We start from the raw sequence: 57,413 nt of genomic DNA on the forward strand, positions 1-57,413 counted from the left end.
TCAGACTTGACTGGCTTTCAATGAGAAAGCCTAGACCAGGTTTGGAACACTATAGAGCAGATGGATATCCAGCCTTTGGATTCGAAGACTTAGAAGTCTACAAGGTATATGGAGATCAAACAAGAAAACAAGAATTAATGCCTCTATCCTATGGTATTAGACCAGAGCAAGATACTTCCAACTACTCTAGAGTTTATTCAAAATCAAATGTAAATCCTCAAGTAGGATTCTCAGAATCTGGCGGAGATGTTAGGGTTACCTATAGACCTGAATATCTAAAATCCCATGAAGGTCTTCTAGACTATGGTCACGAAAGGCACCCTCTAGAAATCCAAGTACCTAGAGTATCAGGCAGAGAAGGTTATGTAATCGTTCAAACCTTTAAGGTTACAGACGAACAGAGATTCAAAGACCTATGGTCAGGTTACTACCTATCCAATGGAAGTAGACACACAGGTTCTTACCAAAAGGGTAACTACAACTGGGCATTGGGTTCAGAAACAGGAAAAGAAATTCCTACTTTCTACTCACAAAAGATTAAACTTATAAATAAAAAATACACACCAGGATTCTTTAAAATTAAAAAGACAAGTGAAGCTGACAATACTGATTTAGCTGGTGCTATATTTGAACTTAGGGACACAGAGGGTACAGCAACTATTAAAAGATATAGTGGTGCTGATGGCCTAGTTGAATTTAACAACCTAGAGCCAGGCATATATACTCTTGAAGAAGTCCAAGCTCCAGACAAATTCATCAAGTCAAATAGAAGATGGCAAGTTGTTGTCTATGACGATGGAAATGTAGTTATAAGAGAAATTGGTGGATCTGGTGCAGAGCTTACAGGTAAAGACACAATAGAAATACCTGTAACTAATAAGCCTATTGGAGAAGAATTCAAAGTTTATAAGAAAAAATCTGACGGTACACCACTCCAAGGTGCTAAGTTTGTAATAATGGATAAAGACGAGACAAATGAAGTTGCAAGCGGAACGTCTGATGAAAAAGGTGTTGTAACATTTACACCTGCTTTAGAAAGAAATAAGACTTATGTTATAAAAGAAACTGAAGCCCCAACAGGTTACAAAAAACTCGATAAAAAATGGGTTCTTGTAATTGATGCTGATGGCAAGAAGAAAGTCTATAACCATAGAGATAAAGCTGACCCGAATAAACCTAACCTAAATTCAATCCTAGAAAAAGACAATGTTAATTGGGTTGACGTAGCGGGTAGAAGCCTAGACGGCTGGAACTTAAATGACAATAGAGCTACTGACTGGACAGGCAAATATCCAAGGCCATTTAAGATGGGAACAAGAATAGTTGCTATAAATACAAAAGATAATTATGTAATTCAAAGATATGTCTTAAACCCAGAAGCTAACAGCATTGATGCAACAAATGGTACAATCCACAGAGAAAAAACTGAATACACAAATATGGATTGGTACGACGGAAAAGCTAAAGCTGGTACAGATTATCAAGTATTTAAACTTAACAAAGCTATCACAGGTTCAATATCTGATATCAGACTTGCTGAGTACGGAGCAGAAAACATAACAGATTCTGTTAAGGGCTCTGCAAAGACAGTTCCAGGTAGGTATGGAGAACCAGATAGATTAAGCCTAGACTTCCCAGCTACAGACAAGCCAATAGTTGTGGATATTAAAGTTCCTTACAAAGAAGCCACTGGTGGAGTTGGTACAGGAATGGACTGGGAAGAAAATGGCGTAACCTATTGGAAGTCTGACTTCTACGAAAGAGTTAACATTATAAAAGAAACTGGTCCTGTAAAAGAACAATCTACAGGTATCCAAGGATCTTATATATCTGATAACTCCCTAGATGTAACCAATGTAGAAAAAACTTTTGGATTCAAATTAAAGAAAGTTAAAGAAGATAACATTGCACAAGCTATAAAGGGAGCAGAATTTAAACTAACAGGTCCAGGCATAAGTAAAGATGGAAGATTTATGACAACAGGTTCTAACGGAATGATATCTTTCGACAAGCTAAAACCAGGAACCTATAAGTTAGAAGAAACTAAGGCAGCTCCAGGCTATGAAATAGCAACCAATGACTGGTCAGTTAGGATAACAGACGATGGTCAAGTTTTCATCAAAGTAGTTGCTAAACCTACAAACACAAGTAATCAAGGAGGAACAGCTGCAAGATCTGCTGAACTTTTAAGCGGACCAGCTGAAGAAAACACAATCCTATCAGTTGGAGATCCTAACTCTACTGAAGAAAAGCCAGTTTTAAATCTTAGATTAGCAAAACAAATGCAAACCTTAAGAGCATCACAATATGGTGAAGGTCTAGAAACAAATGGAAAATCTTTAGTTAAGTCTCAAGCAGAAATAAATCAAGATGCAATAAGACAAAAGATAAGTTCAATATATGGACAAAATAATCTTGAAAACCAATTAGCTGATGGAATGACCTTCGGTGAAGTTGCAATGGTGGCTTATAACAGAGACTTTACACTAGGAACAAACTCAGGATTAGAAATTTCTGACCCAATAGTTCCAGGACCAGTAAGAGCTGGAGGTTGGGAAGATGTTGATCCTAATGCTTCTACAGGTAGAGATAATTCAATCGCACATAATAATTCTTATATGGAAACTAAAGTAACCGAAATCAATAAAGACACAGATAGGTTCAAACAACAATTCTTGTTTAAACCAAAGAGTGGTGTAAACTTTAGTGGTTTAGTTGAGATTCACAGACAACCTGAGTCTAATAATGAGTTTAGATTAAATAATGGACCAAGAAACATTATTTCAACAATAAATTTCTATGAAGTTAATGCTGGATCTACACTAGATAATATAACTGGTAAAAAACTAATTACTAATATAAGTCCAACTCAATTTATACCATCAGGCAAACCTATGAGAGTTAAAGCAACTCTTCCAGCAGGGAAAACAATATTGGTAGAAGTTGAAACACCTTATGCTGCTGACAAGACAATAGGTTTAGGAGCTGATTATCAATATGATACAGCACCAAGCGGTCCATGGGGAACTAAAGAATATAAGACTTGGGCAGCTGACTCGTATTCAAAAGAAGCAAAGGTTAATGATAAGATTCAAGAACAAACCTATTCGATAACTACATCTACAGATAACAATGGTAGTCTTAAAGTGGAAGTTGGAGGTCAAGAAGGCAAAACTACTGGTATAAAAGTTGGAGAGCAAGTTAAAATTACTCCTCAACCTAATCCAGGATATGAGCTTGACGATATCATAATCAATGGTTATAGCGAGTACAATCCAAGACTTTCAGTCTACAGTTTTAAAATGCCAGAAGGAAATGTAAATGTAAGAGCAACATTTAGGAAAATTCAAGCATACAACATTACTATTGATTCTAATATCCAAAATGGTAAGGTTACAAGTAATAAACCTTCAGCAGTATCTGGTGAAGAGTTTATATTGACTATAAACCCTGACCTTGGATATAAATTAAATAACCTATCAATAAATGGTTGGGATTATACAAATAAAGTAGTTGGCAATGAAGCTAAGTTGAATATGGGAACTCAGGATCTTAACGTAACTGCTACATTTGTAAGGGATACAACTAAAGCCTTAATCAGCTTTAATCCATGGGGTGGTTCAGGATCCATGGGACCATTTGAAGTTAAGCTAGGCTATTACAACAACTATACTTTGCCTCAAAATAAGTTTACGCCCCCTCCAAACAAAATATTTAGTGCTTGGTGGTATATTGATAACTATTACGATCCAGGTGACAAAATAACAGTAACTGGAGATTCAATGGTTTATGCAACTTGGAAGGACAAACCTGCTGAAACAGTGACAGTTTCCTTTAACAATAACGGTGGATCTGGTTCTATGGCAGACCAACCTGTTGAAAAAGGTAAAACTTATGTATTGCCTGCTTGTGGATTTACTCCGCCAGCCGACAAAGAATTTAAAGCTTGGGATGTAAATGGAACAGAATATCAACCAGAAGCATCTATTACTGTTAATGCAGATACAAGTGTTAAGGCTATCTGGAAAGATAAATTACAAAGTATAAATGTTGTTCCCGCAGATAATGGTTCTATAACAGCACCTGCTTCTGCAAAAGTAGGAGATAAGGTAACAATTACAGTAAAACCTGATAGTGGCTATGAACTTGAAAAAATCGAAGTTCAAGATAAAGCTGGAAAACCAATAACAACACTTTATAAAGACGACCCTAGCTTTACAATGCCAGATAAAGATGTTGACTTAAAAGCATTCTTTAAACCTGTAACTATACAAAAAGATAAGTACTTTGTAGGTATTGATGGTGATCCTTTAAGAACTGTTACAGTCACACCAGAAAAAGGTCTTGCAAATCAAGCTGAAGAAGGCGAAAGAGTAGATGTAAGCGTAAGTATGAACAGTTCTAACCATGCTCTAAAGAGAATTGGGGTAAGAACTTCAAAAGGTCAACCTGTTAACTTTGTAAAAACTGGACCAAGAACTGGTTACTTCATAATGCCAGCAACAGCTGTTACAGTTTTCACTGTAATTGATCCGATCCCACAAGGAGCCTTTGAAGTAAAAATAGCCGACACAGAAAATGGTTATGTAAACACAGATAAGGTAACTGCAAAACCAAATGAAGTAGTTACATTAACTCCAAAGCCTAATGAAGGATTTAAATTTGATTCATACAAAGTTACTGATGCAAGCGGCAATCCTATTACAGTTACAAATAATCAGTTTACAATGCCAAATTCTGCAGTAACTGTATCTGCAAGCTTTGTTTCTGATGGAACATCAATTCCTTCTGATGGAGAAGTTGAAATCCCAGAAGGTAAGTTTGCACAAATCACAAACAAGCAAACTGGTATCGAACTTAAGATCTTTAAAAAGAACGCTGATAATTCAGCCCTTATTGGTGCAAAGTTTGAACTTAAAAAGACAAACGATGACTACACTCAAGATGACGGAACTTTCAAAGTAGTTACAGCAGAATCTGGTAAAGACGGTAATGTAAGGTTCTTAGACGAAAATAATAATCCTGTTAGACTAAAACCTGGCAAATACTTGTTGACAGAAACTAAATCTCCAGCAGGTTACAAGAAGCCAGCTGCTCCTTGGAAACTTGAAGTAAAAGAAAAAGGTGGACAACTTGTTATAACTCAAAGCAGTCCTAAGCACACAGGCACTTCATTCCTATCATCTGAGGGAGCAAAGGCAGGAGACAATACTAGTACAAATGATACAATTAAATACAAATCAATAATTAAGAATATTGACCCTGTCAATAAGACCTTCATCCAAAGGATCTATATAGATACTAGAGGCTACAATGGCAAGGTCAACGTCCAAATCACTCCTACTACTAAGAGAGAAGAAAAGGATACACCTGCAAAACCTCCAGTAACAACTAAGGGTGGTGTAAAGACTGCCTACAGGACAACTTATAAGATTTCAAATCCAGGAGCAAGTCCAAATATAGATGACATCCTAAAGGATTACGACTTAAGAAAGTCCAACGTGTCAGTAGTTAACACTGCAAGGTGGAGACCATTTGACTGGGGCTTTGACGAAGACCAAATCAACCTAGATAAAGATGGAGTTTACTTCATAGATATCGAAGGTTTCTACGATGACAACATCAAAGACCTTGGTGAAATCGAATTAAAGGTAGATTTCTATGGCGGAGAAAGAATCTTTGCCCAAAGGACCTATGAAAATGGACAACTAGGCTGGAAGTATGACAGCGATATTGGTGTAGACGAAAACGGCAATCAAATAAAGAGAGATGCAGCCTACCAACAAGGTATGGAAGCTCTTTATAAATACTATTCAAAATTATATGGTGAAGCAGCAGCAAAAACATGGTTCTATGGTAACTCTGACAATGAAAAATATGATGTTTGGTTAAGAAAGGGTGCAACAATTTCAGGCAAATATTACGATGCAGGTAGAATTGTTTTAGCATCTGACAAAGAAAATCCAAATAACAAAGCTAATACTACTCCAATCCAAACATCAAAAACTAAGGCTAACATCAAAGACTTGTATTCTTCAGATGTAATAAAGACAGTGCCTCAAGAAGGAATGACAATAACTAACGAAGATGAAACTTACAACATCACCTTCTCTAAGCACGCCAAATTAAAAACTGACGGTACAGAAGAAGACTTTAATAAAAACAGACTTGAAGGTGCAGTATTTAAGCTACAAAAGAGGGAAGGTTCCTTCTGGTATGACCGTGATGAGTCCTATGTAGCATCAGCCTTCAACGGTTACTTTGGTTTTAGAAGACTAGAACCAGGTCGTTATAGACTTCTTGAAGTTACACCTCCTCAAGGTTATAAACCTATTGAGGGACCACTTCTAGAGTTTACAATCAAACAAATTGACACAAGATCTGGAAAGATTATTAATCCAAATACTAAAAAAGAAGTTAATTTGGTAGATTTGACAATAGTAGACCCTTATAATGAAGAGGAAATAGCTCTTAATACAGCAAAGGCAAAAATCAAAGGCGACCCTACTAATACAGTCTATGACTTTAGCACACTTGTTAATGATGAAAAATTTGACATTGAGACTTGCCTAATCTTAAGTAAGGTTAAGGATGATAAGGGAAATCCAAAAGAAATCCCACTAAAAGAAGCTAACTATTTAGACCCAGAAACTAAGAAACCAATGGGTAGAATTATTTCAGGAGCCCAAGGTTATATCTCACTTGAATACAAGGAAGGCGGCTATGTAGCAGAATATGGCCATGCAGGATCATCAGGTGGAGCTCTAGTGGACTATGTAACAGCAGCAACTGCTAAGAACATGGGTAAGATTCTAAATGAAACACCTGGTAAGGGTAAGGTTACTATTAAGAAGCTTGACGAAAATGGAAATGCTTTAGCTGGAACAAGAGATTCCGGTGGTCAATTAGTAGCTGGAGCAAAGTTTGATGCTATTAGAACAAGTGGTAAGAAAGACAAAGATGGAAAGCCTCTAGCTGACGCTAAATATAGCGGAACTGTAAATGAAAAAGGTATTCTTGTAATAGATGGTCTACCAATTGGTAACTACGAACTAAAAGAAGTTGAAAACCCATCTGGGCACGTAAATACTGGTCAAATATGGCACTTCACAGTTGGTGGTAAAGACCTAGACCCATATGCCGGTGATATAGCAAAGACAGGTCAAGACTTGACAAGTAAGATTACAATGAGTAGATCGGACCTTAAAGTTGTTAGACCAAATGCAGAAGACCAAAAGAAAACAGGATCTGAAGGAAATAATGTAATCAGACCTCACGTTGGACAAAGTTTAGAATTTGACAACGAATTTAAACTTGACCCAAATATTAAGATAAAACCTGGAGACTACTTCGTATTAAAACTTACTGACAACATTGACCTAGAAGGTGTTAGAACAGATGGCGCTACCAACTTAGACCTATTTGCCGATGGAGTTGGTACTGTTGCCAAGGCAGACTATAACAAAGAAGCAGGAACAATAACTTACACATTCACAAAATACGCTGACCAATATAAGTTGTTGAACTTTGAAAACAAATTAGCTGCTCACATTAGCCTAGCCAAGGTAAGAAACTCTGATCCAAATGCTAAAGTTGGATTAAGCGTTGGTAATTCTTCAATAAATCACGACATAAATATCAAATATGTTGTTGACACAATTGAGAGATCCTACGACAATGCCACAGTCAGCCTAGCATCAAAGATTACACAGTATAACACCAAAACAGGCGAATTTGTTCACTACTTCTATGTAAATAGAGATAAATATTACAATGCAAAAGACCAGTATTTCACATATACTCCAAATGTAGCTGTTGATGATTTACAATTGACTTACTACAAGTTAAAGTATAACAGTGATTACTATATCAACCAATCTATGCCAGAGTCCTTTGCTGTAAATGAAGCTGATTCTAACCTAGTCAGAAGCGGTGGTACATCTCCTGAAAATGTTACAGCAAATGAAGAAAAGACTTACAATATAGGTAATCTTGGACCTAGAGGTTCAATGATAATAAAAGTTACTGGTAAAATGAAAGCAACTGGAACTGAAAAGCAAGTTCTATCTTATAAGGGTGTATCTGGTTTATATAGTACCTATGATTATTCATATGACAGATATGATTCATGGGGAAGATACTATGATACAGTGTCTGGAACAGCTATTGCGCCTACCGTAAATAGGTGGGATGCGATTTATGCCTTTGACAATACAAATACAGCATCTGCAAATTTAACAATAAGTGCAATTAACCCAGCTAACAAGATTCAGTTCAAGAAGGTAGACCCTTATGGCAATGTAATTAAACCTGAATTAGATGCAGATGGTAAACCAGTAAAAGACAAAAAAGGCAATGTAAAAGATGCCGCTTACTTCTCACTTTTCAAGAATGGTGGTACAGCAGAAAATCCAAATGCTGATTGGACTCCTATAGGAAATGCAAAAGCTGTTGATAAGGATGGCCTTGTTGCCTATGACAAACTTGCAAAAGGCTACTACAAAGTCGTTGAAACTACAAGTCCTGAAGGATATATCAAACCTACAGAGGCAGTTGTCTACTTCAAGGTAGATGATTCTGGAAAGATTTATAGACAAGTCACAATAACAAAAGAAGACGGTAAAACCGATAAAATCTTTGAAGAAGTTGACGGAACAGTTCCAATTGAGATTGTAAACAACAAGCCTATTGAGTTTGAAAAGGTAGATGCTGATGATGATACCAAGAAGCTAAAAGGTGCAGTCTTTGAGGTTCAATACAAAGAAAAAGCAGATGGCAAGTATGAAACTATTAAGATTAAGAAAACTGTAAACAATAAAGAAACAGAAGTTCCAATGACTGTAACCTCTGATAAAGATGGTAAGTTCAAATTAGAAGTTACAAAAGACGGTTACTACGCTCTTGAAGAAACTAAGGCACCAGCAGAATATGGTAAATTCCCAGGATATATCAAAGAGTTCAAACTTGACAAAGGAAAGCTTCAAGTATTTGAAAAAGATCCATCAAAGGCATCCTTTACAAAGGGAGCAAAGGGATTAATAACAGGTCAAGTCTTAGAAGTTGACAAGACAAATAAGACATTTAAGCAAAGACTAATAGTAAACCCTGGCCACAACTTCAATATGGATCCTTATGACACTCAATTTTATATAAGATCAACAAATGATCCTCTTAATAAAAATGTGACAATAGATAGTGTTAAGACAGCTGTTTTAGCGAAAGATAAATCAATAGATAAATTGACAGCTAATGATTATTCAGAATTTGGCTCAACAGATAACTCAGGCAATATCTTATATAAACATAATTTAAGAGAATTATATAAGATAGCACATCAAAACTGGACTACAAATATTGACCTAACAGATGCCTTAGTAATTGAAGTCACAGGAACATTTACCGATGACAACCCTGCTAACTTTAAGGTTGAAATGGTAAGTGATCGAACAACCTACGATGATATAACCTACACTGTAGACCTAAAGAATTTCTCAGAAGGCAAGGGAGCTTATATAGACTCAAAAACTCCAATAGTAGTGGAAAACCGTAAGGCGGAATATCCGCACACTGGTGGTATGGGTACTTTAATCTTTACTATTAGTGGTTTGATACTCATGACTGCTGCGGCTTATGTTTACAGCAGAAAGAGGAGGACTTCTTATGATGATTAGTTATAAGGTTAAAAGTAATCCTCTAATGGCGAGTAGTGACTATGACAACATAAGTTCTCCTATGACGAAAGCTTATAGGGACAAGGTAAATCATCTTATCTATAATGATTTTAAAATCTATGAGGGCAAGGCTCTTATGATAAATTGCCAAGAGGCAAGTGAGAGAAGGTGTTGCTCTTATGATTAATTCCATTAAAGACAAGAAGAGGCACCCTCCTTAGTGGAGCAAATAATATTTAATGATGATGAGAGGGGCGAAGGGGTCAGTCCCCGCCGCCATCTCGGATTCATATTAATAAGCGGAATAATTCGTGTAAGAAAAGGTAAATCTAATTTATTTTTGATAAAATATTTTTAGAGATACTTAAAAAAATTAGAAAGCCATTTTATGGCAAGAGTCGAAAGACAAAAGTTCATGTTAATAATTTGCGGTAGCAAATAATTATAAAAATTTATAAAAAAGGAGTTTATTATGAACAAGAAAAAAATCATGTCACTAATCATGGCATTAGTGATGCTAGTTGGAGTATTTTCTCCACTAACAGCGTTGGCAGACACCAGACAAAATGAAGGTGACCCAGATGGTATTTCTACCAAAGCAGATGCTGTAACAGATACAGTAACATTACACAAAATGCTAATGACTAAAGAAAATGTTAAGGCAAGAAAAGTTACAGTTAATACTGGAACAGCAGAAAAACCAAACATGGCCGAAGAGGTAATCGTCCAAAAAGACGGAAAGTATTATTATGCTGCAAGTAATCAAGAACTAACTACAAGTGAACCTGATAGTAAATATATTGCAGGATTTGCATCAGGAACTCCTGTATTTCCAGGATATTCTGGACTTGACGGCACTAAATATGAAGGTAAAGAAATTAAAGGGTTGGCAAAATACTTTGGTTCTACAACTCAAATGGAAAATGTATTCTTTGCTTGGAAATTTGGCGAAGGACATAAAGGATATACAGATGTTCAAAAAGCTCAAGGTGTAGCAGAAAAGAAATATACTAAAAATTCTGACATAGCTAATGAAGAACCAACAGATATAGTAGCAGGTAAATACGTAAAAGCAGACCCTGCTGATAAAACAAAACCATTAGTATTAACAAAGACAGTAAAAGGAAAAGATGTAAAATACCTAGTAGCTACAGACAACATAGAAGAAGCTATGGGTGATTATACTACTACAACTGGTATAAAATTTACTACAAGCGAACTAAAAGGCGCGTTTGAAATCGACGAAGTTAAGGAAAAATCAAAATACAAAAATGATGGAAAAACTATTGTAGACCAAAGAGCTGTTCCAGTTGAAATTACTCTTCCACTTGTAAACGATAAGGGTACTGTATTAGATGCTCACGTTTATCCAAAGAACGTTGAAGATAAACCGGTAATTGACAAGAACTTTGTAAGAAGACATGGTTTAGCTGAAGCTATAGCTAAAGGTGGAAAAACAAACGAAATACTAAATGCAGGTGCTCAATATGAAAACTATCAAAAAGAAAAAGCAAAAGTAACTGCTGATGTTGGTAGAGTAATCCCTTACGAAGTTAAAACAAAAGTAGCAAAGGGAACTTCTTACGAAAAACTTGTATGGAAGGATAATATGACTAATGGTCTAACATATAACAAAGACCTTGGTACTTCAAAGACATATACAGGACTATTAGTAGCAGATCCAAATAATGCAAAAGCTACAAAAGATGTTGTAACAGGTATTAAGCTTTATAAAAAAGAAGTTTTAAATACAACAACTAATAAGAAGGAAGATGTAGAAGTAACTCTAACAAAAGGTACTCACTATACAATCAAAGAAGATGATAAAGGTTTTGAACTTGTATTTACAGCAGATGGTCTAAAAGAAATCGAAAAAATTACAAAACCTGCTGATTTAAATGGAGCTGCACAAGAAGCTTATGATGTAGAAGTTGTATTAACATACACAGCAACAGTAAATGGTTCAACTAAAGTTGACCATCCTGAAAAGAATGATATTCAATTAGAATATGGTCACAAGAAATATGAAGAAGTAAAACCAAAAGAATTTACTCCAAGTAATGAAACAGTTACAATTGACAAATCTTTTGTGGAAAAAACTACAAATGGTGATCAAAACCTTGATGATAAGGCTCTTAAAGAATTAGTTATTTCATTTACAGTTTATAAGGATGGAAATCCATTTAGAACAGTAACTCTTGATTGGGATACATTCGTAAATGCAAGCAAAAGAACAGTTAACGGTACAGAAGAAAAATACATCAATCTTGGTGATGGTGTAGAATTTATTTATACTAATGCTGAGGAAGCACAAGCAATCAACGCTTTTAAAGGTAAGATTGTAGGACTTAAAAATGACCAAGGAAAAAATAATGCATGGTCTATTTCAGAACGTGTTGCTGGATTTAACCCAGTATATGCAAATACTGATGTAGCTGGAACTGTAATAATTACAAACAAGAAAGACAATGACAACCCACCTCCACTAAACCCAACTGAACCTAAGGTTGTAACTGGCGGAAAGAAGTTTGTTAAGACTAATGACAGAGAAAAAACTGACAAAGAACTAAAGAGACTATTGGGTGCACAATTTGTTGTTAAAAAAGAAGTTGGAGAAAAAACTTATTATTTAGTTTCTAAGGCAGACGCTACAAAGACAAATGATCAAAAAGCTTTACTTGCAGCAGAAAAAGTTTATAGAGATGCAATTGATGCATATAACGAAGCAATTAAAAAAGCAGCTGGAGCAGATACTGCAGAAAAAGAAAAGAATGTAACAATTAAACTTCCAAAGGCAGATAAATTAACAAGCACTGACACAACTAAAGACTGGGAAGATGTAAAAGGAAAAACTAATATTTCTGCTAGAATAGCACTACTAAGAGCAGAATATGAAAAAGCATTTAAGACAGCAGGAACTCTATATGATTGGGTTGAAAAAGGAACAGGAAAAGCTGAAGACATTCCAAATGTAGTAAAGATTTCTTCTGACTTTGATGGTAGATTTGAAATTCAAGGTCTAGCTTATGGCGAATATAAACTTGAAGAAATTAAGACTCCTGAAGGATTTGCTAAGATTTCCGATCAACCATTTACAGTAGCTGAAGGTTCATACCAAGGTGCTCGAGGAGAACTTAAATACTATCCAGATGAAGCAGAGACACCAGATATTGATGCTGAACATGGCTATGGACAACAAGTAAAGAATAAGGAAGTTACTATCCCACAAACTGGTGGTATTGGTACTGTTCTATTCACTGTTGTTGGTATTGGTCTAATGGCTGGCGCTGTTATGGCTATGAAGAAGAATAGGGAAGAAGCTTAAGAGGTATTTAAGTCTTTTAATTCTTGCTATTTAAGTTTAAAATAGTTTTAAGTAATTTTTAGGCTAATAGCTTTATAATTATTAAATTGGGAAGGGGATCTTCCCTTTCCCCTACATAATATGTAAGTGAGGTAGAGATGAAGAAGAGAATATACAGTTTAATAATTTTATTTGCGATGGTAACTACGGTCTTCCTACCTCTTACTGTTTTGGGAGCATCATCTGTTACCATCGACATAAAGACAAAGGAAAGTTTAAGTAAAGAAGACCTTGAGGGCAGGACTCTTGGTATATGGAAGTTAAATGACAAGTTTATTGACACTTCTATGGATAAGACGAGACTTGTTTCAATCCTCGACAAGTTAAGCGAGGCTGACCTTGATAAGCAGCTTGCTAACAAGGCTGATAAGTGGATCATAAGGCCTGAGGCCAAGGATGATTATAAGGTGACTTTAAGTCTTGAGCCTGGCACTTATTATATTAGGGAGCTGGGAAATAGTAAGGAAAGGTTTATTGAGTCTGCTGTCTTCAGTCCTGAGGAGGCTAATATTATCAAGTTAAAATGGGGGTTAAAGATTACTCCGCCACCTCCACCACCTCCACCACCAGAAACTCCACCGCCACATGAAACTCCACCACCTCCTCCCAATTCTGTTCTTCTTTTGAAGACTGATGGAGAGGGCAAGGCTCTTGCTGGTGCAAAGTTTACTATTCACTATGCGAATGGTGATCCGCTTTTGACTAAGGATGGGTCTGTGGACGATAAGGGTTCTGCTGAGATTTTTGTCACTGATAATGGTGGTAGGATTCTTATTAAGAATGTGAAGCCTGGTGCCTATGTCTTCAAGGAAATTGAGGCTCCAAAGGGCTACAAGATTGTGGAAAGTGAAAGCGACTTTGCTATTTTTGAAGGGGAAAGTGCCACTGTCAAGGTGATAAACGAGAAGAAGTTAGGTTCTTATAATTTCTATAAGACAGATGAGGCTAGGGAGATTGGTCTTCCTGGGGCTGAGTTTGTCATCACTCGTGACAAGAACAATATGGACCAAAGGGTACAAAGGGATGGCAAAGACCTTGTATTAAATTCTGGCGATGATGGCAAGTTTTCTGTCTACGATCTTCCCTATGGCACTTATTATATTTGGGAGACTAAGGCTCCTGATGGCTACACTCTCTTGCAGGGTTCTTTAAAATTTGAGATTGACGACAATTCTTTTGAAAAAGTCCTAATTATTGAAAACAGTAAAAAGCCACCTATTCCTAAAACTGGTGACATAACTCTCATTGTGCTAGTTGTTGCTGGTGCTGTGATGATTGGGCTAGGTAAGTATTTAATCAAGGACAAGAGATAGAATGAGGCTCCTTGGGGGCCTCTTTTTTATGGTGTTATATGAGCAAGAAAAAGAAAAAATCTAATTTTTTATTTATTTTTATTTTCATACTGGGGCTTGGTATTTTATCCTATCCAATGATATCCAACTGGTATTATAGGATTGAGTCCAACAACCAAGTTGCCGACTACAAGGAAGCGAGAGAGCTTTTGAGTAAAGAAGAAATTGACAGGAGAATTAGGCTTGCCAAGATTTACAACGACAGTCTGGGCAATGTTGTCTTAAAAGACCCCTATAGTGAAGAGGAAAAGGAAAAAGCTTTTGAAAATTATGCTCAGATGCTAGAGCTTAGGACCAAGATAGGCATTGTCACTATTCCTTCTATTGATGTGGAGCTGCCAATTTATGCTGGTACTAATGAGGAGATACTCCAAAAGGGTGTTGGTCACTTGGAAGGCACATCTCTTCCTATTGGTGGTGAGTCTACTCACACTGTCCTAACGGCGCACTCTGGTCTTCCTTCTGCTAGGCTTTTTACGGACCTGCAAAAGGTGAAGATGGGCGAGAAGTTTTACATCGACAATATTGCTGGTACATTGGCTTACCAAGTTGACCACATTGATGTAATTGACCCAAGTGATTTTTCTCAGCTACTTGTGGTGCCAGAAAAGGACTATGCAACCCTACTTACTTGTACTCCTATTATGATCAACACTCACAGGCTCATTGTCCGCGGTCACAGGGTGCCTTATGTGCCAGAGGTTGACGAAGCTAATATGAAAGACAAGGGTGGAAATCTTGGCATTGATAAAAGGCTTATCATTCTCTTAATTTTTGCTATAATTATCTTAGTTAGATATTTATTGTCAAGGCGAAAGAAAAAATTGGCAAGGAAGAGAGAATTGGAAAGGGCAAAAAATATTGAGCTGGCTAAGATGAATATTAGCGCCAATAATAAGAGTGATGATAAACTCAAGGGCGATGGAAATAGTGGAAATGATGATATGAGTAAGGGTGATGGCAATGGTGGAAAAGTTTAAAAAAAATTGGAAAATTATTCTTATTTTTATGCTTGGGCTAATGATTGCCATTTACCCAATTATTTCCAATTATTATTACACTGTGGAGAACAACAATCAGGTTAAGGACTTCCAAGAGGCTGTTTCTCAAATGCCAGATAAGGAAGTTTTGGAGAGAATTGAACTTGCCAAGGCCTACAATGACACCCTCGACCCTTCAAGGCTTGCTGACCCCTACACTGAAAGGGAAAAGAAGGGCGTGGAAAACTACGCTCGTATGCTTGAAGTAAGAGAAAAAATTGGCTATGTTGATATTCCAAAGATCAACCAACAAATTCCTGTCTATGCTGGTACTTCTGAAGATGTTTTGCAACACGCTTGTGGTCACTTGGAAGGGACATCTCTTCCTATTGGTGGCAAGGACACTCACGCTGTCATTACAGCTCACAGAGGACTACCACAAGTTAAACTCTTTAGGGACCTAGACAAGATGGAAGTTGGAGATTTATTCTTCTTCACAAATGTTAAGGAGACTCTTGCTTATAAGGTGGACCAAATTCTCGTTGTTGAACCTTGGAATTTTGAGCCAGTCCTAGTTGTGGAAGGCAAGGACCTCATGACCCTACTTACTTGTACGCCTTACATGATTAATTCTCACAGACTTCTTGTGCGTGGTCACAGAGTGCCTTATGTGCCAGAGGTCAAAGAGCAAATAGAAAGAGCTAAGTTTAATTACAAATCTCTAATTGTGCCGGGAATCGTTCTTGCTTTAGTTATGCTCATTATATTTTTATACATCAGACATAGGAGGAGAAGACGCTATGAAGGTTAGAACTAGGGTTTTAATTGGATATTTATTCATCTTGATGGGAATTTTTATGCCCTTACTTGCCTTTACTTCCATGTCTTATAGGGAAATTATGGCTGACAAAAAGTATGCGGCTTTTAGGGAAAAGGATGAAGGTTTAACTGATGACCTTAAAAAGTACAATGAAAAGGTGACAAAGGGCGATGCCAACATTATCGACCCCTTCTCCAACGAGGACTACAAGGGCTATTATGACATCAAGGGCATAGACAAGGACCAGGTCTTTGCCTACCTCATTATCCCCAAGCTTGACATGAAAAAGCCAATTTATCTTGATGCAACTTACAAGCACTTGGACCTTGGCGTGGCACAAGTTGAAGGGACAAGTCTTCCTCTTGGTGGCAAGTCCACAAGATCTGTCATAGCTGGCCACAGAGGCTGGTGGGGAGACCTCATGTTTTACAATGTGGAGAAGCTTGAAGCAGGCGATGATATATTTATTGATGGTCGCTCTGGACTTTTGAAGTACAAGGTTACTGGCGAGGAGATAATAGATCCCAGCGATTGGGAAAAAGTTCTGCCTATTGAGGGTAGGGACATGGTCACACTTTTAACTTGTCATCCAAAGAGACCGCCGAGACCAAAGAGATTACTCATTAACGCAGAGAGAGTAGTGGAGAAAAAGCCAGAGCCTGTAGAAAAAGTAAGTGAAGAAAGACAAGTATCTTATTTGAAATATGGAATCTATGGCGTGACTCTTATAGGTTGGCTTGCTTTTATTATCACCTTCTTTAAGATGATTGGATATGCAAGACAAAGTAAGAGAAGAAAGAAAAACTAATAGATAGTTTTAGTAATAGAAATTGAAAATTTTTAGTTTAGAGTCTGGTTGACTTACAAAAGCCAGACTCTTTTTGTTTCAATTTAGTTTTATATTTTATTATCAATTGTAATAAGTTATGGAAAATTAGGGATAGTTATGATATTATAATGATACTTATTAGTAGTTTTTAATAAAATAAATTAATAAAAGAGATCTATTATGTCTGAAGAATTTTTTGAAACAATTGCATACCACACTACAGAAAAAGATAGGGCTGCTTGCATTTTAAAAGATAATTTTTTTAAGGAAAGCACAAAAGATAATGAGTGGCTTGGACAAGGGATTTATTTTTGGGACAGTTTAGAAGATGCTGTGTGGTGGAAGAATCATGTTAAAGATGCTGGTAAAGATGACACTGTTATTATAAAGGTAAAGTTAAAGTGTAAATATTCGGAGTATAAAGATTTAAGCATTAAGAAAAATATGGAAGAATATGAAAAAGAATGCATGGAAGTTATGACAAATAATGAATTAAAACTAATTAAAACATCTGATGATAAGTTAAGAAATTTCTATTGTAATTATTATAAAAGCAAGCTTGGGATTAAATTATTATCATATGATTTCAGAGTTAGAAATAAATTTAATGAATTTGGATTTGAGAAGCACTCAATTCAGTATTGCCTTGGTGAGAATTTTCAAAGTGAGATTCTTGAAATTAGAGGAGTGATTGAAAATGTTTGATAAAGAATTATTTTTAGAAATTGCTAAAGAAATGGGTATTGAAGTAGCCGAAGGTCCTGGAAGGGACATGGTAAATGGTGTTGAAGTTGATGTTATGGATCTTATATTTGGAAATTTTGGATTACTGAATACAGATCAATACAATGAGGTAGAAACTATTAGTATAGACGCTTCAGAGAACCAATATAATTTTAATAGTTCAGAAGATAGTCTTTTAATAGGCAAAGATAATTCAAATAAAGATAAAACTTCAATAAATTTTGAAAATTGTTATGCGGCATAGGTGATTTTTATGGAAAAAGTTAAGGAAAGTCCTTTTCAATTTGGCAATATTAATATAATAGCCATAGATTTTAAATGCAAAAATATGCTTGATAAAGGCGATCATGAAATTTCTATAAATAGGGAAGTTAAACTTTTTGAAATTGATAACGACATTGAAAATAATAAGTTTGAAAATAAAGTTGTTTTGACACTAGAAATTTCTACTGAAAATAAAGAAGCCATTGTTTCTGCTTCTATTCAAGGCGACTTCAAGATAGAGGGTGTTAATAATGCAAGAGCAAAGATATTATTTCGACAAAATGCCCCAGCATTATTATTATCTTACTTGAGACCTATTCTTTCAGTAATATTGCAAAAGTCATATTTTCCAGTTGATATTCCATTTTTGGATTTCACAGAACCAATTGAAAAAAATAATTAAAAGCCTAGGGAAGAAAATCTTAGGCTTTTTTAAATTTTATAATAAGAAGGGTGCTTATGGTTGATTTAATAAATGTTGGTAGAAATATAAAAAATTTAAGAGAGAAATCTGGACTAAATCAAAGGCAGGTTGCTGAGTTTTTGGATTTGGACCAAGACGTGATTTCGAAAATTGAAAAAGGCGAAAGAAATATTTCTGCAAGCTTAGCTGATAGGTTGGCTAATTTGTTTTGCTGTCCTGTTTCTTACATTTTGTATGGTAATGAAGAATTAAATTGCAGGGTAGATTATAGGTCTAATTTAATAACAAAAGAGGACTTAGAAGCTTTGTCTTTAATTAACAAGCTTGTACTTAATCAATTTGAAATGGATAGGATTGCAAGTAAGAACCAAGATGCAAAGTAAGATAAGGTTAAGTAAATTATATTAACATAATAAATAGAAAAGGATGCGAGCTTTTGTAGCTGCATCCTTTTTTCTGTGTTTGTTTTCTAAATTTTTTCAAAAGTCATGAGAACTTAAAAATTTTAAATATCTTTAAAAAGTCATGAGAATTTAAAATTTTTAATGGTTTTCAAAAGTTCCAAGGACTTGAACTTTTTTGTTTCTTATCATAACTTTTCCCAAAGCGAGGACTGTATGGATGTCCAAAGTTTTTTCGTCTAGCAAATTTATATCTGCGTCGTAGCCAACTTTTACATTTCCTTTAGTCTTTAAGGACAATATTTTTGCTGGGTTTGTAGTGAGACCTCTTAGGGCAATTTCAAGAGGGATGTCTTCTTTAAAGACACATTCCTTTATGGCTTCAAGGAGGCAAGATGATTTGCCAATGCCTAGTCCTACATATTCATTTTTTTCGTTAAACATGGGGAAGCTTCCCTGACCGTCTGATGTGAAGGTGAAGTTATCCAGGCATATTTTTTCATCAATTATGCGCCTTAAGGCTTTGGAGATTCTAACTTCGCCATATTCTTTTTCCCAAAGGTCGGGGTCATCTGCACCAGTGAAGTCACAATAGCCGCCACGCTTTAAATATTTAATGCTTTCTTCAAAAAGTTCTGGATTTCTGCCACAGTGAGTTGGCAAAAATTGTGAAATAGGTATTTCTGTTTCATCTACTGCACGATTTAAATAGTCTAGGTTGGACTTTCCATCGCCCATGTGGATGTTAATTATGCCAGCCTTGCCAGAAAGCATTCCTGCTACTCTAACATTTGCTGCAAGTCTAATAAATTCCTCAAAAGTAGGCTGAGATGACCTATGGTCAGATAGGGCGATTTCCCCTGCCCCAATAATCTTGTCAATGGACATTATATCCTTCATGACATCGCCTGTGAGGGTAGGAGTTGGTATTTGATATGCTCCTGTGTAGATATAGGATGTGATTCCTTCTTCCTCAAGACCTCTAGCCTTGGCAAGTAGGGCAGATATATCTCTTGCAAGTCCATCTGTTCCAAGAGTTCCAACAACTGTTGTGACGCCGGCTTTTGTTAATGTGGATAGGGTAATTTCTGGAGTTCTAGTTTTAAAACCCCCTTCTCCACCGCCGCCAAGGATGTGAACATGGCAGTCTATAAAGCCAGGAGTCAAAATTTTTCCTCTCCCGTCAATTTCTTCTACATCCAAGCAAGACACATCAATTTTAATTTCATCTTCAATGGCTGCAATTTTATCGCCAAGAATTAAGAGGTCTTTTGTGCCTAAATATTCTGGACTATAAACTTTTGCCTTTCTAATAACTTTAATCATTTTATCCATATCTTCACTTCCTATTGGAAATTAATAAGGACTGCAATAATTAATATTATTGAGCCAAGTAGGAAGAAGAAGGCTTGCATCTTAATTTGGAATTTTGCCCACTTAGACCAGTCGATGCCAGCAACGCCAAGGACACCAATTAAACTTGCAGAAACAGGTGTAAAGGCATCCATAAAGCCTGCGCCCATTTGGTAAGCAAGGACTGCAATTTGTCTTGAAAGTCCAACTAGGTCAGCAAGAGGTGCCATAATTGGCATAGTCAAGGCTGCTTGACCTGAGTTTGATGTTACAACTAGGTTAAATAGTGATTGGAATAGATACATACCAATTGCGGCGATTGCCTTTGGCACGCCGGCAAAGGCATTACCCATGGAGTAAAGGATAGTATTTAGAGCAGAGAAGGAATTTGCATCGCTGCCGCCAAGGACAATTAAAATACCCTTAGCCATACCTACAACAACTGCTGTGCCAGCAAGATCAGCTGCACCAGATTGGAAGCAGGAAGCCATACCGTTTATTGTCATGTTATTTAATTTAAAGATTACAGCAGTAAGACCTGCAGCAAGACCCATTACAAAGAATTGAGATGCTATTTCTGGAATGTAGTAACTTTTTTCCATAACTCCCCAAACTATCCAAATTAATACTGCTAGCATTTCAAGAAGGATAAGCTTGTGGCCAAGCTTAAATTCTTGGGCTGAATTATCTTCTGCAAGTTTTGCCCTAAACTTGTTGTCTGTTTCATAGACAACAGAAAGAGTTGGAGTTTTTCTTATTCTTTCTGCATAGACCATAGTGTAAGCTGCACCAAGACCTGTAACCACAACCCAACAAGCAAGTCTAAAGCCTGCACCAGATAAGACTGGAATACCAGCTATACCTTGAGCAATGGCAACAGAGAAGGGACTCATCCAAGAAACGGCATTGCCAAGTTGTGATGCAACAAAAGTTACAGTGACGGCGACAATGGAGTCGTAGCCAAGGGCAATGACAAAGGGAACCATGACCATGGAAAAAGGTATAACTTCTTCACTCATGCCAAAGGTAGCTCCACCTAATGAAAATAGGTAAAATATAATTGGAATGGCAAATTTTTCAAGGCCCTTAGTCTTGTCGATTACAGCATAAATACCAGCGTCAATGGCACCAGTAGCCATGATGATGCCAAAGGCTCCACCTACAACTAAAAGTAGGGCTACAATACCAACAGCAGAGCCGTATTTATCACCAGATACTAGACCTTCAAACAAGTAGTTTAGAAAACCAAAGCCATTAAAGTCATCTGTGCCCCAAATTTTTGCTGTCTTATTTAAGTTGACAGAATTATCATAAAATTTATCCCCATAAACTCCGTATAAAGTATCATCTGTCAAACCAACCTTATCGAGAGCTCCTTGGTCCCAAGTAGCACTTGGAGTCTTTAGAAGTTCAGCAAAGGCCTCCTCATCAATTTCCTTATCTTCCATAGCTTCTTTATCTTGGTATAATTTGTCAAGATTTTGAGCTAAGAAGTCCTTGTTAAGAGGGTGCATATATCTAAAAGTTTCAGTTTGCAAAACAGTTCTTGTGTCAGTTTCTCCAGCGGCATTTTGGTACTCCACATCGTGAGTTGAAAATTTGCCAGCTGGAATTAAAAAGGTCAAGAACCAACAAATAAGTACAACAACAAAAATAATTGCATAGGTATGCGGCGTTTTAAATTTTGTTAAATCTTTTTTTCTCATAATTTTCTCCTTTCGAGTTTATATTTTATCCATAATATTTTAAGAGGCAGTAAATTTTATTTAATTAAGATAATATAAAGACGAAAAATAAATTTAAAGCCATCTTAAAGTAAGCTAAGAATTTAAAATTTATAAGCTGGGGATCTTGGACTAACTTTTAAATTTGCAATACTTTAGATGCTTATGGATATTTAGAGACATATTCATTAGAGCTTAATTAAAAAAATATTTATAAAAAATTCACGCTTCAAATAATATATCTCTATTAGTTAGTATATATCAAAAGGTTTTCATTTTGTAGAAGCAAAGTCCTTATAAGGAGAAAATTTTTTGAAAAGATCTTATTATTAAAAAAAGATGCCAGCTTTTTAGGCTGCATCCTTTTTAGAAAATATTATTTTTATAAAATTTATTTTTTCTCGGAAATTTTTTTAAAGACATCGGCGTATTTTGCAAAGAGTTTTTCTAGTTCCTTGACCCTATATTTTTTGCTGTAAGGGCTATGCATTAGGTCTTTTAGGACAGCTTGGATTTTGTTGTGAATCTTTATGTTTGTCACTATGGATGTCTTTGTGCTAAATTTATCTCCCTCAATTTTTTTGAAAAACATATTGTTTTCATTGATGAAGAAATTAAATTTATCTAAGCCCATGGATTTTAGATTTCTGTTGTCGTTTATGATGTAAAAGTTTATGTTCTCGTTATTCTTCATGATTTCAATTATGTTTTTTAGGTGGTCTTCTATTTCATTGGGACTTAGTTTTGCCTTAGTGGAGCAGTAGAGGATATTGCCTGTTTCTAAGTAGTTTAAGAGGCTAGTCCTTGTGGTCAAGAAATTTATCTTGGCATCAACAAAAAGTTCCTCCCACAAAAGTTTTATGCTGGCAATTTCTTTTTTGTTTATTTCTTGGTCCTGGTCAAGGGAAGCTTCTATTCTGTCAATGACTTTGTTGGGCAGCAAAAATTCGAAGCCGTAATTTGACAAGAATAAAAATTCGTTGTCGGAGTAAAAATATTTTCTGTAATTTGTCTCTGCCATCTCTTGGGCAGAGGTTGTGACAATTATTTTGTTGAGACCGTCAAAGAAGTGGTCCATAAAGGAAGAAATCTCAAAGAGGGTGTCAAGTTCTCTTCCTGAAGTTAGGGTTGAATAGTCCTCTCTTTCGGCAATGATTATATACATCTCGCCCTTAATAAGTATGAAGTCGCAGTGGGTGTAGCTGCGCTCATAGAATTCTAAGTTTATGGATGAATTATCTGTAATTATTTTTAAGAGATCTATTTTTTCTATATCATCTTTTTTGCAAAGGAGGTGGAGGTTAACTTCTACATCCCTTGCAATTTTTTTTAGGCTCTGAATGAGTATGTCTGCATAGGGACTTGTGATGTCAAAGGTTGCCCAGATGTCAAGGTCTCTATTTTCTAAAATTAATTTTTCTAGAATTTCCTTTAAATCGCTCTCAACGCTAGATGTTTTGAAGATGAAATTTGTTCCTTGTGGTCTTTCTTCCACTGCATCGGAATTTGTGTAGGCGTAGGACTCATTTAGGAGCTTATAAATTAAAAATTCTAGCCCCTTTTCCTGGTCTTTTTTTAGAATTTCTAAATTTTTTATATCAAAGTTAAGGAGAAAATCCTTGCTCTTGTCCTCTTCTATAAGGGCTCTTGCAAATAGGGGCGCAAGTTTTCTATTTATGGTGTAAATATTTTTTGATGACGGAATTTTTTTGCCGCTGTTCCACTTGCTTATGTAGGATATGTCGTAGTCCAAGGCATAGGCAAGGGTGGAAAGTTTGGTATTTGTCATGTCTGTTAAAATTTTAAAAACTTGTCTAAAGTGCCACATATTTTTCTCCCTTCTTAAAATAATATGTTTAAATTATATTGTTTTGTTGAATAAAAGTCAAATATTGTCACTATGATTCAAGTTCTTGCAAGTGCCAATAAACCGTTTTTTTACAATTAGGTTATATAATAAAAACAAGAAGAATATTTTTAATAAATTATTGGAGGGAACATGGTAAATTATAATTCTGTAACTGATAAGGTTATTGATGACATTAAGGCTGCTGTTAGCGGCAAAGTATATGTTGGCGAAGAAATCAATATTGACTTCTTCCACGACGAAATGCCTATTTATGGCGAAGGACAACCAGACCTAGTTGTTGATGTAACTTCTGCTGAAGAAGTTTCAAAAGTTGTAAAAATTTGTAACGAAAATAAAATTCCAGTGCTAGCAAGAGGTGCTGGTACTGGTCTTACTGGAGCTGGCGTTTCAAGATTTGGCGGCGTTATGCTTAATATGCAATCAATGAATAAAATTCTTTCTTACGATGAAGAAAACATGGTTGTTAAAGTTGAGCCAGGTGTATTATTAAACGATCTTGCTGAAGACTGTTTGACTAAGGGATATATGTATCCACCTGATCCAGGCGAAAAGTTTGCAACTCTTGGGGGAAATGTTGCTACTAACGCTGGCGGCATGAGAGCTGTTAAGTATGGCACTACAAGAAACTATGTGCGTTCAATGGAAGTTGTTCTTCCTACTGGTGAAATCACTCAATTTGGTGCCACTGTTTCTAAAACTTCTACTGGTTATTCTCTAAAGGATTTAATCATTGGATCTGAAGGAACTCTAGGAATTATCACTGAGCTTACTTTAAAGATTATTCCTGCTCCAAAGGAAACTATTTCTCTAATCGTTCCTTACGAAGACCTTGATACTTGTATTTCAACTGTTCCACAACTTTTCAAGGCTCACTTAAATCCACAAGCTATTGAATTTATGGAAAAAGAAATTGTAAATATGTCTGAAATTTATATTGGAAAATCTACTTTCCCTAAGGAATTAGAAGGAATTGACATTGGTGCTTACCTTCTTATCACTTTTGACGGAAATGATGAAGATGAACTTAACGACATTATCGAAGAAGCTGCTGAAGTTTTAATGGAAGCTGGAGCAATTGACATCTTAGTTGCTGACACTCCAAACAAGATCAAAGAAGCTTGGGCTGCAAGATCTTCTTTCCTTGAAGCTATTGAATCACAAACTAAACTTCTTGACGAATGTGATGTTGTTGTGCCAATTAACATGATTGCTAAATATGTTCACTATGTAAACGAAAGAGCTAAGGACTTCCCATTTGAAGTTAAGAGCTTTGGTCACGCAGGCGATGGTAACTTACACATTTACACTTGCTCAAATGACATGGAAAAAGAAGAATTTGTTAAAGAAGTTGAAGTTTTCATGAAGGACATTTATGGAAAGGCTTATGAAATGGGCGGACAAATTTCTGGTGAACACGGAATTGGCTTTGGTAAGAAGGAATTCTTGAAGATCTTCGAAGGGGATGTTAATACTGAACTAATGAGAGGCATTAAAAAAGTATTTGACCCTAACATGATTTTAAATCCAAATAAAGTTATTTAATAAGGAAAAAGGGGATAAAGATGTCATATTTAATTTCTGAAGAAGCAAAGGACTTGCTTTTAGATGTTAGAAACTTCTGTGAGAAAGAAGTTGTTGAAGTTTGTAAAGAAGCAGATAGAAGTGGCGAATGGCCAGAAGATTTATACGAAATGGCAAAGGAACAAGGATACTTTGCCCTTGAAGTGCCAGAAGAATTAGGCGGACCTGGTCTTTCAAGAGTGGACATTGCTGCTCTATTTGAAGAAATGGCAAAGGCAGATGCTGGTTTTGCCACTACTATTTCTGCATCAGGACTTGGCATGAAGCCAGTTCTTATTGCAGGCAGTGAAGAACAAAAAAATTATGTTGCTGATGTGGCTATGGAAGGTGGACTTGGTGCCTTCTGTCTTACTGAACCAGGGGCTGGTTCTGATGCAAGTTCAGGAACTACTACAGCTGTAAAAGATGGCGACGAATACGTTTTAAATGGTAGAAAGTGCTTCATCACTAATGGTGCTGTTGCATCTTACTACTGCATAACTGCTCTTACTGATAAGTCTAAGGGCGTTAAGGGTATTTCAATGTTCTTAGTGCCAGCAGGAACTCCTGGACTAAGCTCAGGCAAGGAAGAAGACAAGATGGGAATTAGAACTTCTAACACAACTGATGTTGTACTTGAAGATTGTAGAATTCCTGCATCAAATCTTATTGGCGAAGAAGGCAAGGGCTTTTCTATTGCCATGAAGACTCTTGACCAAGCTAGGGCATGGATGGGTTGTATAGCTGTTGGTATTGCTCAAAGAGGTATTGACGAAGCTAAAAAATACACAAGTGAAAGAATTCAATTTGGCAAGCCAATTAACAAGAATCAAGCTATTCAATTTAAACTAGCAGACATGGACATTCAAACTGAAGTTGCAAGACAAATGGTTGCCAATGCACTTACAAGGATGGACATGGGTCTAAGCTACAATAGAGAATCTGCAATTGCAAAATGTTATGCTTCTGATATAGCTATGAGAGTAGCTGAAGATGCTATCCAATTATTTGGTGGTTATGGCTACAGTAGAGAATATCCTGTTGAAAAACTTTTAAGAGATGCAAAAATCTTCCAAATTTTTGAAGGTACTAACGAAATTTTAAGAATTGTTGTTGCGAATAATTTATTGAGAGGTTAAGAATGAATATTTTAGTTTGTATAAAAGAAGTGCCTGATGATTCAGTTGCAGTTTCTGTCCAAGGGGACAGAGCTGCAATAGACTCCATCACACCTGTTGTTAATGCCTTTGACACTTACTCCCTAGAAATGGCTGTAAGGTTAAAGGAAGAAGTTGAAGGACAAGTAACTGTTCTTTCTATTGGCGGTGAAGATGTTAAAAATTCACTTAAAAATTGTCTAGCTGTTGGAGCTGACAAGGCATACTTAGTAAAGCGTGATGATTATAGAAATCTTGACGCAAAGATGATTACAGAAATACTTATGGGCGCAAAGGAAAAATTGGAAGAAGAACTTGGCAAATTTGACCTTGTATGCTTTGGTAAAGAAACTACTGATGCTGAAGGCTCACAAGTTGGAGTTTACTTTGCCAATAAATCTGATCTTGGCGTTGTTACATCTGTTATTGAAATGAAATTAGATGGGGACAAACTTATCACTAAGCAAGAAATCGACGGTGGCTATAGAGAGATTGAAACAAAAACTCCATGCGTTGTTACTATTGCTAAGCCAGATTATGAACCAAGATACCCTACTATAAAGTCAAAGATGGCTGCAAGAAGACAAAAGATTGAAGACTTTGAAGTTACTTGTGACTCTAGTCTAACTCTTGAAGAGATTAAGGACTTTGAACCTAAGAAGAGGGAAGCTGGAGTTAAGATTAACGAAGAAGAGCCAGAAGATAGCGTAGCAAAGGCTATTGCAATTATGAAGGAACAAAAGGTTTTATAGGAGGAAAAGATGAAAAATATATTAACTTATATAGAAATTAAAGAGGGTGCTCCTATTAAACTTTCTTTAGAAGCTCTTTCTAAGGCAAGTGAAATTGCAATTGAAAAAGGAAATAAATCCCTTGCCTTAATTACAGAAGAATTAAAAGATGATGAATTAAATAAATTAAGATCAGCAGGAGCAAGTGATATTGTACTTGTAAAAAGAGATGCTTACAATATGGAAGACTTCTCAAATATTATTGTTGAAGTGGCTAAAAAATATGAATGTGAAGATGTCTTCATTCCAGGTACACTTGACGGCAAGGACTTGGCTCCAAATGTTGCTGCCACACTTGACACAGTTTCTATTACAAATGTAATGGAAATTAAATTTGAAGGAGAAGAAGTCCTTTATGTAAGTCCATCTTATGGGGCAACTGTTTTAACTGAATCAAAGCTAAATAAGGCTCCAAGAATTATCACAGTGAGAGCAGGATCCTTTGACAAGAGAGATGACCTAAGTGGCGCAGGAAATCTTGTAGAAGAAAACATTGATGAAGTGAAGGACATAAAGTCAATTATAAGAGATGTGGTAATGGCAGCAGGTGCTGAAATTAACCTTGAAGATGCCCCAGTAATCGTAACTTGTGGTAGAGGTGCATCATCTGATGAAATCTTCCCACTTGTTAAGGAACTTGCTGATGTCTTTGACGCTCCAATATCTGGCACAAGACCAGTAATTGACGATGGAGTTCTTCCAAAGGCTTCACAAATTGGCCAATCTGGTAAAATTGTTTCACCTGCTCTATATATTGGCTGTGGAGTTTCTGGCGCAGTGCAACATATTTCTGGCATGGAAAACTCTGGCTTTATCCTAGCAATAAATAAGGACGAAGATGCTCCTATATTTAATCTTGCTGATGTGGGAATAGTTGGAGACTGTAAAGTTATTCTTCCATTACTTATTGAAGAAGTGAAAAAAATTAAAGCTAACGCCTAGGTGATTTATGAATTATTTAAAGGAATTTGTAATACTGTGTGTTTGCTTAATGCTTGGAGTAGTAACTAGACATCTTATAAATTTCCCGATACCTGAAGCTGTTTATGGTATGATTTATCTTTTCATAGCCTTTGCTGTTGGAATTATTGAACCAGATGATGTAAAAAAGACTTCAAATGGAATTTTACAAAATTTGGCGATTTTATTTGTGCCAGCAGGCGTTGGCATTATAAATTCTTATGACGAGATAAGAGGAAAAGCTCTATTACTTATTGGTCTAGTAGTCCTTGGTACAGCTGTAACTATGGGACTTACTGGAAAAATTATAGAAATTCTACAAAGGAGGAAAAATGTTTAGCAATAAATATTTTGGCATCATTTTGACTTTTGCAACCTTTGAAATAGGCAAAATGATCAACAAAAAACTAAAAACTCCTTTGGCTAATCCCCTTCTAATATCCATTGCCCTATGTATTTTATTTTTAAAGGCGACGGGAATATCTTATGAAGATTATAAGCAAGGTGGAGACTTTATAATGTTCTTCATCGCTCCTGCCACAGTAGCAATGGTTGTTGATTTGTACGAAAATTTACCTGAACTTAAAAAGAATTTAATCCCAATTCTTTCAGGAACGGTACTTGGCTCATTTATTGCGGTATTTTTTGTGGTGTTTGTCTTTAGCATGCTTGGCATTGACAAAAATCTAGTTGTATCTGCAACTCCACAATCAATTACAACTGCAATTGCAATTTCTCTATCTGAAGAGTATGGCGGAGCTTCTGCTATTACTGCAGTTCTTGTAGTAGTAAGAGGAGTAACTGGTGCAGTTATTGCACCAATGGTAATTAAGCTCTTTAGAATAAAAGACCCAACAGCACAAGGTGTTGCCATTGGTACATCTTCTCACGCAGTTGGTACTTCTGAAGCGAGACTGCTTGGAGAAATTCAAGGTGCCATGAGTGGACTTTCTATTGCTGTGGCAGGTCTTGTGACTGTAATCCTAATGCCTCTTGCAATGAAAGTTATAGAGACCTTATATTAAGGCGAATGTTGTTTTAATTTATATAAATTTATTGACCTATTGTCTCCCTCAATAGGTCATTTCTTATTTCAAGATATCCGACTTAGTCGACAATGGTCTCTATTCGCTTGCACGGATGAGACTTGATCAAATTTCTGCAAGAAATTTCGATAAATCTGTGTTCCTTAATTTTCGCTGGATAAGATTTTTCATCAGCTCATGCTTTGCTAGTTCTCGCATTTGCTGTGGAAACCAAAAAAAGTAGCCTTATGGTTTTAGACTACTTTTTGTTTTTTTATTTAATTTATTTCAAGAAATCCGACTCACTCGACAATGCTCCCTATTCGGTCGCATCGTCTTCCTTCGCTGGATAAGATTTTTCATCAGCTCATGCTTCGCTAACGCTCGCATTTGCTGTGAAAACCAAAAAAACCGAGACGAGTCTCGGTTTTTCTTATCATTAAATTATTTTCTATTTTTTATTTCTTCTATTAAGTCTGGAACTATATTAAATAAATCGTCAACTATTCCGTAGGATGCTATGTCAAATATTGCTGCATCTGGGTCATTGTTGATGGCAATAATTGTTGCAGAATTTTCCATGCCCTTTGTGTGTTGGATGGCTCCAGAGATGCCAAGGGCAATGTATAGGTCTGGTTTTACTTGGACACCAGTTACGCCAACTTGAATATCTTTGTCGCACCAACCAAGGTCAACTACAGCTTTTGTTGCTCCAACTGCTCCGCCAAGGGCATCGGCAAGGTCTTCTACTAGGTGCCAGTTTTCTGGACCGCCAAGTCCTCTGCCGCCAGATACAACTACCTTTGAATTAAGAAGTTTATCGAGAAGTGGATTTATGTCAGTTTTTTCGAATTCAACAAATTTTGTCTTTACATATTCTTCGCTTAGTCCAGCTTCTTCTTTTATTATTTCAACTTGTCTTTTTTCATCACGAGGAGCTTCTACGAAAGAGCCTCTTCCAATGGTAGCCATCATTGTTTCAGATAAAATTCTTACATCGCAGAATAATTTTCCATCAAAGGAAGGTCTTATCCACTTGATGTCAGCCTTATCTTCTGTTAGTTCAACAGCTGAGCAATCGGCAACAAGTCCAACATGTCTTTTTGCTGAAACTCTACCTGCCAAGTCACGACCATTGTGGCTTGCTGGCAGCATTACAATTGCTGGATCGTATTTTTCCATTAGGGCTTCCAAAACTTTTGCATAGCCTAAGGTATTGTAATTTTCTAAAAGTTCGTCATCTACTTTTACTACCCTGTCGGCACCGTAGTAGCCTGATTCCTTTGCAAGCTCGTCATTTTTGTAGCCAATTTCAATAGCTACAAGTTCTTTATTTAATTCATCAGAAAGTTCTCTTGCCTTTGACATAGTTTCTTTAGTAATAAGTGAAAGTGAACCTTCTGAAGTTTCGTTTACTACCCAAATATTTCCTTTTTTCATTTTATCACCTACACTAATACTTTCTTATCTTCTAAGATCTTAATGACTTCTTCTATATTTTCCTTGGCAGATCCCTTATCAATAAGGTTTCCTGCTTCAGATTTTCTTGGAGCGGACAAATCTTTTACAATTGTAAGAGAGCCCTTTTGTCCAAGTTTTTCAAGGTCAAGTCCAAGAGAAGATGGAGTCATTTCGTGAATTTCTTTTTCTTTTGCAATGGCGCTTCTCTTTAGGGCAAACTTTGAAGGTTTATTTACAGAGCCTTTAAGTGCAGATGCCACAAAAGGAGTTGAAAGTTTTACAGTTTCAATACCTGTGCCAATATTTCTCTTAACTTCAAATTCGCCGTCTACATAGTTAATGTCTGAGACATAAGTTACTTGGTTCATGCCAAGTCTTTCTGCAACTTGGGGACCAACTTGTCCAGTGTCGCCGTCCATAGTTTGGTCGCCAGTAAAGATTATGTCGTAGTCTCCAATGGATCTTGCTGCTTCAGCTAGGGCATAGGAAGTTGCTATTGTGTCAGAACCCTTAAATTCAAGTCCTGCCAAGAGATAAGCTTCTTCTGCACCCATTTGGATACATTCACGCAAATATTTTTCTGCAGAAGGTGGTCCCATAGTTAGGACATCAATCTCAACATCTTCTTCTACTTGTTCTGATATATTTAATGCAAATTTCAAGCCGCATAAATCAGATGGATTTATTATAGTTTTAATTCCATCTCTAATTAGGTTATTAGTTTCTGGATCGATTCTCGCATTAGTTGTGTCAGGAACAGTTTTCATTAGTAATAATATTTTCATAGTTCCTCCTAAAATTATTTTTCATTATAAGTATATCATACCCCAAATTTACCAAAGTATAAATATTTTTTAGCCTTTTAAATATCCTTGTTTTCTCATTTAAAGATATTACCGTATTTATAACTTTACAACAAATCTTATAAAATTTAGCATATAATTCTAATTGATAAATGAAATCAAAAAAGGAGGATTATATATGGATCAAATAAAAAAAATGTCAGCAGGCCATGATTTTTTAAAGCTTTTAGGAAGAACTAAGCTTAGGCCAGGTGGAGGAATAGTTACTAAATGGCTTTTAAGCCAAGTTAGTATTAATGAATACTCAAAGGTGTTAGAAGTTGCTTGCAATCAAGGAGATAATTTGATTAGTATTTTTAACGATAGCAAGTGTGAAATTAAAGGTATAGATATAGATTTAGATGTTGTAGAGAAATGTGTTGATAATTTAAAAATATTAGGTCTTGAAGATAAGATTGATGTTGTTCAAATGGATGCAAAAAACTTAAAATTCAATGACCAATCCTTTGACTTAGTCCTAAATGAAGCCATGTTAACTATGCTTCAAGATGAGGACAAAAGGTTGGCTCTAAAAGAATATTATAGAGTTTTAAAACCTGAGGGAAAGTTAATAATTCATGATGTTTCTATTGATAAGGACGACGAAGATCTGATAAAAAAAGTTTCAGTTATGGCTAACATTAATGCGAAACCTCTTACTAAATTTGGATGGGTAGAACTATTGGAAGAATGTGGTTTTGAAGTTGAGGCTGAAAAACATGGCAAATTTTTATTATTAGATAAGGAAACAATTATAAGGGATGAAGGCCCTATGAGGGCAATAGAGTTTTATAAAAATGCTAGCAAGGAGGAGTTTAAGGAAAGGATTGATACAATGACAAAAAGATCTTCTAATGGAGATATGAATTACATTGGAATTATTGCGAAAAAAGGAAATTAAAAGTGAAAAAAATAAATAAAAAAATATGCATAACTTTAGCTTTAATAATGTTAGTCTCACTGTTCACAGGGTGCAATGGTGAAAAGGATATAAATGCAAAGGAAAACAAGAATCAAAAAGCGGAAGTTGCCGAAAATACTGCAGAAGGAAGTCACAAAATTGTGGACCATGCAGGTCATGAGGTTGAAGTTCCTAATAATATCCAAAGGATAGTTATAGATCAAATACCAATACTTTCGACTTATGCAGCATATCATGGTGGAAAAGCTCCCTATATAGTAGGGTATGCAGGTTCCCTGAAGGAAGTTATTTCTGATACTGTTTTAAAGGACATGGCACCAGAACTTCTTGATGCGACAAATACAGTTCAGGCTCAGTCTGATATTAACACTGAAGAAATAATAAAGCTTAAACCCGATGTAATTTTTTACAATGCAAAAAATAATGAACACTATGAAGCCCTATCTAAGACAGGAATTCCTTGCGTTGGATTTGCAACAATAGGTGGAGACACACCAGCTGATCCTATAAACAGGTATAAAGAGTGGTTAAAACTTCTTGAAGATGTATTTGGCGAAAAGGGAAAGATGGATGATTTCCTAAAGGCTGGTGACGACATTGTTAATGATGTTGAAGAAAGAATTGCCAAGGTACCTGAAAATCAAAGACCTTCTGCCATGATTCTATGGAAGTACATGCAGGGTACTCCAATTGTAGCTGGCAAGGGTGTATTTGGCGACTTTTGGCTTCAAAGATTAAAGGTTAAGAATGTTGCGGAAGAAACTAAGGGATTTGCTAAGACAAATGTGGAACAAATTTATTCTTGGAATCCAGAGATTTTATTTTTAGATGGTCCTGGCCTTTTAGATATAAAAACTAAAGATGTTTATAACAATTCAGTTGAAGGAATAGATTTTTCAAACTTAATTGCAGTGAAGAATAAACGAGTTTACAATACAAAACTTGGGATGTGGAATTGGTTTACCCCAAATCCTGATGGGCCCCTTGTATTAGCTTGGCTTGCTAAATCAACTTATCCTGATTATTTTAAAGATTATGATTTAAAGGAGAAAATAAAAGAATATTACAAGCAATGGTACAAGTATGATCTAACAGATGAAGAAATTGAGGATATGTTTAATATATGATAAAGGATTATTGTATCAAGAATGGGAAAATCAAGAGCTACACCTATATTCTATTGATAATCTTGCCGGTTCTTTGCAGTATATTTGCCTTAAGCATTGGGAGAATGAATTTGAAGGTAGGAGACATTTTTAATTTGTTTTTGGATTTAATTTCAAAAACAAATTTGGATCCCATGCTTGAGTCAGTAGTAATAAACATTAGGCTGCCGAGGATTTTCACTGCCCTAATAGTTGGAAGTGGACTTACTTGTGCAGGGATTGCCTTTCAGGCATTATTTTCTAACCCGCTTGCAACACCAGACATACTTGGTGTTACAAGTGCCTCAAGCCTTGGTGCCATAATAGGAATACTCCTATCTAAAAACACAATGGAGATACAAGTTTATTCGCTATTGATGGGTTTGTTTTCTATTTTTATTACCTTAAAGCTAGTGAAGGAAGCAAGAACTTCTATGATTATGCTAGTTTTGTCAGGGCTGATTATGTCATCTCTTGCCAATGCCTTTAGTTCCCTATTAAAGTACACAGCAGATCCAACAGACAAGCTCCCGCAAATAACCTATTGGTTAATGGGATCTTTTGGAAGGGCATCTTATAAGAATTTAATTTTAGCTTCCCCAATTATTATTTTAAACATAATCTTCATATATAAGATGAGGTGGAGATTAAACATTTTATCTCTATCAGAAGATGAAGCTAGGTCCTTAGGTATTAATGTGAAAAGAACTAGATTATTCTTTATACTTGCCTCTACAATGATTACGGCAAGCTCTGTATCTTTATGTGGTCAAATTGGCTGGATTGGTTTAATAATACCCCACATAGCCAGGATGCTAGTAGGAGCCAATAATATTTACACACTGCCCTTTGGAATTAGCATAGGTGCTGGCCTAATGGTGATTATTGAGGCCTTGTCAAGGACAATATCTGTAATTGAACTTCCGATTTCAATATTAACGGCAATTATTGGTGCACCAATATTTATTGTTTTGCTTAGACAGACAGGGGGCAAGTTTAGATGAATTTAAAAGTTAAGAATGGATTTTTCTATTATAACAAGTCTACCTCTTTGCTTGAGGATGTAAATTTTGAGTTAATAGATTCTGATGTTCTTTCTATACTTGGACCTAATGGTGTTGGAAAGACAAGCTTAATAAAATGTATTATGGGATTGTTAAAATGGTCAAGTGGGACTACCCTTATTAATGGTGAAGATATTAAAAAGATGAAGGATAGGGAAATTTGGAATAAAATTTCTTACATTCCACAAAAAAGATATTTTGCATTTTCTTACACTGGTATTGAGATGGTTCTTTTGGGTGTGGCAAAAAACTTAAATTTATTTGAAGTGCCAAACAAAGGTGACATGGAGAAGGCCCAAGAAATAATGGATAAAATTGGGATAGGTCATTTGGCAAATAAAGATTGTAATAAAATGAGTGGTGGAGAGCTACAAATGGTTCTAATTGCAAGAAGTCTTTTGGGAAATCCAAGGATTTTAATTTTAGACGAACCAGAAAGTGGTCTGGACTTTAAGAATCAACTTATAATCCTTGAACTTTTAAAAAACTTAGGTGAGCAAGGGGTAATTGTAATATTAAACACTCATTACCCAGAGCATGCCTTGAGTATTTCGAACAAAAGCTTGCTTCTTACCTATGACAAAAAATACAAGTATGGAAATACTGGAGATATTTTAAATAAGAAAAACATAAGGGAAGCTTTTTCTGTAAATGTAGAAATTAACAATATAAAAGTTGGAGAAAGGTATTATAAAAATATTCTACCAATAAGTATAGTAGGTGAAAATGAAAAATATTGCAAAGAATAAAAAGATGACATTTGAAGAAATGATTGTTTTAAAAGATTTACACACAATTTCAAAAAAGATTTCAGATGGGAAAGATCACACCCTTATATTATTTTCCCTTTCTAGGGGAAGTGATATAAGTGGAGAATTTTATGATGAAGGAAAAATATATTTTTTGTTAGAAGGCAAATTAAAATTTAATGATATTTCTATAGGTAAGGGAGACTGTATTGCCTTTAATCCCAAGACTTTATTTAATATTTTTGCAATAGAGGATTCTTTTTTAATAGAAGTAACAATTTCAGGAAAGGAGTATAAAATGGAAAATTTAATAAAGGGAGAAATAATCAACTTAAAGGATTCTATTTCATATGTTGATGGAGCTATTTCAAATATAGATATAGTTTCAAAAGAAAATTTGAAAATTATGGTAATGGCATTTGACAAGGGAGAAGGGCTCAGCCCACATAGTGCTCCTGGGGATGCTTTGGTAATACCTTTAGAAGGAGAAGCTATTTTAAGTGTTGGAGATAAAAGCTATGAAATTAAGGTGGGAGAACAATTAGTATTTCCAAAAAACATTGAGCACAGTGTAAGGGCAAAGACTAAGTACAAAATGCTTCTGATATTGTCCATTGATTAATAAGGAGTAAAGCTTAAATTCCCATCTATTAATCATGGTTTATAAATGACTAGGTTGGAATATTTGTCTTAAAACATTTGGTAATCATATATTTTACTTTTAGGTAAACTAGATTTTGAAATTCCTCCTATTTTTAGAATGACCTAGGTCATTTGATTCCTATAGTTTGTTTTTGCAAAACATACTAGGTTTCAAATGGCCCTTTTTTATGCAAATTTATAAAATCTACAAGGAGATATTTTTTAAAAGGTTAAGATACTCAAAATATCTTTCAGAAATTACATATAAAATCTTTTAAGTGTATTATAATAAAGAGTAAGGATTATTTATTTTCAAATAATTAATTTAATAGAAAGGAAGAAAAAATGAAAAATTTAAAGTTTAAAAAATTCCTAAGCCTGCTTTTAATTTTTACAATGTTTGCAGGAATTTTAGGTGGATGCGGTAAAAAAGATGCCACAGAAAAAAATACGGAAGCAAAAAATGTTTCTACAGAAGAAAAAGTTGCTACAAAAGATGAGGCTGGAAGCCACAAGATAGTGGACCACGCAGGTCACGAAGTTGAGGTGCCAAATAAAATTGAAAAGATTGTAATTGACCAAGTGCCAATTCTTTCAACTTATATGGCATACAATGAAGGCAAGGCTCCTTACATCGTGGGCTATGCTGGTTCTCTTAAACAAGTAATTTCAAATACAGTTTTAAAGGACATGGCACCAGAACTTTTAGATGCTACTAACACAGTTAAGGGTCAATCAGATTTAAATGTGGAAGAAATTATGAAGTTAAAGCCAGATGTAATTTTCTACAATGCAAAAAACCAAGACAGATACGAAAAATTATCAAAGACTGGCGTGCCATGTATTGGCTTTGTAACTATGGGGGCAGACACTCCAGCTGACCCAATAAATAGGTATGGAGAGTGGCTAAAGCTTCTTGAAGATGTCTTTAATGAAAAGGGAAAGATGGATAATTTCTTGGCAGCTGGAAATGAAATTGTAAAAGATGTTGAAGAAAGAATTGCAAAGGTTCCTGATGAAAAAAGACCAAGCGGCATGATCCTTTGGAAGTATCAAGAAGGCACTCCAATTGTTGCCGGCAAGGGAACTTTTGGCGACTTTTGGCTAAAGAGACTAAAGGTAAAAAATGTGGCAGAAGAAGCAAAGGGCTATGCAAAGGTAAATGTGGAACAAATTTATTCTTGGAATCCAGATGTATTTTATCTTGACGGACCTGGTCTTTTAAATATTAAGACAGAAGATGTCTACAACAATTCTGTAGAGGGTTTTGATTTTTCTAACTTAAAATCTGTTAAGGACAAGAGAGTTTACAACTCAAAGCTTGGCATGTGGAACTGGCTTACACCAAACCCAGACGCGCCACTTGTTCTTGCATGGCTTGCAAGCGAAACTTATCCAGATGCCTTTAAGGACTACGACTTGAAGAAAGTTATTAAAGACTACTACCAAAAATGGTATAATTATGAACTTACTGATGAGCAAATCGAGGACATGTTTAATATATGATAAAAAAATATTGCACTAGAGATGACGGGAAACTCCGTCTCTCTGTGTATCTTATTTTATTCATTCTTCCCATAGTCTGTGCAGTCCTTGCACTTTCTATGGGCAGGATGAAGGTAAATATTTCTGAAATAATAAATTTATTTAAAAATTACATATTAAGAAGAGACTTGGACCCTATGATGGAGTCCTTAATTTTTAAGATAAGGCTGCCAAGGATTCTCACTGCCCTAATAGTGGGCGCAGGTCTTACTGTGGCAGGCATTGCCTTTCAAGCTCTCTTTTCAAATCCATTGGCGACACCAGATATTTTGGGAGTTACAAGTGCATCAAGCCTTGGGGCAATTATTGGGATTTTACTTTCCCTTGGCACTATGGGCATTCAAGTTATTGCACTTTTAACTGGCCTTATTTCAATTTTTATCACCATAAATCTTGTAAGGCGAGATGAGGCCTCCATTGTCATGTTAGTCTTGGCTGGGATTATTGTATCTTCTCTTGCCAATGCCTTTAGCTCCCTATTAAAGTACACAGCCGACCCCATGGACAAGCTGCCACAAATTACTTATTGGCTAATGGGTTCCTTTGGCAGGACCTCTTACAAGAATTTAGTCTTGGCAGGGCCCCTCATTTTAATTTCAATTTTTGTAATTTATAAAATGAGATGGAGCTTAAATCTCCTTTCTCTATCAGAAGAGGAGGCAAGGTCTCTTGGTTTAAATGTTAAGAGGACTAGATTTATTTTTATACTGGCCTCAACAATAATCACTGCATCTAGCGTATCAATTTGCGGACAAATTGGTTGGATTGGCCTTATCATTCCTCATCTTGTTAGGATGCTCATTGGGGCAAATAATCTATACACTCTGCCCTTTGGCATAAGCTTTGGCGCAGGATTTATGGCCCTAATTGAAGCCCTGTCAAGGACAGTTTCTGTAATTGAGCTTCCAATTTCAATTCTTACTGCAATTATTGGAGCACCAATTTTTATAATGCTCATGAGAAGGTCTGGAGGAATATTTAAATGAAATTAGAAGTTTCCAAAGGATTTTTTAAATTTAAAAAAACAGATTATATTTTAAAGGACATAAATTTTTCTCTAGAGGAGGGTGATGTCCTTTCAGTTCTTGGACCAAATGGAGTGGGAAAGACAACTCTCATAAAATGTTTGATGGGACTTCTTCCTTGGACCAGTGGCGAAACTTTTATTGATGGGAAAAATATTTCTTCAATGAAGGAAAGAGAAGTCTGGTCAAAAATTTCCTACATCCCACAAAAGAGAAATTTTTCCTTTTCCTACACTGGACTTGAAATGGTCCTCTTTGGGTCGACTTCATCTTTAAATATTTTTGAAAGACCTAGCCAAAAAGAAATTGAGAGGGCGAGGGAAGTCATGAAGATGATAGGGATAGACCATCTCGCAGACAAGCTTGCCAATGAAATGAGTGGCGGAGAACTTCAAATGCTTTTAATAGCCAGAAGCCTTGTCAAGGAGCCAAAAATGATTATTTTAGACGAGCCAGAAAGCGGTCTTGACTACAAAAACCAAATTATTATTTTAGATTTAATAAAAAAACTTTCTGAAAGTGGAGTGATTATTGTCATGAACACCCACTATCCAGAGCACGCCCTAAAAATTTCCAACAAATGTCTTCTATTAAATTACGACAAGACTTATAAGTTTGGAGAGACTAGAGAAGTTTTAAATGGAGAGAATTTAAAAAAATCTTTTTCTGTTGAGGTGAAGATAGAAAAAATTTCTGTGGACGGCAAAGATTACGAGAGTATAATTCCTCTTGGCATAGAAGATGAAAATTTAAAATAGAAAATATAGTGGAAGAGAAGTATGGAGGTCATACTTCTTTTTTTATTATACAGGGGAATTTAAGATTAAAAAGATTATATATTTAAAAATCCCAGGTTTTTGCGGGTATAGATAAATTGATAGAGAATATCAAATAAACTTTAAAAATATAAGGAGGACAATATGTCACAAATAGGAAAGAAAATACCTGAGTTTAAAACTATGGGCTATGCCCCTAGCAAGGAAGAGTTTGTAGAGGTTTCTAACAAGGACCTTGAAGGCAAGTGGACAGTTTTAATGTTCTACCCTGCTGATTTTACTTTTGTATGTCCAACTGAACTTGAAGACATGCAAGAACAATATGGAAAGTTAAAGGAACTTGGAGCTGAAGTTTACTCTATGTCAACTGACACTCACTTCGTTCACAAGGCATGGCATGACCACTCTGAAGCTATTAGTAAGCTTGAGTTCACAATGCTGGCTGACCCCCACAAGTCAATTGCAAGGGACTTTGATGTACTTGATGAAGAAGCAGGTCTTGCACAAAGGGCTACTTTTATAATTGATCCAGATGGTGTGATCCAAACTTTGGAAATCAATGCAGATGGCATTGGCCGTGATGCAAGTCAAGTTATTGACAAGATTCGCGCAGGACAATTTGTAAGAAACAATCCTGGCCAAGTATGTCCAGCAAAATGGAAGCAATCTGGCAAGACTTTGACTCCAGGACTAGACCTAGTTGGCAAGATCTAATGTTAGATCAAAATTTAAAAAATCAGGTTGCTGAATATTTTAAGCTTCTTGAAAGGGAAGTTGTAATTTCAGTAGACCTTGATGATACAGAAAATTCAAGGGACTTAAAAAAGTTCTTAGATGAGCTAGGGGGACTTTCTGACAAAATAAAAATAAAGGAGGGGGACCTAAAGTTTAAGCCAAGCTTTAGCCTTTCATCAGATAGTAGTAGTGGAATCAATTTCGCGGGCATACCCCTTGGACACGAGTTTGAGTCCTTCATACTTGCCATCCTACAAGTTGGGGGTCGCCCACCAAAGATTGATGACAAGACTAGGGAAAGAATTATGGCAATAGAGGATGAAATGAATTTCGAAACCATGGTCAGCCTATCTTGCCACAACTGCCCTGAAGTAGTTCAGTCCCTAAATATTATGGCAGTCCTAAATCCAAAGATCTCCCACACAATGGTTGACGGGTCTGTCTTCACTGACTATGTTGAAGACCTTGGTGTACTTGCAGTGCCAACAACTTATGTAAATGGAGAAGTCTTTAACAGTGGAAAAATTTCCTTAAATGAAATCTTAAATAAGATAAAGAAGGAAGAAGTTGACCTAAGGCTTGAAGAAAAACCTATTTATGACTGCCTGGTAATAGGTGGAGGCCCTGGTGGGGCGACAGCAGCCATCTATGCAGCGAGAAAGGGGATAAGGACTGCCCTTGTAGCCGAGGAATTTGGCGGTCAAGTAAAGGAAACTCTTGCCATAGAAAATATTACGGGCATAGCCTACACAGAGGGGCCCAAGTATATGGAGGATGTCAAGGCACATCTTGACAAGTACAAGGTAGAAGTCATTGAAGGACTATCAGTTACAAGCATAGAGAGAGACGAGAAGTTAAAGATCCTAACAGATAAAGGAAATCTCTTCGCAAGGACTATTGTTATAGCTACAGGTGCTAAGTGGAGGCTCATTGGCATTCCTGGAGAAATTGAATTTAGGAACAAGGGCGTGGCCTACTGTACTCACTGTGATGGTCCCCTATTTAGGGGCAAGAAGGTTACAGTAATTGGTGGAGGAAACTCTGGCATAGAAGCAGCCATAGACCTTGCCAGCATAGCAAGAGAAGTCCTAGTCCTAGAATTTTTGCCTGAATTAAAGGCAGATAAGCTTCTCCAAGACAAGCTTAGGGAATTTAAAAATGTAAAAATAGTTACTAATGCAGAAACTCAAGCCCTAAGTGGGGAAAAGTTTCTTGAAAAAATCACCTACAAGGACAGGGTCTCTGGACAAGTTATAGAAGAAGCCACTGACGGATGCTTTATCCAAGTTGGTCTTGTGCCAATGACTGAATGGCTTGACCTTGTTGAAAAGAATCCTCGCGGCGAAATAATTGTAGATGAATTTGGAGCAACAAATGTTGAAGGAATTTATGGGGCAGGGGACTGCACTAACTCAGCCTTCAAACAAATTGTAATTGCAGAGGGATCAGGTGCTACAGCAGCCCTTGGTGCCTACAATTATTTAATGACTAAGGGAAATTGAAGTTTCTATTAAAAAGAAGTATGGGCGACCTACTTCTTTTTTTCTTGTCTTGGATTTTTAAAGTCTATATTTTTCATAAAAAATTTTCTAAGAATCTTTATATATAATAGAAAAAAATCTTATATAATAGAAAAAATATCTTATATATTAGAAAAAAATAAAAAATATTTGTAAAAATTTTTGTCAAAGGAAATTTTTCTAGCAAAATTATTTATTTTTATATGGAAAAAATTTGTCTAGGAGAAAAATAAAATTTTTCTAAAAAATTTTTAAAAAAATGTGTATTTTCCCTTTACAAGTGGCTTTATTTGTTATATAATACCAGAGCGTTTAAAAAAGAATGTTGCGATGAAGTCATAAGTTGCTTGAAACTTTGCCGAAAAAAAGGAGTTTCGAGGTAATTATGACGGAGAAGTCCAAGCTGGACTTGGGCGCGGGTTATTTTTTTCAGACGGACCCATTGATACACAAGGGTGCGTTTATCGATAACCCCATTCGCAAGTAAGGCTTTAGCGAATAGGAGGTAAATATGTCTAACAAAGGCAAACAAAAAATCAGAATTAAACTTAAAGCTTATGATCACGAATTACTTGATAATTCAGCACTAAGAATTGTTGATGCTGCTAAAAAGAGCGGTGCAGAAGTTTCTGGACCAATTCCTCTTCCAACAGAAAAGGAAATCATCACAATTATAAGAGCTGTACACAAGTATAAGGATTCAAGAGAACAATTTGAGCAAAGAACTCACAAGCGTCTAATTGATATACTAAATCCTACACAAAAAACTGTAGATTCACTTATGAAGTTAAATCTACCAGCTGGTGTAGATATAGAAATTAAACTTTAAAACTTTGCTTTATATGACTTCTAACTTAGAAGTCCGCTGTAAATATTAGGAGGTGCAACATGAAATATTTAGTAGGTAAAAAAATTGGCATGACCCAAATTATCGATGAAGAGGGTATTGTCACTCCTGTCTCAGTTATTGAAGTAGAACCAAATGTTGTTGTGCAAAAGAAAACTATTGAAAGTGATGGCTATAATGCTATCCAAGTTGCAACACATGAAGTTAAGGAAAAGAAACTTAACAAACCTGAGAAGGGACATTTCGACAAGGCAGGCGTAGGATATAGAAAACATCTTTCTGAATTCAGAACTGATGAAGTTGAATCTTATAACCTTGGAGATGAAATAAAGGTAGATTTATTTGAAGTTGGAGAACACATTGATGTTGTTGGAACTTCAAAGGGTAAAGGAACTGCTGGTCTTATTAAACGTCACAACTTCGGTCGTGGTAGAGAAACTCACGGTTCTAAATTCCACAGAATGCCAGGTGGTATGGGTGCTGCTTCTTATCCAGGAAAAGTATTCAAGAACCACAGAATGGCTGGTAAAATGGGTAACGAAAGAGTTACTGTTCAAAACCTTGAAATTGTTAGAATAGATACAGATAAAAATTTAATTTTAGTTAAGGGTGCTATTCCAGGACCTAAGAAGGGAACTGTTAGAATTAAAAGCACTACTAAAATGGCTAAATAAGATAGGGAGGTAAAGAAATGCCTAAAATTCAAATGATTGACATTAAGGGAAATCCTGTTGAAGAAGTCGAACTAAATGAAGGGCTATTTGATGCTCCTGTAAGCACTCATGCTGTTTATTTAGTTGTTAAAAATATTTTGGCTAATAAAAGACAAGGTACTCACTCTGCTAAGACTCGTGCTGAAGTGCGTGGCGGCGGAAGAAAACCTTGGAGACAAAAGGGAACTGGTCGTGCAAGACAAGGTTCCATTAGATCACCTCAATGGAGAGGTGGCGGAGTTGTTTTCGCTAAGAAACCAAGAGATTACTCTTACACAACTCCTAAGAAAGCTAGAAGAGCTGCTCTTAGATCAGTTCTTACTACAAAATTACAAGATGGTGAAATAATCCTTGTTGACAAATTAACTATGGAAGAACCAAAGACAAAGATTTTCGCCAACATCTTAAAGGATATTAAGGCAGAAGGAAAGGCTCTTGTAGTTGTTAATGACGACGAAAAAGATGTTCAAAGAGCTGCAAAAAATATCGCTGGTGTAAAGACATCAAGAGCTACTGATATTAATGTTTATGATTTATTGAAATACGATAACTTAATTATCACTAAGGCTGCACTTGATGTTGTTGAGGAGGTTTTTAACTGATGAATAAATTTGACATTATTAAAAGACCTTTAGTTACTGAACAAAGTATGGACATGATGGCAGACAAGAAATACACTTTTGAAGTGCCAAAGGATGCCACTAAACCTGAAATCAGAGCAGCTGTTGAAGAAATCTTCGGCGTTAAGGTTGAAAAAGTATATACAATGAATATGCGTGGAAAATTAAAAAGACAAGGAGTTCATCAAGGAAGACGTCCTTCATGGAAAAAGGCTATAGTTAAACTTACTGATGACTCAGAACCAATAGAATTTTTTGATTCTATTTGATAAGTAGGAGGTATTAAAATGGCGATTAGAGGATTTAAACCTACAACTCCTGCCCGTAGAAAGATGACTGTTGCTACATTTGAAGAGATTACAAAGACTACACCTGAAAAATCTCTTTTAGTTAGCATGAGCAAAACTGCCGGTAGAAATTCACAAGGTAGAATTACTAGTAGACACAGAGGCGGCGGAGTTAAGAGAAAATATAGAATTATAGATTTAAAAAGAGATAAAGATAATATTCCTGCAAGAGTAAAAGCTATTGAATATGATCCATATAGAACTGCTTACATTGCACTTTTATCTTACGCTGATGGTGAAAAGAGATACATCCTTCAACCAAACGGACTTAAAGTTGGCGATGTAATCGAATCTGGATCAGACGCAGATATTAAAGTTGGTAATGCACTAATGCTTGCTGACATTCCAGTTGGTACTACAGTTCACAACATCGAAATGACTCCTGGTAAGGGCGGTCAAATTGCAAGATCTGCTGGATCATCAGCTCAACTTATGGCAAAAGAAGGAAAATATGCTCAACTTAGACTTCCTTCAGGTGAATTTAGATTACTAAATCAAAGATGTAAGGCAACTATTGGACAAGTTGGAAATATTTCTCATGAACTTATCACACTAGGTAAGGCAGGTAAGAGCAGATATCTTGGAAATAGACCTCATGTTAGAGGATCTGCAATGAACCCTGTTGATCACCCTCATGGTGGTGGGGAAGGTAGAACTCCAGTAGGTAGACCTTCACCAATGACTCCTTGGGGCAAGAAAGCTCTAGGACTTAAGACTAGAAAGAAATCTAAAAAATCTGATATGTATATAGTAAGAAGAAGAACTAAGTAATCGGAGGGTATAATGAGTAGATCAATAAAAAAAGGACCATTTGCTGATGAACACCTTCTAAAGAAGGTTGACGAGCTTAATGAAAAAAATGAAAAGAAAGTAATTAAAACTTGGTCTCGTCGCTCAACTATTTTCCCTGAATTTGTTTCACACACAATTGCTGTTCATGACGGCAGAAAACATGTGCCAGTATATATTACTGAAGACATGGTAGGACATAAATTAGGTGAATTTGTTCCAACAAGAACATATAGAGGCCACGGTGGCAAGAGCGAAAAGAGCACAACAGTTAAATAAGGAGGGTTAAAATGCAAGCACAAGCAATTGCAAAATATGTAAGAATATCACCTCTTAAGGTGAATTATATTTGCGCTGAAATACGCGGCAAAAGCGTTGATGAGGCCCTCTCTATTTTAAAGTTTACTAATAAGAGGGGAGCTCATGAACTCTATAAGGTACTAAAATCAGCTGTAGCTAATGCTGAAAACAACCTTAATTTAGACAGAAGCGATCTTTATGTGAAGAAAGCATACGCTAATGACGGACCTACTATGAAGAGATTTCGTCCTAAGGCTAAGGGTATGGCTTATCCAATCCTTAAAAGATCAAGTCACATTGGCGTTGTAGTAGCAGAAAGAGAGTAAGGAGGTAGAGAATGGGCCAAAAAGTAAACCCACATGGACTTCGTGTTGGAGTAATCAAAGATTGGGATTCAAAATGGTATGCAGACAAGAAAAATTTTGCCGATCTTTTAGTTGAAGACAACAATATTAGAAAATATGTTAAGAAAAAACTCTATACTGCAGGTATTTCAAAAATTGAAATCGAAAGAGCTGCTAACAGAGTTAAAGTTTCAATTCACACAGCTAAACCAGGTATGGTAATTGGTCGTGGTGGCGCTGGAGTTGAAGAACTTAGAGCTGAAATTGAAAAGCTAACAAATAAATCTGTTGTAATAAATGTTGAAGAAATTAAAAACCAAGATTTAGACGCACAAATCGTTGCAGAAGCTATTGCTGAATCTCTTGAAAGAAGAGTTGCATTTAGACGTGCAATGAAACAAGCAATTCAAAGAACTATGCGTCAAGGAGCTCTTGGTATTAAGACTTCTGTATCAGGCCGTCTTGGTGGAGCTGATATGGCAAGAACTGAAGGTTATTCTGAAGGAACTATTCCTCTTCAAACATTAAGAGCTGATATCGACTACGGTTTCGCTGAAGCTGATACTACTTATGGTAAGCTTGGCGTTAAAGTTTGGCTTTATAAGGGCGAAGTTCTTCCTGAACTAAAAGAAGATTCAAGAAGAAAACCTAGAGATAATAGAGACAATAGAGATAACAGAAATCGCAAGAGACGCGATAATAGAAACAATAATTTTAATAGAAATAATAGAAGAGACAATAAAAATAAAGAGTCTTAAAGAAGGGAGGAATAGTCATGTTGATGCCTAAGAGAGTAAAATATCGTAAAGTTCACAGAGGCAGAATGAAGGGCAAGGCTATGCGTGGTAATGAGCTTGCATACGGCGAATATGGTATAAAAGCTTTAGAACCTTGTTGGATAACTTCAAATCAAATAGAAGCAGCACGTCGTGCTATGACAAGATATATTCGTAGAGGTGGAAATATCTGGATTAAGATTTTCCCAGACAAACCTGTTACTGAAAAACCTGCTGAAACTCGTATGGGTTCCGGTAAAGGTGCTCCAGAGTATTGGGTTGCAGTAGTTAAGCCAGGAAGAATTTTATTTGAAATGGGCGGTGTTTCTGAAGATGTTGCAAGAGAAGCAATGAGACTTGCATCTATGAAACTCCCTGTGAGAACTAAATTCGTTATGAAAGATAAGGATGGTGACTCAAATGAAGGCTAATGAAATTCGCAAGATGTCAAGCGAAGATTTAAATAACAAAGTTATTGAACTTAAAAATGAACTTTTTAATTTGAGATTCAGATTGGCCACTGGTCAACTTGACAATCCATCAAGTATTAAAAGTGTTAAAAGAGATATAGCAAGAGTTAAAACGATCATTAGAGAACGTGAACTTGAAGTTGGAAAGGAGGCTTAATCTCATGGAAAGAAATTCAAGAAAAACTATAACAGGAATTGTAGTAAGCGATAAAATGGATAAGACTATTGTAGTTCAAACTGAAACTTTAAAAACTCATCCAATTTACAAAAAGAGATTTAAGAAGACTACTAAATTCAAGGCTCATGATGAAAATAATGAATGTGGTATTGGTGATCGCGTAAAACTTATGGAAACTAGACCACTAAGTAAAGATAAAAGATGGAGACTTGTAGAAATTATTGAAAAGGCTCAATAATTTTAACTTGAAAGGAGAATAACATGATTCAACAAGAAACAAGATTGCGTGTTGCTGACAATTCAGGTGCAAGAGAACTATCTGTAATTAAAGTCCTTGGTGGAACTAATAGAAAGACAGCTTCTATCGGAGATATTGTAGTGTGTTCTGTAAAGAATGCAACACCCGGTGGCGTTGTCAAAAAAGGCGCTGTTGTAAAAGCAGTTATTGTTAGAACAAACAAGGGTATCAGCAGAAAAGACGGATCTTACATTAGCTTCGATGATAATGCTGCTGTTGTAATTAAAGATGATAGAAGCCCTGTTGGCACTCGTATTTTTGGACCTGTAACTAGAGAACTAAGAGCTGGAAACTTTATGAAGATTATTTCTCTAGCTCCGGAAGTACTATAATTTGGAGGTGTAATATGAAAATTAAAAAAGATGACATCGTAAAAGTTATAGCCGGAAAAGATAAAGGCAAAACTGGTAAAGTCCTAAGAACAATTCCTAAAAAAGATTTAGTAGTTGTTGAAAAGGTAAATATTGTTACTAAACACATTAAACCTAGAGGACCTCAAAACCCAGGTGGAATAGAAAAAATGGAAGCTCCAATTCACGTATCTAATGTTATGTACTTTGACAGTGCATCAGGAAAGGCTACAAGAATTGGTTATAAATTTGAAGACGGAAAAAAAGTTAGATATGCAAAGTCTAGCGGAAAGAACATTAAATAGGGGGTAGAATAATGACTTCAAGATTACAAGAAAAATATAAGACAGAAGTTGTGGGCCACCTAATGGAACGTTTCAACTATAGAAATGTTATGGAAGTACCGAAACTTGAAAAAATCACTATTAACATTGGTCTTGGTGAAGCTAAGGATAACCACAAGGCTCTTGAATCAGCAGTAGAAGAACTTACTACTATAGCTGGTCAAAAGGCTGTTGTTACTAAAGCAAGAAAATCAATTGCCAACTTTAAACTTCGTGCAGGACAAAATGTTGGTGTTAAAGTTACTCTAAGAGGTCAAAGAATGTATGAATTCTTAGATAAATTAGTGAATGTTGCTCTTCCAAGAGTAAGAGACTTTAGAGGTGTTAAACCTACTGCTTTTGATGGTAGAGGAAACTATGCCCTTGGTCTTAAAGAACAACTTATCTTCCCTGAAATTGAATATGATAAGGTTGACGCTATTAGAGGAATGGACATCATTATTGTAACTACTGCTAATACTGATGAAGAAGCTAAAGAATTCCTAGATAAAATGGGAATGCCTTTTGCTAAGGCTTAAGGAGGTACATTGTGGCAAAAAAATCAATGATTGCAAAACAAAAGAGGAAACAAAAGTATTCTTCTCGTGAATATACTAGATGTAAAATTTGTGGAAGACCACATTCTGTTTTACAAAAATACGGAATATGTAGAATATGCTTTAGAGAACTTGCGTACAAGGGACAAATTCCTGGCGTAAGAAAAGCTAGCTGGTAAAAGCCTTAGATGAAAGGAGGCAAACTGATATGATGACAGACCCAATTGCAGATATGCTATCAAGAATTAGAAATGCAAATAATGCAAGACACAAATCTGTTGATATTCCTTGCTCAAAAATCAAAAAAGAAATTGCTCAAATTCTTCTTGATGAGGGCTATATTAAAGGATATGATGTTGTTGAAGACGACAAACAAGGAATGATCAAGATTGATCTTAAATATTCTCTTGACGGAGAAAAAGTTATCTCTGGATTAAAGAGAATATCTAAACCGGGACTTAGAGTTTATGTTAAGTGCGAAGATGTTCCTAAAGTTCTTGGAGGACTAGGAATTGCAATTATCTCTACATCTAAGGGAATAATTACAGATAAAAAAGCAAGACAAGATAAAGTTGGCGGAGAGGTAATCTGCTACGTTTGGTAATTTGGAGGTGAAAAATGTCAAGAATTGGCAAAAAACCTATTGAAATCCCAAAGGGCGTTGATGTTAAAATTGACGGTCAAACAGTTACTGTTAAGGGACCAAAGGGTGAACTAACACAATCTTTCGATAAAGATTTAAAAATAGAATTAAATGACGGAGTTCTCACTGTAGAAAGACCAAATGAAATTAAAAAAATTAAGGCACTTCACGGTTTAACTAGAACTCTAATCTACAATATGATAATTGGCGTTACAGAAGGTTATTCAAAATCTCTTGAAATAATCGGAACTGGATACAGAGCTGCTAAGAAGGGAAAAATTCTTTCTCTTAACTTAGGCTTCTCACATCCTCTTGATCTTGAAGATCCTGAAGGTATTGAAGTAGAAGTTCCTGCTCCAAACTCAATTATCGTAAAGGGCAATGACAAACAACAAGTTGGCGCTTATGCTGCTTTCATTAGAAGCTTCAGAGAACCTGAACCATATAAGGGTAAAGGTATCAGATACACTGATGAACATGTAAGGCGTAAAGTTGGTAAGACTGGTAAGTAAGGGAGGAGAATTTAAGTGTTAAAAAAGATTAATAAAAATGAAAACAGAATAAAAAGACACAAAAGACTTAGAAATCATATCTCCGGTACTGCTATGAGACCAAGACTTTCAGTTTACAGATCATCAAAGCATATTTATGCTCAAATTATTGATGATGAGGCTGGTAACACTTTATTAAGTGCATCAACTCTTGATAAGTCATTAAATATAGAAAACACTGGAAATATTGAAGCGGCAAAGGCTGTTGGCACTTCTATTGCTAATAAGGCAAAAGAAAAGGGCATTGAAGAAGTTGTTTTTGATAGAAGTGGTTATGTATATCACGGAAAAATCAAAGCACTTGCTGAAGCAGCTAGAGAAGCTGGACTAAAATTCTAAGAAGGAGGAAGTAATGGAGCGTTCATTAATAAATGCGGCAGAACTTGATCTTGAAGAAAGAGTTGTATCTATAAACAGAGTTGCCAAAGTAGTTAAGGGTGGTAGAAACTTTAGATTCTCAGCTCTTGTAGTAGTTGGCGACAAAAACGGACACGTTGGTGTAGGTACAGGTAAAGCTCTTGAAGTTCCTGAAGCTATAAGAAAAGCAACACAAGATGCTAAAAAACATCTTATTAAAGTAAACCTACTAAATACTTCTATTCCTCATCAAGTAACTGGAATTTATGGTGCAGGTAGAGTTTTCTTAAAACCAGCAAGAGAAGGTACAGGAGTTATCGCAGGCGGTGCAGTTCGTGCTGTTTGTGAACTTGCAGGTATTACAGATATTCGTACTAAAAATATTGGTACAAACAATCCAAGAAACACAGTTAATGCAACTATTGATGGTTTAAGACAACTTAAAACTGTTGAATCTGTTGCTAGACTTAGAAATAAATCAGCGGATGAAATTTTAGGATAGGAGGAAAATCATGTCTACAATTAAAATTAAACTTGTTAAAAGTCCTATCGGCAAAGTACCTAAACACAGAAAAACAATAAAAGCACTTGGATTTACTAAGTTAAACCAAGTTGTTGAAAAAAATGATACACCTCAAATCAGAGGTATGTTAAAGCAAGTCGATTATATGATCGAAGTAGTAGAATAAGGAGGTGTACCTAATGAAGTTACATGACTTAAGACCTAATGAAGGCGGCGGAGTTAAAGCTAGAAAAAGAGTAGGTCGTGGAATAGGTTCCGGTACTGGCAAAACATCTGGCAAGGGTCACAAGGGACAAAATGCTAGAAGTGGCGGAGGAGTAAGACCTGGATTTGAAGGTGGACAAATGCCACTATTTAGACGTCTTCCAAAGAGAGGATTTACTAACATCTTCAAGAAAGAATATGCGGTTATTAACGTAGCAGATCTTAATGTATTTGAAGAAGGAACTGAAATCACTCCTGAATTCTTAATAGAAAATAAATTTATCAAAGCTGGTAAAGCTAAAGACGGAATTAGAATTTTGGGAGATGGTGAATTAAATGTTAAACTTACTGTAAAAGCTCAGCATTTCTCAAAATCTGCTAAAGAAAAAATTGAGGCTTGCGGAGGAAAGGCCGAGGTGATTTAATGCTATCCACTTTTAAGAGTGCATGGAAGGTTGAATCAATTCGTAAGAAGATGTTATTCACTTTATTCATGCTTCTACTTTATAGACTTGGATCACACATTGCCGTTCCTTATATGAACTCACAAGTTATTTCACAACTTATGAGTGGAGCAGGCGGATCAATTTTCTCCTTCCTAGATTTAATGGCAGGGGGTAACTTTAGACGTTTTACAATTTTTGCTGCTAACATTTATCCATATGTTACTGCATCAATCATTCTTCAACTTTTGACAATTGCCATTCCTTCATTGGAATCTCTTGCAAAGGAAGGGGAAACTGGTAGAAAGGCAATAGCTAAATATACTAGATATCTTTCTACTGCCATAGCTCTTGTTCAAGCAATTGGTTATACTTTTGGTTTCTTTAGAAAAGCTATCAATGCTACAAGTGCTATTGAATACACAACTATAATCCTATCAATAGTAGCAGGTACTTCTATACTTGTTTGGATAGGTGAACAAATAACTGAACATGGAATCGGAAATGGTATTTCAATTTTAATTTTTGCAGGTATTGTTTCAAGATTCCCAATTGATATAGCTCAATCTATTGCTCTTGTAAAGGCAGGCAAATCTAGCCCAATCTTCTTAGTGCTATTTGTAATAATTGCTATTGCAATTGTTGTATTTGTAGTAACACTTACGGAAGGTGAGAGACGAATCCCTGTGCAATATGCGAAGAGAGTTGTAGGAAGAAAGATGTATGGCGGACAAGCTACTCATATTCCTATTAAGGTTTTGATGACTGGTGTTATGCCAATTATCTTTGCAAACTCACTTCTTGCTATTCCAGCAACTATTGCTATGTTTACAAGTGAATCAACTAGGGTTTGGATTCAAAAATGGTTAACTCCTGCTGGAGGACCTGGAGCTGTGATTTATATAATATTTACTGTTATTCTTATTGTATTCTTCACATTCTTCTACACTACAATCCAATTCAACACTGTTGAATATTCTAAAAACCTTCAAGCTAATGGTGGTTTTATTAGTGGTATTAGACCAGGAAAACCTACAAGTGATTATTTAGGCAGAACTTTAAATAGATTGGTTATGCCGGGAGCAATTGCACTTTCTATACTTGCAGTTCTTCCAACTATACTAACACTTATTTCAGGTCTACAATTTAATTATGGTGGTACATCAATTATCATCGTAGTTGGTGTTGTACTTGAAATTCATAGAGTGCTAGAACAACAATTAATCATGAGAAATTATCGTGGTTTCTTAAAGAATAAATAGGAGGCAATTATGAAATTAGTTATATTAGGACCTCCAGGGGCCGGCAAAGGCACACAAGCTGAATATATTGTTGAAAGATACAATATTCCACACATTTCAACTGGAGATATCTTTAGAGAAAATATTAAGAACAATACAGAACTTGGTAAAGAAGCTAAGTCTTATATGGACAAGGGTCTTTTAGTTCCTGATGATCTTGTAATCGCCCTTGTTGAAGATAGACTTAACAAGGCTGATGCTAAAGAAGGATTTCTATTAGATGGTTTTCCAAGAACTGTGGCTCAAGCTGTTAGTCTTGACTCTATTTTAGACAAGAACAATGACAAATTAACTAAGGTTATTAATATTTCAGTTGACCCTGAAATTTTAATAGAAAGAGCTGTTGGAAGACGAGTTTGTAAAACTTGTGGAATGACTTATCATGTTAAATTCAATCCTCCAAAGGAAGAAGGAATTTGTGATAAGGATGGCACTAAGCTTATTCAAAGAGATGACGATACTGAAGAAACTGTAAAAACTAGAATTTCAGTTTACTTTGATCAAACTGCACCTCTTATTGATTACTACAGGGCACAAAATCTCCTTGTAGACATCGACGGTGCTAAGGATATTGACAAGGTATTTGAAGATATAGTTAATGGTCTCGAATAGTTCATGGATAATACATTTAGTCTTTTTAAGGGACAAGTTGTAAGATCCAAAAAAGGTAGAGATGAGGGAAAAGTTTTTGTAATCACTGAGATTATTGACAAAGACTACCTTTATCTTGTAGATGGAAAACTGAGAAAGCTAGATCGACCAAAGAAAAAAAAGGTAAAACATCTTTATATATATAAGGACATTATTGATCTTGATAATAAAGATCTTAATGATTCTTATATTAGGAAGAAACTATTACCTTATAGCTAAAGGAGGATCCTTAATAATATGGCTAAAGAAGATGTAATTGAAGTTGAAGGCGTTGTTGTAGACGCTCTTCCAAATACTCATTTCAAGGTAGAACTTGAAAACGGACATATCATACTTGCTCATATTTCAGGTAAATTGAGAATGAATTATATTAGAATTCTTCCTGGTGATAAGGTGACAGTTGAGCTTTCACCTTATGATCTTACAAGAGGAAGAATAACTTGGAGAAAGAAATAATCCTAAGGTTAGGAGGCATTTAAATGAAAGTAAGACCATCTGTAAAAAAGATGTGCGAAAAGTGCAAAATAATTAAGAGAAACGGAAAAGTAATGGTAATCTGTGAAAATCCGAAACATAAACAAAGACAGGGATAAGGGAGGTAATTATGGCTAGAATTTCCGGTGTAGATTTACCTAGAGAAAAGAGAGTTGAAATCGGACTCACTTATATTTATGGTATTGGAAAACCTAGATCTCAAGCAATTTTAACTGCTGCAGGTGTTGATTTTGATACAAGAGTTAAAGATTTGACAGAAGCTGAACTTGCTAAAATCAGAGATGAAATAGATAAATACCACGTAGAAGGTGATTTGCGTCGTGATGTTGCAATGAGCATCAAGAGACTTCGTGAAATCAACTGTTATCGTGGAAGAAGGCATAAAATGGGTCTTCCTGTAAGAGGACAAAAAACCAAGACTAATGCTAGGACAAGAAAAGGTCCTAAGAAACTTGTTAGTAAAAGTAAGTAAGGGGGGACTTTAATGGCTAAAAAACAAAAAGTTACACGTTCAAGAAGACGTGTTCGTAAAAATATTGAAAAGGGCGAAGCTCACATAGCTTCAACATTTAACAACACTATGGTTACTCTTACTGATATTAACGGTAATGTTATATCTTGGGCAAGTGCTGGACAACTTGGATTTAGAGGTTCAAGAAAGTCAACTCCTTTTGCAGCACAAGAAGCAGCACAAGAAGCAGCTGAAAAGGCTAAAGAACATGGATTAAAAAGCGTTGATGTATATGTAAAGGGTCCAGGTTCAGGAAGAGAAGCTGCAATTAGATCTCTTCAAGCATCAGGTCTTGAAGTAACTATGATTAAAGATGTTACTCCAATTCCTCACAATGGATGTAGACCACCAAAACGTAGAAGAGTCTAAGCTATTTATCGAGAAGGAGGGTACCCATGATTGAAATTGAAAAACCTAGAATTAGTATTGAAGAATTAGATGAGTCAGGTTTATATGGCAAATTTGTCGTTGAACCTCTAGAAGCTGGATTTGGTATCACTATTGGAAATTCCTTAAGAAGAGTGCTACTTTCCTCTCTACCAGGCGCAGCTGTATCTTTCATAAATATACGCGGCGTTGAACATGAATTTGATACAATTCCAGGGGTATTGGAAGATGTACCTGAAATAGTTTTAAACATTAAATCTATAGTTTTAAAGATGACTGAAGATGAACCTGTAAAACTTATTATAGAAAAGAAGGGCAAGGGAGAAATTAAAGCCTCTGACATTGAACTTCAACCTCATGTAACTATTATAAATCCAGATCAACATATAGCTACTCTAAATGAAGATGCTGATTTTTATCTTGAAATGATGGTTGAAAAGGGAAGAGGCTATGAACCTTCTGAACTTAAAAAGGATGAAATAACTGAAATTGGAATTATTCCAATGGATTCTAACTTCACTCCTGTGGAAAAAGTAAACTGGAAAGTTGAAAACACGAGAGTGGGACAAAGAACTGATTATGATAGACTAATCCTTGAAGTTACAACAGATGGCTCTATGAAAGCTGATGAAGCTACATCTCTTGCAGCAAAAATCTTGACAGAACATCTTGAACTCTTCATTGGCCTTAAAGAACATGTCAGTGAAATAAATTTGATGGTTGAAAAAGAAGAGGATCAAAAAGAAAAAGTTCTCGAAATGACAGTTGAAGAATTAGATCTATCTGTTAGATCTTTTAACTGCCTAAAGAGAGCTGGAATAAACAGCGTTGAGGAACTTACTAATAAGACTGAAAGTGAAATGATGAAGGTTAGAAATCTTGGTAGAAAATCCCTACTAGAAGTAACTGAAAAACTTGAAGAATTAGGATTTGGCCTCAAAGCTGAAGAAGATTAAGGAGGACATTATGGCAAAAAACAGAAAACTTGGCCGTAATTCAAGTCATAGAAAGGCAATGCTTAGAAACCTTGTTACTTCTCTTTTGCGTGAAGGTAGAATCAAAACTACTCACACAAGAGCTAAGGAAGTTCAAAAGATTGCTGATCGTATGATTACACTTGGAAAAAGAGGCGACCTTCACGCAAGAAGACAAGCTTTAGCATATATTTATTCAGAAGATGTTGTTACAAAATTATTTAACGAATACGCTGAAAAGTATGCAGATAGAAATGGTGGATACACTAGAGTATTGAAGATGGGTCCAAGACGTGGAGACGGTGCAGAAATTTCAATTATAGAATTAGTATAAGGAAATCCAATGGGGTTTCCTTTTTTTTATACTTTTGGAGGTTCTATGCTTTATAGAAGTATTTACGATTCACCATTGGGGAAAATTTTAATCCTTTTTGATAAGGACACTCTTCTTGGACTTTACTTTGAAGGGCAAAAAGAATTTCATGACCTTATAAAGGATGAAGAGGTAAAAAATTTTAATGAGAAAGAAGTTTTTAATGGAGTAGAAAAATTTAATAATAAGTCAGAAATAGAAAATAATAAAATTTGCGAAAATAAAATTTTAGAAGAGACAAAAAAGTGGCTTAATATATATTTTTCTGGCCTAGAGCCAAATTTCACTCCTAAAATAAATTTAAGAGGCACAGAATTTAGAAGAGATGTGTGGAAAATTTTACTAGAGATTCCCTATGGCGAGACTCTTACCTATAAAGACATAGCAAATAAACTTATGGCAAGTAAAAAGTATGAGAGAATGTCTTCTCAGGCAGTAGGCGGTGCAGTGGGGGCTAATCCTATTTCTCTAATCATCCCTTGCCACAGGGTTGTTGGGACAAGTGGATCTCTTACTGGCTATGCAGGAGGGCTTGTTAGAAAGTTAAAGCTTCTTGAGCTTGAGGGCATAGATGTTAATAAATTTTTCATGCCAAAAAATCACGAATAATTTTTTATTCAAAAATTTTAAGAAGAATTTTAAAAAATTCTCTCCGCAAATTACTTAAAGAAAATTTTACAATATTTTATTACTTTTATCCCTTGAAAAAATTTTTCCAATGTATTATCATATATGTATTAGCAGAAGACATTAGTGAGTGCTAAATATAAGGAGGTTAATATAGATGAAACTTAGACCACTTGACGATAAAATCGTCATCAAGAAAATTGAAAAAGAAGAAACAACTGCTTCAGGCATAGTTCTTCCATCATCAGCCAAGGAAGAATCAAATATTGCAGAAGTTGTTGCAACAGGAAATAAGTTAGATACAGATGAAGACATGAAGGGTCTTGTAAAAGTTGGAGACAAGGTTATTTTCTCAAAATATGCAGGAAATGACATCGAACTTGACAAGGAAAAGTACACAATTATAAAATTCCAAGACATCTTGGCAGTTATTGAATAAGGAGTGATAACATGGCAAAGGAAATTAAATTCTCAGAAGATGCTAGAAAGGGCTTAATAAAAGGAATAAATACTCTTGCAGATACAGTTAAGGTTACACTTGGACCTAAGGGTAGAAATGTAATTTTAGACAAGGAATATGGCACACCACTTATTACAAATGATGGTGTTACAATTGCAAGAGAAATTGAATGTGAAGATAAATTTGAAAACATGGGCGCACAACTTTTAAAGGAAGTTGCTACAAAGACCAATGATGTTGCAGGTGACGGTACAACTACAGCTACTCTTCTTGCTCAAGCAATTAT

General features: G+C 35.7%; 65 protein-coding genes (2 of these 65 cut by a window edge). 60 read left to right on the top strand and 5 right to left on the bottom strand.

Going from position 1 to position 57,413, the window contains the following annotated elements:
- From Q0U74_RS00260 to Q0U74_RS00310, 11 genes are all read left to right on the top strand, one after another.
- Positions 1–9,671: the 3' portion of a SpaA isopeptide-forming pilin-related protein gene (locus Q0U74_RS00260; RefSeq protein WP_297391805.1), read on the top strand. 4,669 nt of this gene lie to the left of the window's left edge; only the last 9,671 of its 14,340 coding nucleotides appear in the window; the start codon falls outside the window, past its left edge; its stop codon occupies positions 9,669–9,671.
- Positions 9,661–9,858 (top strand): hypothetical protein, encoded by a 198-nt coding sequence (locus Q0U74_RS00265; RefSeq protein ID WP_297391807.1) that lies wholly within the window; start codon positions 9,661–9,663, stop codon positions 9,856–9,858. Before Q0U74_RS00260 ends, Q0U74_RS00265 begins: the two co-directional genes overlap by 11 nt.
- Positions 9,859–10,143: 285 nt before the next feature.
- Positions 10,144–12,996, top strand: a complete 2,853-nt coding sequence (locus Q0U74_RS00270) for a pilin N-terminal domain-containing protein (RefSeq protein WP_297391808.1) — start codon at positions 10,144–10,146, stop codon at positions 12,994–12,996.
- A gap of 137 nt (positions 12,997–13,133) precedes the next feature.
- Positions 13,134–14,348 carry a collagen binding domain-containing protein gene (locus Q0U74_RS00275; protein WP_297391810.1) on the top strand — a complete coding sequence of 405 codons (1,215 nt, stop codon included), beginning with the start codon at positions 13,134–13,136 and terminating at the stop codon, positions 14,346–14,348.
- A gap of 38 nt (positions 14,349–14,386) precedes the next feature.
- Entirely contained in the window at positions 14,387–15,367 is a 981-nt protein-coding gene (locus Q0U74_RS00280) for a class C sortase (RefSeq protein WP_297391812.1), read from the top strand.
- Entirely contained in the window at positions 15,351–16,178 is an 828-nt protein-coding gene (locus Q0U74_RS00285) for a class C sortase (RefSeq protein WP_297391814.1), read from the top strand. Before Q0U74_RS00280 ends, Q0U74_RS00285 begins: the two co-directional genes overlap by 17 nt.
- Positions 16,168–16,995 (top strand): class C sortase, encoded by an 828-nt coding sequence (locus Q0U74_RS00290; protein WP_297391816.1) that lies wholly within the window; start codon positions 16,168–16,170, stop codon positions 16,993–16,995. The genes Q0U74_RS00285 and Q0U74_RS00290 overlap by 11 nt, the downstream gene beginning before the upstream one ends.
- Positions 16,996–17,196: 201 nt before the next feature.
- The gene (locus Q0U74_RS00295) at positions 17,197–17,721 is read left to right on the top strand and encodes a hypothetical protein (protein WP_297391818.1); all 525 of its coding nucleotides are present in this window, start codon (positions 17,197–17,199) and stop codon (positions 17,719–17,721) included.
- Entirely contained in the window at positions 17,714–18,004 is a 291-nt protein-coding gene (locus Q0U74_RS00300) for a hypothetical protein (RefSeq protein WP_297391821.1), read from the top strand. Before Q0U74_RS00295 ends, Q0U74_RS00300 begins: the two co-directional genes overlap by 8 nt.
- Positions 18,005–18,013: 9 nt before the next feature.
- Positions 18,014–18,427 carry a protein-export chaperone SecB gene (locus Q0U74_RS00305; protein WP_297391823.1) on the top strand — a complete coding sequence of 138 codons (414 nt, stop codon included), beginning with the start codon at positions 18,014–18,016 and terminating at the stop codon, positions 18,425–18,427.
- 56 nt (positions 18,428–18,483) lie between these two features.
- Complete coding sequence (locus Q0U74_RS00310; protein WP_297391825.1) at positions 18,484–18,831, top strand: helix-turn-helix domain-containing protein; 348 nt, start codon at positions 18,484–18,486, stop codon at positions 18,829–18,831.
- A 159-nt stretch (positions 18,832–18,990) separates the two neighbouring features.
- Here the strand turns inward: Q0U74_RS00310 and iadA are convergent, their stop codons facing one another.
- From iadA to Q0U74_RS00325, 3 genes are all read right to left on the bottom strand, one after another.
- Entirely contained in the window at positions 18,991–20,175 is a 1,185-nt protein-coding gene (gene iadA, locus Q0U74_RS00315) for a beta-aspartyl-peptidase (RefSeq protein ID WP_297392183.1), read from the bottom strand.
- A gap of 20 nt (positions 20,176–20,195) precedes the next feature.
- Positions 20,196–21,908 (bottom strand): putative basic amino acid antiporter YfcC, encoded by a 1,713-nt coding sequence (gene yfcC / locus Q0U74_RS00320; RefSeq protein ID WP_297391827.1) that lies wholly within the window; start codon positions 21,906–21,908, stop codon positions 20,196–20,198.
- 409 nt (positions 21,909–22,317) lie between these two features.
- Positions 22,318–23,754: a hypothetical protein gene (locus Q0U74_RS00325; protein WP_297391829.1), complete on the bottom strand. Its 1,437-nt coding sequence runs from the start codon at positions 23,752–23,754 to the stop codon at positions 22,318–22,320.
- A gap of 171 nt (positions 23,755–23,925) precedes the next feature.
- Here Q0U74_RS00325 and Q0U74_RS00330 point away from each other — a divergent pair, with 171 nt between their 5' ends.
- The 6 genes from Q0U74_RS00330 to Q0U74_RS00355 are packed head-to-tail and all read left to right on the top strand — an operon-like array spanning position 23,926 to position 29,289.
- Positions 23,926–25,338 (top strand): FAD-binding oxidoreductase, encoded by a 1,413-nt coding sequence (locus Q0U74_RS00330; protein WP_297391831.1) that lies wholly within the window; start codon positions 23,926–23,928, stop codon positions 25,336–25,338.
- A gap of 20 nt (positions 25,339–25,358) precedes the next feature.
- On the top strand, positions 25,359–26,495 hold the full coding sequence (locus Q0U74_RS00335; protein ID WP_297391834.1) for an acyl-CoA dehydrogenase family protein: 1,137 nt from the start codon (positions 25,359–25,361) through the stop codon (positions 26,493–26,495).
- Positions 26,496–26,497: 2 nt separating this feature from the next.
- Positions 26,498–27,265: an electron transfer flavoprotein subunit beta/FixA family protein gene (locus tag Q0U74_RS00340; protein WP_297391836.1), complete on the top strand. Its 768-nt coding sequence runs from the start codon at positions 26,498–26,500 to the stop codon at positions 27,263–27,265.
- Between the two features lie 9 nt (positions 27,266–27,274).
- Positions 27,275–28,246 (top strand): electron transfer flavoprotein subunit alpha/FixB family protein, encoded by a 972-nt coding sequence (locus tag Q0U74_RS00345; protein WP_297391838.1) that lies wholly within the window; start codon positions 27,275–27,277, stop codon positions 28,244–28,246.
- A 7-nt stretch (positions 28,247–28,253) separates the two neighbouring features.
- Positions 28,254–28,604, top strand: coding sequence for a CidA/LrgA family protein (locus tag Q0U74_RS00350; RefSeq protein WP_156700441.1), 351 nt, complete (start codon positions 28,254–28,256; stop codon positions 28,602–28,604).
- On the top strand, positions 28,597–29,289 hold the full coding sequence (locus tag Q0U74_RS00355; protein ID WP_297391842.1) for an LrgB family protein: 693 nt from the start codon (positions 28,597–28,599) through the stop codon (positions 29,287–29,289). Before Q0U74_RS00350 ends, Q0U74_RS00355 begins: the two co-directional genes overlap by 8 nt.
- A gap of 444 nt (positions 29,290–29,733) precedes the next feature.
- Here the strand turns inward: Q0U74_RS00355 and Q0U74_RS00360 are convergent, their stop codons facing one another.
- Together Q0U74_RS00360 and Q0U74_RS00365 are read right to left on the bottom strand one after the other, a co-directional pair.
- Complete coding sequence (locus tag Q0U74_RS00360; RefSeq protein WP_297391843.1) at positions 29,734–30,729, bottom strand: electron transfer flavoprotein subunit alpha/FixB family protein; 996 nt, start codon at positions 30,727–30,729, stop codon at positions 29,734–29,736.
- An 8-nt stretch (positions 30,730–30,737) separates the two neighbouring features.
- Positions 30,738–31,535, bottom strand: a complete 798-nt coding sequence (locus Q0U74_RS00365) for an electron transfer flavoprotein subunit beta/FixA family protein (protein ID WP_297391845.1) — start codon at positions 31,533–31,535, stop codon at positions 30,738–30,740.
- Between the two features lie 196 nt (positions 31,536–31,731).
- Between Q0U74_RS00365 and Q0U74_RS00370 the strand changes: the two genes are divergently transcribed.
- The 43 genes from Q0U74_RS00370 to groL form a co-directional block, all read left to right on the top strand.
- Complete coding sequence (locus tag Q0U74_RS00370) at positions 31,732–32,493, top strand: class I SAM-dependent methyltransferase (RefSeq protein ID WP_297391847.1); 762 nt, start codon at positions 31,732–31,734, stop codon at positions 32,491–32,493.
- A gap of 2 nt (positions 32,494–32,495) precedes the next feature.
- Positions 32,496–33,641 (top strand): ABC transporter substrate-binding protein, encoded by a 1,146-nt coding sequence (locus tag Q0U74_RS00375; RefSeq protein ID WP_297391849.1) that lies wholly within the window; start codon positions 32,496–32,498, stop codon positions 33,639–33,641.
- The gene (locus Q0U74_RS00380; RefSeq protein ID WP_297391852.1) at positions 33,638–34,663 is read left to right on the top strand and encodes an iron ABC transporter permease; all 1,026 of its coding nucleotides are present in this window, start codon (positions 33,638–33,640) and stop codon (positions 34,661–34,663) included. The genes Q0U74_RS00375 and Q0U74_RS00380 overlap by 4 nt, the downstream gene beginning before the upstream one ends.
- The gene (locus Q0U74_RS00385; protein WP_297391854.1) at positions 34,660–35,472 is read left to right on the top strand and encodes an ABC transporter ATP-binding protein; all 813 of its coding nucleotides are present in this window, start codon (positions 34,660–34,662) and stop codon (positions 35,470–35,472) included. The genes Q0U74_RS00380 and Q0U74_RS00385 overlap by 4 nt, the downstream gene beginning before the upstream one ends.
- On the top strand, positions 35,450–36,094 hold the full coding sequence (locus tag Q0U74_RS00390) for a cupin domain-containing protein (RefSeq protein ID WP_297391856.1): 645 nt from the start codon (positions 35,450–35,452) through the stop codon (positions 36,092–36,094). Before Q0U74_RS00385 ends, Q0U74_RS00390 begins: the two co-directional genes overlap by 23 nt.
- 365 nt (positions 36,095–36,459) lie before the next feature.
- Positions 36,460–37,620: an ABC transporter substrate-binding protein gene (locus tag Q0U74_RS00395; protein WP_297391858.1), complete on the top strand. Its 1,161-nt coding sequence runs from the start codon at positions 36,460–36,462 to the stop codon at positions 37,618–37,620.
- Positions 37,617–38,645 (top strand): iron ABC transporter permease, encoded by a 1,029-nt coding sequence (locus Q0U74_RS00400; RefSeq protein ID WP_297391859.1) that lies wholly within the window; start codon positions 37,617–37,619, stop codon positions 38,643–38,645. The genes Q0U74_RS00395 and Q0U74_RS00400 overlap by 4 nt, the downstream gene beginning before the upstream one ends.
- Positions 38,642–39,442: an ABC transporter ATP-binding protein gene (locus tag Q0U74_RS00405; RefSeq protein WP_297391861.1), complete on the top strand. Its 801-nt coding sequence runs from the start codon at positions 38,642–38,644 to the stop codon at positions 39,440–39,442. The genes Q0U74_RS00400 and Q0U74_RS00405 overlap by 4 nt, the downstream gene beginning before the upstream one ends.
- Positions 39,443–39,604: 162 nt before the next feature.
- On the top strand, positions 39,605–40,174 hold the full coding sequence (gene ahpC / locus Q0U74_RS00410) for an alkyl hydroperoxide reductase subunit C (protein WP_019124995.1): 570 nt from the start codon (positions 39,605–39,607) through the stop codon (positions 40,172–40,174).
- A complete protein-coding gene (gene ahpF, locus Q0U74_RS00415; protein WP_297392185.1) occupies positions 40,174–41,697 on the top strand; it encodes an alkyl hydroperoxide reductase subunit F in 1,524 nt (507 codons plus the stop codon). The genes ahpC and ahpF overlap by 1 nt, the downstream gene beginning before the upstream one ends.
- 529 nt (positions 41,698–42,226) lie before the next feature.
- Entirely contained in the window at positions 42,227–42,544 is a 318-nt protein-coding gene (rpsJ, locus tag Q0U74_RS00420; RefSeq protein WP_005957385.1) for a 30S ribosomal protein S10, read from the top strand.
- Positions 42,545–42,603: 59 nt separating this feature from the next.
- Positions 42,604–43,236: a 50S ribosomal protein L3 gene (gene rplC, locus Q0U74_RS00425; RefSeq protein ID WP_297391864.1), complete on the top strand. Its 633-nt coding sequence runs from the start codon at positions 42,604–42,606 to the stop codon at positions 43,234–43,236.
- A gap of 17 nt (positions 43,237–43,253) precedes the next feature.
- Positions 43,254–43,877 (top strand): 50S ribosomal protein L4, encoded by a 624-nt coding sequence (gene rplD / locus Q0U74_RS00430; protein ID WP_297391866.1) that lies wholly within the window; start codon positions 43,254–43,256, stop codon positions 43,875–43,877.
- A complete protein-coding gene (gene rplW / locus Q0U74_RS00435) occupies positions 43,877–44,164 on the top strand; it encodes a 50S ribosomal protein L23 (protein WP_297391868.1) in 288 nt (95 codons plus the stop codon). Before rplD ends, rplW begins: the two co-directional genes overlap by 1 nt.
- 18 nt (positions 44,165–44,182) lie before the next feature.
- A complete protein-coding gene (gene rplB / locus Q0U74_RS00440) occupies positions 44,183–45,013 on the top strand; it encodes a 50S ribosomal protein L2 (RefSeq protein ID WP_297391870.1) in 831 nt (276 codons plus the stop codon).
- Positions 45,014–45,025: 12 nt separating this feature from the next.
- Positions 45,026–45,310 (top strand): 30S ribosomal protein S19, encoded by a 285-nt coding sequence (gene rpsS, locus Q0U74_RS00445; RefSeq protein ID WP_019107919.1) that lies wholly within the window; start codon positions 45,026–45,028, stop codon positions 45,308–45,310.
- A gap of 11 nt (positions 45,311–45,321) precedes the next feature.
- Positions 45,322–45,657 carry a 50S ribosomal protein L22 gene (gene rplV / locus Q0U74_RS00450; RefSeq protein WP_019124989.1) on the top strand — a complete coding sequence of 112 codons (336 nt, stop codon included), beginning with the start codon at positions 45,322–45,324 and terminating at the stop codon, positions 45,655–45,657.
- A gap of 11 nt (positions 45,658–45,668) precedes the next feature.
- Positions 45,669–46,433, top strand: a complete 765-nt coding sequence (gene rpsC, locus Q0U74_RS00455; protein ID WP_297391873.1) for a 30S ribosomal protein S3 — start codon at positions 45,669–45,671, stop codon at positions 46,431–46,433.
- Between the two features lie 17 nt (positions 46,434–46,450).
- Complete coding sequence (gene rplP, locus Q0U74_RS00460) at positions 46,451–46,882, top strand: 50S ribosomal protein L16 (RefSeq protein WP_019124987.1); 432 nt, start codon at positions 46,451–46,453, stop codon at positions 46,880–46,882.
- A complete protein-coding gene (gene rpmC, locus Q0U74_RS00465) occupies positions 46,872–47,078 on the top strand; it encodes a 50S ribosomal protein L29 (protein WP_297391875.1) in 207 nt (68 codons plus the stop codon). The genes rplP and rpmC overlap by 11 nt, the downstream gene beginning before the upstream one ends.
- A gap of 4 nt (positions 47,079–47,082) precedes the next feature.
- Positions 47,083–47,337 (top strand): 30S ribosomal protein S17, encoded by a 255-nt coding sequence (gene rpsQ, locus Q0U74_RS00470; protein WP_019124985.1) that lies wholly within the window; start codon positions 47,083–47,085, stop codon positions 47,335–47,337.
- A 23-nt stretch (positions 47,338–47,360) separates the two neighbouring features.
- A complete protein-coding gene (rplN, locus tag Q0U74_RS00475) occupies positions 47,361–47,729 on the top strand; it encodes a 50S ribosomal protein L14 (RefSeq protein ID WP_019124984.1) in 369 nt (122 codons plus the stop codon).
- A 14-nt stretch (positions 47,730–47,743) separates the two neighbouring features.
- The gene (gene rplX / locus Q0U74_RS00480; protein ID WP_019107912.1) at positions 47,744–48,052 is read left to right on the top strand and encodes a 50S ribosomal protein L24; all 309 of its coding nucleotides are present in this window, start codon (positions 47,744–47,746) and stop codon (positions 48,050–48,052) included.
- 11 nt (positions 48,053–48,063) lie between these two features.
- Positions 48,064–48,609, top strand: coding sequence for a 50S ribosomal protein L5 (gene rplE, locus Q0U74_RS00485; protein ID WP_297391879.1), 546 nt, complete (start codon positions 48,064–48,066; stop codon positions 48,607–48,609).
- An 11-nt stretch (positions 48,610–48,620) separates the two neighbouring features.
- Complete coding sequence (locus tag Q0U74_RS00490) at positions 48,621–48,806, top strand: type Z 30S ribosomal protein S14 (protein WP_005957510.1); 186 nt, start codon at positions 48,621–48,623, stop codon at positions 48,804–48,806.
- A gap of 29 nt (positions 48,807–48,835) precedes the next feature.
- Positions 48,836–49,231, top strand: a complete 396-nt coding sequence (gene rpsH, locus Q0U74_RS00495) for a 30S ribosomal protein S8 (protein WP_156700477.1) — start codon at positions 48,836–48,838, stop codon at positions 49,229–49,231.
- Positions 49,232–49,245: 14 nt separating this feature from the next.
- Positions 49,246–49,782, top strand: a complete 537-nt coding sequence (gene rplF, locus Q0U74_RS00500) for a 50S ribosomal protein L6 (RefSeq protein ID WP_297391883.1) — start codon at positions 49,246–49,248, stop codon at positions 49,780–49,782.
- Positions 49,783–49,797: 15 nt separating this feature from the next.
- The gene (gene rplR, locus Q0U74_RS00505; RefSeq protein WP_297391885.1) at positions 49,798–50,160 is read left to right on the top strand and encodes a 50S ribosomal protein L18; all 363 of its coding nucleotides are present in this window, start codon (positions 49,798–49,800) and stop codon (positions 50,158–50,160) included.
- Between the two features lie 13 nt (positions 50,161–50,173).
- Positions 50,174–50,680: a 30S ribosomal protein S5 gene (rpsE, locus tag Q0U74_RS00510; protein ID WP_297391887.1), complete on the top strand. Its 507-nt coding sequence runs from the start codon at positions 50,174–50,176 to the stop codon at positions 50,678–50,680.
- A 10-nt stretch (positions 50,681–50,690) separates the two neighbouring features.
- Positions 50,691–50,867, top strand: a complete 177-nt coding sequence (rpmD, locus tag Q0U74_RS00515) for a 50S ribosomal protein L30 (protein WP_297391890.1) — start codon at positions 50,691–50,693, stop codon at positions 50,865–50,867.
- Positions 50,868–50,880: 13 nt separating this feature from the next.
- Positions 50,881–51,330 (top strand): 50S ribosomal protein L15, encoded by a 450-nt coding sequence (gene rplO / locus Q0U74_RS00520; protein WP_019107904.1) that lies wholly within the window; start codon positions 50,881–50,883, stop codon positions 51,328–51,330.
- Complete coding sequence (gene secY / locus Q0U74_RS00525) at positions 51,330–52,610, top strand: preprotein translocase subunit SecY (protein WP_297391893.1); 1,281 nt, start codon at positions 51,330–51,332, stop codon at positions 52,608–52,610. Before rplO ends, secY begins: the two co-directional genes overlap by 1 nt.
- Positions 52,611–52,619: 9 nt before the next feature.
- On the top strand, positions 52,620–53,261 hold the full coding sequence (locus Q0U74_RS00530; RefSeq protein WP_019124976.1) for an adenylate kinase: 642 nt from the start codon (positions 52,620–52,622) through the stop codon (positions 53,259–53,261).
- A 3-nt stretch (positions 53,262–53,264) separates the two neighbouring features.
- Entirely contained in the window at positions 53,265–53,519 is a 255-nt protein-coding gene (locus Q0U74_RS00535; RefSeq protein ID WP_070610408.1) for a KOW domain-containing RNA-binding protein, read from the top strand.
- An 18-nt stretch (positions 53,520–53,537) separates the two neighbouring features.
- Positions 53,538–53,756 carry a translation initiation factor IF-1 gene (gene infA, locus Q0U74_RS00540; protein WP_005957367.1) on the top strand — a complete coding sequence of 73 codons (219 nt, stop codon included), beginning with the start codon at positions 53,538–53,540 and terminating at the stop codon, positions 53,754–53,756.
- A gap of 23 nt (positions 53,757–53,779) precedes the next feature.
- A complete protein-coding gene (gene rpmJ, locus Q0U74_RS00545; RefSeq protein ID WP_010244353.1) occupies positions 53,780–53,893 on the top strand; it encodes a 50S ribosomal protein L36 in 114 nt (37 codons plus the stop codon).
- Between the two features lie 11 nt (positions 53,894–53,904).
- Positions 53,905–54,267, top strand: coding sequence for a 30S ribosomal protein S13 (gene rpsM / locus Q0U74_RS00550; RefSeq protein ID WP_019124974.1), 363 nt, complete (start codon positions 53,905–53,907; stop codon positions 54,265–54,267).
- 12 nt (positions 54,268–54,279) lie between these two features.
- Complete coding sequence (rpsK, locus tag Q0U74_RS00555) at positions 54,280–54,675, top strand: 30S ribosomal protein S11 (protein ID WP_019124973.1); 396 nt, start codon at positions 54,280–54,282, stop codon at positions 54,673–54,675.
- A gap of 26 nt (positions 54,676–54,701) precedes the next feature.
- Positions 54,702–55,649, top strand: coding sequence for a DNA-directed RNA polymerase subunit alpha (locus tag Q0U74_RS00560; RefSeq protein WP_297391898.1), 948 nt, complete (start codon positions 54,702–54,704; stop codon positions 55,647–55,649).
- Between the two features lie 10 nt (positions 55,650–55,659).
- Positions 55,660–56,001, top strand: coding sequence for a 50S ribosomal protein L17 (rplQ, locus tag Q0U74_RS00565; RefSeq protein WP_297391900.1), 342 nt, complete (start codon positions 55,660–55,662; stop codon positions 55,999–56,001).
- 45 nt (positions 56,002–56,046) lie between these two features.
- Entirely contained in the window at positions 56,047–56,649 is a 603-nt protein-coding gene (locus tag Q0U74_RS00570) for a methylated-DNA--[protein]-cysteine S-methyltransferase (protein WP_297391902.1), read from the top strand.
- Between the two features lie 175 nt (positions 56,650–56,824).
- Complete coding sequence (gene groES / locus Q0U74_RS00575) at positions 56,825–57,106, top strand: co-chaperone GroES (RefSeq protein WP_019124969.1); 282 nt, start codon at positions 56,825–56,827, stop codon at positions 57,104–57,106.
- Between the two features lie 11 nt (positions 57,107–57,117).
- Positions 57,118–57,413, top strand: the 5' portion of a protein-coding gene (groL, locus tag Q0U74_RS00580) for a chaperonin GroEL (protein WP_297391906.1). The gene runs 1,327 nt beyond the window's last position; 296 of the gene's 1,623 nt are visible here — the first part of the coding sequence; its start codon is at positions 57,118–57,120; its stop codon lies off the right edge, out of view.

This window comes from uncultured Peptoniphilus sp. (assembly GCF_946998875.1).
Classification (GTDB): domain Bacteria; phylum Bacillota; class Clostridia; order Tissierellales; family Peptoniphilaceae; genus Peptoniphilus_A.

Coding starts and splice junctions, on each gene's coding strand:
- Q0U74_RS00310 (WP_297391825.1), top strand. CDS start 18,484: ATGGTTGATTTAATAAATGTTGGTAGAAATATAAAAAATTTAAGAGAG.
- Q0U74_RS00380 (WP_297391852.1), top strand. CDS start 33,638: ATGATAAAGGATTATTGTATCAAGAATGGGAAAATCAAGAGCTACACC.
- rplW (WP_297391868.1), top strand. CDS start 43,877: ATGAATAAATTTGACATTATTAAAAGACCTTTAGTTACTGAACAAAGT.
- Q0U74_RS00400 (WP_297391859.1), top strand. CDS start 37,617: ATGATAAAAAAATATTGCACTAGAGATGACGGGAAACTCCGTCTCTCT.
- rpmD (WP_297391890.1), top strand. CDS start 50,691: ATGTCTACAATTAAAATTAAACTTGTTAAAAGTCCTATCGGCAAAGTA.
- yfcC (WP_297391827.1), bottom strand. CDS start 21,908: ATGAGAAAAAAAGATTTAACAAAATTTAAAACGCCGCATACCTATGCA.
- Q0U74_RS00385 (WP_297391854.1), top strand. CDS start 34,660: ATGAATTTAAAAGTTAAGAATGGATTTTTCTATTATAACAAGTCTACC.
- Q0U74_RS00275 (WP_297391810.1), top strand. CDS start 13,134: ATGAAGAAGAGAATATACAGTTTAATAATTTTATTTGCGATGGTAACT.
- rplV (WP_019124989.1), top strand. CDS start 45,322: ATGCAAGCACAAGCAATTGCAAAATATGTAAGAATATCACCTCTTAAG.
- iadA (WP_297392183.1), bottom strand. CDS start 20,175: ATGATTAAAGTTATTAGAAAGGCAAAAGTTTATAGTCCAGAATATTTA.
- rplE (WP_297391879.1), top strand. CDS start 48,064: ATGACTTCAAGATTACAAGAAAAATATAAGACAGAAGTTGTGGGCCAC.
- rpsE (WP_297391887.1), top strand. CDS start 50,174: ATGGAGCGTTCATTAATAAATGCGGCAGAACTTGATCTTGAAGAAAGA.
- rpsM (WP_019124974.1), top strand. CDS start 53,905: ATGGCTAGAATTTCCGGTGTAGATTTACCTAGAGAAAAGAGAGTTGAA.
- Q0U74_RS00270 (WP_297391808.1), top strand. CDS start 10,144: ATGAACAAGAAAAAAATCATGTCACTAATCATGGCATTAGTGATGCTA.
- rpmC (WP_297391875.1), top strand. CDS start 46,872: ATGAAGGCTAATGAAATTCGCAAGATGTCAAGCGAAGATTTAAATAAC.
- rplD (WP_297391866.1), top strand. CDS start 43,254: ATGCCTAAAATTCAAATGATTGACATTAAGGGAAATCCTGTTGAAGAA.
- Q0U74_RS00340 (WP_297391836.1), top strand. CDS start 26,498: ATGAATATTTTAGTTTGTATAAAAGAAGTGCCTGATGATTCAGTTGCA.
- ahpC (WP_019124995.1), top strand. CDS start 39,605: ATGTCACAAATAGGAAAGAAAATACCTGAGTTTAAAACTATGGGCTAT.
- rplF (WP_297391883.1), top strand. CDS start 49,246: ATGTCAAGAATTGGCAAAAAACCTATTGAAATCCCAAAGGGCGTTGAT.
- rpsH (WP_156700477.1), top strand. CDS start 48,836: ATGATGACAGACCCAATTGCAGATATGCTATCAAGAATTAGAAATGCA.
- Q0U74_RS00395 (WP_297391858.1), top strand. CDS start 36,460: ATGAAAAATTTAAAGTTTAAAAAATTCCTAAGCCTGCTTTTAATTTTT.
- Q0U74_RS00390 (WP_297391856.1), top strand. CDS start 35,450: ATGAAAAATATTGCAAAGAATAAAAAGATGACATTTGAAGAAATGATT.
- Q0U74_RS00350 (WP_156700441.1), top strand. CDS start 28,254: ATGAATTATTTAAAGGAATTTGTAATACTGTGTGTTTGCTTAATGCTT.
- Q0U74_RS00330 (WP_297391831.1), top strand. CDS start 23,926: ATGGTAAATTATAATTCTGTAACTGATAAGGTTATTGATGACATTAAG.
- Q0U74_RS00360 (WP_297391843.1), bottom strand. CDS start 30,729: ATGAAAAAAGGAAATATTTGGGTAGTAAACGAAACTTCAGAAGGTTCA.
- Q0U74_RS00295 (WP_297391818.1), top strand. CDS start 17,197: ATGTCTGAAGAATTTTTTGAAACAATTGCATACCACACTACAGAAAAA.
- Q0U74_RS00285 (WP_297391814.1), top strand. CDS start 15,351: ATGGTGGAAAAGTTTAAAAAAAATTGGAAAATTATTCTTATTTTTATG.
- rplQ (WP_297391900.1), top strand. CDS start 55,660: ATGGCAAAAAACAGAAAACTTGGCCGTAATTCAAGTCATAGAAAGGCA.
- Q0U74_RS00290 (WP_297391816.1), top strand. CDS start 16,168: ATGAAGGTTAGAACTAGGGTTTTAATTGGATATTTATTCATCTTGATG.
- Q0U74_RS00300 (WP_297391821.1), top strand. CDS start 17,714: ATGTTTGATAAAGAATTATTTTTAGAAATTGCTAAAGAAATGGGTATT.
- infA (WP_005957367.1), top strand. CDS start 53,538: ATGGCTAAAGAAGATGTAATTGAAGTTGAAGGCGTTGTTGTAGACGCT.
- Q0U74_RS00280 (WP_297391812.1), top strand. CDS start 14,387: ATGAGCAAGAAAAAGAAAAAATCTAATTTTTTATTTATTTTTATTTTC.
- Q0U74_RS00335 (WP_297391834.1), top strand. CDS start 25,359: ATGTCATATTTAATTTCTGAAGAAGCAAAGGACTTGCTTTTAGATGTT.
- rplX (WP_019107912.1), top strand. CDS start 47,744: ATGAAAATTAAAAAAGATGACATCGTAAAAGTTATAGCCGGAAAAGAT.
- rpsS (WP_019107919.1), top strand. CDS start 45,026: ATGAGTAGATCAATAAAAAAAGGACCATTTGCTGATGAACACCTTCTA.
- rplC (WP_297391864.1), top strand. CDS start 42,604: ATGAAATATTTAGTAGGTAAAAAAATTGGCATGACCCAAATTATCGAT.
- rpsQ (WP_019124985.1), top strand. CDS start 47,083: ATGGAAAGAAATTCAAGAAAAACTATAACAGGAATTGTAGTAAGCGAT.
- rpsJ (WP_005957385.1), top strand. CDS start 42,227: ATGTCTAACAAAGGCAAACAAAAAATCAGAATTAAACTTAAAGCTTAT.
- rpsC (WP_297391873.1), top strand. CDS start 45,669: ATGGGCCAAAAAGTAAACCCACATGGACTTCGTGTTGGAGTAATCAAA.
- Q0U74_RS00560 (WP_297391898.1), top strand. CDS start 54,702: ATGATTGAAATTGAAAAACCTAGAATTAGTATTGAAGAATTAGATGAG.
- rpmJ (WP_010244353.1), top strand. CDS start 53,780: ATGAAAGTAAGACCATCTGTAAAAAAGATGTGCGAAAAGTGCAAAATA.
- Q0U74_RS00370 (WP_297391847.1), top strand. CDS start 31,732: ATGGATCAAATAAAAAAAATGTCAGCAGGCCATGATTTTTTAAAGCTT.
- secY (WP_297391893.1), top strand. CDS start 51,330: ATGCTATCCACTTTTAAGAGTGCATGGAAGGTTGAATCAATTCGTAAG.
- Q0U74_RS00365 (WP_297391845.1), bottom strand. CDS start 31,535: ATGAAAATATTATTACTAATGAAAACTGTTCCTGACACAACTAATGCG.
- Q0U74_RS00405 (WP_297391861.1), top strand. CDS start 38,642: ATGAAATTAGAAGTTTCCAAAGGATTTTTTAAATTTAAAAAAACAGAT.
- Q0U74_RS00535 (WP_070610408.1), top strand. CDS start 53,265: ATGGATAATACATTTAGTCTTTTTAAGGGACAAGTTGTAAGATCCAAA.
- Q0U74_RS00325 (WP_297391829.1), bottom strand. CDS start 23,754: ATGTGGCACTTTAGACAAGTTTTTAAAATTTTAACAGACATGACAAAT.
- Q0U74_RS00530 (WP_019124976.1), top strand. CDS start 52,620: ATGAAATTAGTTATATTAGGACCTCCAGGGGCCGGCAAAGGCACACAA.
- ahpF (WP_297392185.1), top strand. CDS start 40,174: ATGTTAGATCAAAATTTAAAAAATCAGGTTGCTGAATATTTTAAGCTT.
- groES (WP_019124969.1), top strand. CDS start 56,825: ATGAAACTTAGACCACTTGACGATAAAATCGTCATCAAGAAAATTGAA.
- rplB (WP_297391870.1), top strand. CDS start 44,183: ATGGCGATTAGAGGATTTAAACCTACAACTCCTGCCCGTAGAAAGATG.
- rplN (WP_019124984.1), top strand. CDS start 47,361: ATGATTCAACAAGAAACAAGATTGCGTGTTGCTGACAATTCAGGTGCA.
- Q0U74_RS00265 (WP_297391807.1), top strand. CDS start 9,661: ATGATGATTAGTTATAAGGTTAAAAGTAATCCTCTAATGGCGAGTAGT.
- Q0U74_RS00345 (WP_297391838.1), top strand. CDS start 27,275: ATGAAAAATATATTAACTTATATAGAAATTAAAGAGGGTGCTCCTATT.
- Q0U74_RS00355 (WP_297391842.1), top strand. CDS start 28,597: ATGTTTAGCAATAAATATTTTGGCATCATTTTGACTTTTGCAACCTTT.
- rplP (WP_019124987.1), top strand. CDS start 46,451: ATGTTGATGCCTAAGAGAGTAAAATATCGTAAAGTTCACAGAGGCAGA.
- rplO (WP_019107904.1), top strand. CDS start 50,881: ATGAAGTTACATGACTTAAGACCTAATGAAGGCGGCGGAGTTAAAGCT.
- rpsK (WP_019124973.1), top strand. CDS start 54,280: ATGGCTAAAAAACAAAAAGTTACACGTTCAAGAAGACGTGTTCGTAAA.
- Q0U74_RS00305 (WP_297391823.1), top strand. CDS start 18,014: ATGGAAAAAGTTAAGGAAAGTCCTTTTCAATTTGGCAATATTAATATA.
- Q0U74_RS00570 (WP_297391902.1), top strand. CDS start 56,047: ATGCTTTATAGAAGTATTTACGATTCACCATTGGGGAAAATTTTAATC.